The following is a 55597-nucleotide window of genomic DNA, read 5'->3' as shown; positions in this document are numbered from 1 at the left end:
GGGGGCGCTGTCGGTGTCCACGTCCCACCAGCGTGCGCACTCGACGTGCAGCCGGACGCGGTCGGTCTCCGGGAAGGGGTTGTGGCAGTACGCGGTGACGCGCGAGCCCTGGACGACGGCACGGCACGAGGCCCCGAAGGTGTCGGGCCGGTCGGCGGTGTCCGGCCCCTCGGCGGTGTCCGGCCCCTCGGCGGTGTCGGGCCGGTCGGCGGTGTCCGGCCGCTCGGCGACGGTGACCGCGAACGGCTCGTCGCTCGGGACCGGAGCGGCGCGGACCTCGGCGGTGACGGCGAGCCCGGTGAACAGTGCGGCGGCCGAGACGAACGCGGCGGCCCTGCGGTGCGGCGCGCGCATATCCGTACCTCCTCCCCACCCGTAGCCGGAATGTCACGCTCTGCCCCAGTCTGAGGTGATCCGGCGGACTTTTCGACTCGGGAGCGGAGCCGCCCGACGGCGAAGGCCGGGTGCCCGCCCCTCGGAGGGGGCGGGCACCCGGCCTTCACCACAGCTGTCGCGTCAGGCGCCGATCGCGTGCAGACCGCCGTCGACGTGGATGATCTCACCGGTCGTCTTCGGGAACCAGTCGGACAGGAGCGCGACGACGCCCTTGCCGGCCGGCTCCGGGTCGGCCAGGTTCCACTCCAGTGGGGAGCGGCTGTCCCAGACCGCGGCGAGCTCCGAGAAGCCGGGGATCGACTTCGCGGCCATCGAGCCGATCGGGCCCGCCGAGATCAGGTTGCAGCGGATGTTCTGCTTGCCCAGGTCACGGGCCATGTAGCGGCTCGTGGCCTCCAGGGCCGCCTTGGCCGGGCCCATCCAGTCGTACTGCGGCCAGGCGTACTGCGCGTCGAAGGTGAGGCCGACGACGGAGCCGCCCTCGGTCATCAGCGGCAGCAGCGACTTCGTCAGCGACTTCAGCGAGAAGGCGGAGACGTGCATGGCCGTGGCGACGGAATCGAACGGCGTGTTGAGGAAGTTGCCGCCGAGCGCGTCCTGCGGGGCGAAGCCGATCGAGTGGACGATGCCGTCGAGCCGGTCGCCCAGGTGCTCGCGGACCTGCCCCTCCAGGCGCGCGAGGTGCTCGTCGTTGGAGACGTCGAGCTCGAGGACCTTGACGTTCTCGGGCTTGGGGAGCTTCTTGGCGATGCGCTCGGTGAGCGACGGCCGCGGCCAGGCGGTGAGGATGATCTCCGCGCCCTGCTCCTGCGCCAGCTTCGCGGTGTGGAAGGCGATGGAGGACTCCATCAGCACACCGGTGATCAGGATGCGCTTGCCCTCGAGGATTCCGCCAGTGTTCGTCATAGGTGTCAGTGCCCCATGCCCAATCCGCCGTCAACCGGGATGACGGCTCCAGTGATGTACGAAGCGTCGTCGGAGGCCAGGAACCTCACCGTGGCGGCGATCTCCTCGGGCTGCGCGTAGCGGCCCAGCGGCACCTGGGACACGATGCCCTTGCGCTGCTCCTCGGTGAGCACCTTGGTCATGTCGGTGTCGACAAAGCCGGGCGCGACGACATTGAACGTGATGTTGCGCGAGCCGAGCTCGCGGGCCAGGGAACGGGCGAAGCCGACCAGGCCGGCCTTGGAGGCGGCGTAGTTGGCCTGCCCCGCCGAGCCGAGGAGTCCGACGACCGAGGAGATCAGGACGACGCGGCCCTTCTTGGCGCGCAGCATGCCGCGGTTGGCACGCTTGACGACCCGGAAGGTGCCGGTGAGGTTGGTGTCGAGGACGGAGGTGAAGTCCTCCTCGGACATCCGCATGAGCAGCTGGTCCTTGGTGACGCCGGCGTTGGCCACCAGCACCTCCACAGGACCGTGCTTCTCCTCGATCTCCTTGTACGCCTGCTCCACCTGCTCGGCGTCGGTGATGTCGCACCTGACGGCCAGGAAGCCGGCCGGCGGCTCTCCGGACCGGTACGTGACCGCGACCTTGTCGCCGGCTTCGGCGAACGCGCGGGCGATGGCGAGGCCGATGCCCCGGTTTCCTCCGGTGACGAGAACCGAGCGGCTCAACGGATCACCCTTTCGATAGCGGTGTGGTACGTCGAAAACCTATCGGTCCAGCCCCTTGCGCGAAGAATCGGGCCCTGACAGTGGCTTCCGCACGCCGCTGTCGGGTCCCTACAGAAACCTCTGGGCATCCCGGCCGAAAGCGCGACATGATCGGGGGCGACCGGTCTCATACGACAGGAGACATTCGTGCCTCATTCCATCGACGCGGCCTTCATGGCACTGCCGCTGCGGGCGCTCGCCGACGCGGCGCTCGCACGCGCGCGTGCCCTCGGCTCCGAGCATGCCGACTTCCGTCTGGAGCGGGTCCGCAGCGCCTCCTGGCGGCTTCGGGACGCCAAGCCCTCCGGTTCCTCGGACATCACGGACCTCGGCTACGCGGTGCGGGTGGTCCACGGCGGGGCCTGGGGGTTCGCCTCCGGGGTCGATCTGACCATGGACGGGGCCGCGCGGGTCGCCTCGCAGGCGGTGGCCATGGCCAAGCTCTCCGCGAAGGTCATCGCGGCGGCCGGGTCGGACGAGCGTGTGGAGCTCGCCGAGGAGCCGGTGCACGCAGAGAAGACCTGGATCTCCTCGTACGAGATCAACCCCTTCGACGTGCCCGACGCCGACAAGAGCGGGCTGCTCGCCGACTGGAGCGACCGGCTGCTGCGGGCGGAGGGGGTGGCGCACGTGGACGCGTCGCTGCTGACCGTCCACGAGAACAAGTTCTACGCGGACACGGCGGGAACCGTGACCACCCAGCAGCGCGTCCGGCTGCACCCGCAGCTCACGGCGGTCGCCGTCGACGAGACGACCGGCGAGTTCGACTCGATGCGGACGGTCGCGCCGCCGGTCGGCCGGGGCTGGGAGTATCTGACCGGTACGGGCTGGGACTGGGACGCGGAGCTGGAGCGGATCCCGGAGCTGCTCGCGGAGAAGATGCGGGCGCCGAGCGTGCAGCCGGGGACGTACGACCTGGTCGTCGACCCGTCGAACCTCTGGCTGACCATCCATGAGTCGATCGGCCACGCCACCGAGCTGGACCGGGCGCTGGGGTACGAGGCGGCGTACGCCGGGACCTCGTTCGCCACCTTCGACCAGCTGGGGAAGCTGGCGTACGGCTCCTCGATCATGAACGTGACCGGTGACCGCACCGCCGAGCACGGGCTCGCGACGATCGGGTACGACGACGAGGGCGTCGAGGCGCAGCGCTGGGACCTGGTGAAGGACGGCACGCTCGTCGGCTACCAGCTGGACCGGCGGATCGCGAAGCTCACGGGGCTCGGCCGGTCGAACGGCTGCGCCTTCGCCGACTCCCCCGCGCACGTGCCGGTGCAGCGGATGGCGAACGTCTCGCTGCAGCCGGATCCCGGCGGGCTCTCCACGGAGGACCTGATCGGGGGTGTCGAGCGCGGTATCTACGTGGTCGGGGACCGGTCGTGGTCGATCGACATGCAGCGCTACAACTTCCAGTTCACCGGTCAGCGCTTCTTCCGCATCGAGAACGGCCGGCTGACGGGGCAGCTGCGGGACGTGGCGTACCAGGCGACGACGACGGAGTTCTGGGGCTCGATGGAGCAGGTCGGCGGCCCGCAGACGTACGTCCTGGGCGGCGCGTTCAACTGCGGCAAGGCGCAGCCGGGCCAGGTCGCGGCGGTCTCGCACGGCTGCCCCTCGGCGCTCTTCCGCGGTGTCAACATCCTCAACACGACGCAGGAGGCCGGTCGATGAGCCGCGTCAGCAAGCCGTACGAGATCGTCGAGCGGGCTCTTGAGCTGTCCCGGGCCGACGGGTGTGTCGTGATCGCCGACGAGGAGTCCTCCGCCAATCTGCGCTGGGCCGGCAACGCGCTGACCACCAACGGCGTCACCCGCGGGCGGACGCTCACCGTCATCGCGACCGTCGACGGCGCGCAGGGCACCTCGTCCGGTGTCGTCTCGCGCTCCGCCGTGACCGTCGACGACCTGGAGCCGCTGGTGCGGGCCGCCGAGGCCGCCGCCCGGGGTGCCGGGCCCGCCGAGGACGCGCAGCCTCTGGTGGAGGGCATCGACGCGTCCCCCGACTTCACGGACGCGCCGGCCGAGACGACCTCCGCCGTCTTCACGGACTTCGCGCCCGCGCTCGGCGAGGCGTTCGCCCGGGCCAGGACGGGGGGCCGTGAGCTGTACGGCTTCGCCCACCACCAGATGACCTCGACGTACCTCGGTACGTCGACGGGGCTGCGGCTGCGGCACGACCAGCCCAACGGCACCCTGGAGCTCAACGCCAAGTCGCCCGACCGCTCGCGCTCCGCGTGGGCCGGGCGCGCGACGCGGGACTTCAAGGACGTCGACCCGGGGGCGCTCGACGCCGATCTGGCGAAGCGGCTGGGCTGGGCGGAGCGCAGGATCGACCTGCCCGCCGGGCGGTACGAGACGCTGCTGCCGCCGACGGCCGTGGCCGATCTGCTGATCTACCAACTGTGGTCCTCGACGGCCCGGGACGCGGTGGAGGGCCGTACGGTCTTCTCCAAGCCGGGTGGTGGGACCCGTCTCGGCGAGAAGCTCTCCCCGCTGCCGCTGACCCTGCGCAGCGACCCGAACGAGCCCGGTCTGGAGTCCGCGCCGTTCGTCATCGCGCACTCCTCGAGCGACGACTCCTCCGTCTTCGACAACGGTCTGCCGGTCTCGCACACGGACTGGGTACGGGAGGGCCGGCTGGAGCACCTGATCACCACCCGGCACACGGCGGGGCTGACCCGGCTGCCGCTGGCGCCCGGGGCCGGGAACCTGATCCTGGAGGGCGGCGACGAGCGGTCGCTTGAGGAGATGGTGGCCGCCACCGAGCGCGGGCTGCTGCTGACCTGCCTCTGGTACATCCGCGAGGTCGACCCGGCCACGCTGCTGCTGACCGGGCTGACCCGGGACGGCGTCTACCTGGTCGAGAACGGCGAGGTGGTCGGCGAGGTGAACAACTTCCGGTTCAACGAGTCGCCGGTGGACCTGCTGTCGCGGGCGTCGGAGGCGGGGCGGACCGAGAAGACGCTGCCGCGCGAGTGGGGCGACTGGTTCACCAGGGCGGCGATGCCCGCGCTGCGGGTGCCGGACTTCAACATGAGCTCGGTCAGCAAGGGCGTCTGACCCCCATAGACTGAGTGAGCACGACCCCCATTCGACCCGAGGAGACGGACGACCGTGACGGACATCGTCGACGAGCTGAAGTGGCGTGGGCTGTTCGCCCAGTCCACTGACGAGGACGCATTGCGCAAGGCTCTCGCGGACGGTCCCGTCACGTTCTATTGCGGGTTCGACCCGACCGCGGCCAGTCTCCACGTCGGCCACCTGGTCCAGGTGCTCACCGTCCGCCGGCTCCAGCAGGCCGGTCACCGGCCGCTGGCGCTGGTCGGCGGGGCCACCGGTCAGATCGGTGACCCGCGGCCGACGGCCGAGCGCACTCTGAACGACCCGGAGACGGTCGCGAACTGGGTGAACCGGCTGCGGTCGCAGATCGAGCCGTTCCTCTCCTTCGAGGGGGAGAACGCCGCGGTCATGGTGAACAACCTGGACTGGACCGCCGGGATGACGGCGATCGAGTTCCTGCGGGACATCGGCAAGCACTTCCGGGTCAACAAGATGCTGACCAAGGACTCGGTCGCCCGGCGTCTGGAGTCCGAGCAGGGCATCAGCTACACCGAGTTCAGCTACCAGCTGCTGCAGGGCATGGACTTCCTGGAGCTGTACCGCCGCTACGGCTGTGTGCTGCAGCAGGGCGGCAGCGACCAGTGGGGCAACCTCACGGCCGGCCTGGACCTGATCCACCGGCTGGAGCCGGACGCGGTCGTGCACGCGCTGGCGACGCCGCTGATGACGAAGGCGGACGGCACCAAGTTCGGCAAGACCGAGGGCGGGGCCGTCTGGCTGGACCCGGAGATGACGACGCCGTACGCGTTCTACCAGTTCTGGCTGAACGTGGACGACCGGGACATCTCGAAGTACATGCGGATCCTGTCCTTCAAGTCCGTCGCGGAGCTGGAGGAGCTGGAGAAGGTCACGGCCGAGCGGCCGCAGGCCCGTACGGCTCAGCGGGCCCTGGCCGAGGAGCTGACGACGCTGGTGCACGGCGCCGAGCAGTGCGCGGCCGTCATCAACGCCTCGAAGGCGCTGTTCGGGCAGGGCGACCTGGCCGAACTCGACGAGGCCACTCTGGCCGCGGCGCTGTCGGAGCTGCCGCACGCGCGCGTGGCGGAGCTCGGCCAGGTCGTGGATCTGTTCACTGAGGTCGGTCTGGCGCCGAGCAAGTCGGCCGCGCGCCGGACGGTCAAGGAGGGCGGGGCCTACGTGAACAACGTGAAGGTCACCGCCGAGGACGCCGAGGTGTCGGCGGACGAGCTGCTGCACGGCCGCTGGCTGGTGCTGCGCCGGGGCAAGAAGAACCTGGCGGCGATCGAGGTCGGCGCCTAGGTCTTCCGCTGGGAACAGGCCGGATCAGGGCCCGAGGGCGGCCCGGCACACGTCGCGCGTGTGCCGGGCCGTCGTCGTGCGTGCGGCGTCACGCGCGCCGTTTGTTGCCTCTGATCGAGGCCCACAGCATGTCGCCCACACCCACGACGGCCACCGCGCCGATGAGCTGGAGCAGATGGCGTGTCCAGTCGATCCCCTTGGTGTCGTTGACCCCGATCCAGGTCGCGACGGAATTGCCGAGAACACTGCCGATGATGCCGAAAACGGTCGTCAGCCACAGGGGGATCTGCTGCTTCCCGGGAATGATCGCTTTGGCGATCAGACCGAGGACCAGACCCACGATGATTGCCCACAACCAACTCATGGTCGCCTCCTCATGCGGCGCACTCTGCGCATGTCCGCCCAGTCTCGGCCTATCGGCTGTACCGCGCATGTCGGACTGATCCATACGTGCCCCCGGGCACCGAAGGGCGAGAGGGCGGGCGTACCGTGGAGAGGTGAGGTCCGGACCGGGGCGAGTCCGGCGCGAGCGCCGGGTGGTGGTGTGCGATGCGTAAGCACGGTGAGACCGAGGTTTTCCGGATCACCGGAGCCCGGCAGGGACTGGCCGACGACGTGCGCGGCCGGCAGCGGCGCTATGTGATCTCGATGTCCATCCGCACCCTGGCCGTCATCGCGGCCGCCGTCCTCTGGAACGTGGAGCGGCATGTGGCCATCGTGGCGCTGGTCCTCGGCGGACTGCTCCCCTACATCTCCGTGGTGATCGCCAACGCCGGCCGGGAACGGGCGCCGTCCCCGCCGCCGACCTTCGTGCCGGCACCGACGCGGCCCGCGATCGGACCCGCGGACGACACCACGGAAGCACCGACGGACCATTCGTAGCGGCAGAGTTGATCATTAATGGGCTCGAAAAGCTCAAGAAAAGCTCAGATCAATCATGAAGTTCCGGTGCACCACACCCCGCTCCCCGTGACATACTTCCTACGCGCTCCGCATCCCCCGTCGGAGCGACGGACCGATGCCGGGCAGCTCCCCCCGTGGCTGCCCGGCATCGCCCTTTGTTGGACAATGTCCCGGTGATCAATCCGGTGAGTGACGAGACCCCGATCTGCTCCGCCAAGGGCTGCCGCGTCGCCGCGGTGTGGGTGCTGGCGTGGAACAATCCCAAGCTGCACACGCCGGAGCGCCGCAAGACCTGGCTCGCCTGCGAGGAGCACCGCGAGCATCTCTCGCAGTTCCTCGGCGTACGAGGGTTCCTCAAGGATGTCGTGCCGCTGGCCGAGTGGGACTCGGCGGGCGGGGGCCCGGACGCCGGAGGCTCAGCCGCCGATCGCTGACATGGGGCGCTCCGGCTGCAGGAAGCTCGGGTCGTCGAGACCCGAACCGGCCTTCTTCCCCCACATCGCCAGCTTCCAGATCCGGGCGATCTCGGCGTCCGAACCCTCCGGCCCCTGCGACCGCAGCGCCGCGCGCAGGTCGGTCTCCTCGGTGGCGAACAGGCAGGTGCGCACCTGACCGTCGGCCGTCAGCCGGGTCCGGTCGCAGGCCCGGCAGAACGGGCGGGTGACGGAGGCGATGACGCCGACCGTGTGCGGTCCGCCGTCGACGACCCAGCGCTCGGCGGGCGCCGATCCCCGCTCCTCCGCGCCCTCGGGGGTCAGCGTGAAGCGGGTGCGCAGGGACTCCAGGATGTCCCCCGCGGTGATCATCCCGTCGCGCTTCCAACCGTGCTGGGCGTCGAGCGGCATCTGCTCGATGAAGCGCATCTCGTACGCGTTCTCCACCGCCCAGGCCAGCAGGTCGGGGGCCTCGTCGTCGTTGAGGCCGGGCATCAGGACGGCGTTGACCTTGACGGGCGTGAGCCCGGCGTCGCGGGCGGCGGCCATGCCGTCCAGGACGTCGTGGTGACGGTCGCGGCGGGTCAGGGTCTTGAAGACCTCGGGCCGCAGCGTGTCGAGGGAGACGTTGACCCGGTCGAGCCCGGCGGCCTTCAGGGCGGCGGCCGTGCGCTTGAGCCCGATGCCGTTGGTGGTCAGGGACATCTTGGGGCGGGGCTCCAGGGCCGCGCAGCGCTCGACGATGCCGACGAGGCCGGGGCGGAGCAGCGGCTCGCCGCCGGTGAAGCGGACCTCGGTGATGCCGAGGTCGGTGACCGCGATCCGTATCAGCCGGACGATCTCGTCGTCGGTCAGCAGATCGGGCTTGGCCAGCCACTGCAGGCCCTCCTCGGGCATGCAGTACGTGCAGCGCAGATTGCACCGGTCCGTGAGTGAGACACGAAGGTCCGTGGCCACACGGCCGTAGGTGTCGATGAGCACTGTGGGCCCCCTCCCCGTCTCGCGGATGTGCGGATTCGGTATGTACCGAGCCTACGTGAGCCCACCGACAACGAGCACGGACGATTGTCACGAGGACCGGCACGGCCGCGTCGTAGAACTCTACGACGCGGCCGCCCGGTGATCGCTTACCGTATACGATTCAGTGCGCTCCGACACCGGTCAGGGACTTGACCTCCAGCTCCGCGTACTTGCCCTTGTCCGGCCCCTCCTTCGAGAGGAGGGAGCCGAGCCAGCCGAGCAGGAAGCCGAGCGGGATGGAGACGAGGCCCGGGTTCTCCAGCGGGAACCAGTAGAAGTCCACGGTCTTGAACATCGAGGTGGGCTTGCCGGAGACGACCGGCGAGAAGAGCACCAGGACGACCGAGGAGATCAGACCGCCGTAGATCGACCAGAGCGCGCCCTGGGTCGTGAACCGCTTCCAGAAGAGGCTGTAGAGGATCGTCGGCAGGTTGGCGGAGGCGGCGACGGCGAACGCGAGGGCGACCAGGCCGGCGACGTTGAGGTCGCGGGCGAGGGCGCCGAGCGCGATCGAGACGACACCGATGAGGACGGTCGCCCAGCGGGCGGCGCGCACCTCCTCCTTCTCCGTGGCCTTTCCGCGCCGGATGACGTTGGCGTAGATGTCGTGCGCGAAGGAGGAGGACGAGGCCAGGGTCAGTCCGGCGACCACGGCGAGGATGGTGGCGAAGGCGACGGCGGAGATGACCGCGAGCAGGATCGCTCCGCCGGTGGAGCCGGCGCCTCCGCCGATCTCCAGGGCCGCCAGCGGGGCGGCGGTGTTGCCGGCCTTGTTGGAGGCGATGATGTCGCTGTTCTTGAGCAGGGCCGCGGCGCCGAAGCCGAGGACGATCGTCATCAGGTAGAAGGCGCCGATGATGCCGATGGCCCAGTTGACCGACTTACGGGCGGCCTTCGCGGTCGGCACCGTGTAGAAGCGGATCAGGATGTGCGGCAGGCCGGCCGTGCCGAGGACGAGCGCGACGCCGAGCGAGATGAAGTCCAGCTTCGAGATGCCGGAGACGCCGTACTTGAGGCCGGGCTCCAGGAACGCCTGGCCCTTGCCGCTGTTGGTGGCGGCGGCGCCGAGCAGGTCGGAGAGGTTGAAGTTGAACTTCAGCAGGATGAGGAAGGTGATCAGGAGCGTGCCCGCGATGAGGAGCACGGCCTTGACCATCTGCACCCAGGTGGTGCCCTTCATGCCGCCGATGGTGACGTACACGATCATCAGGACGCCGACCAGGGCGACGATGGCGACCTTGCCGCCGTCGCTGGTGATGCCGAGCAGCAGCGAGACGAGCACACCCGCGCCGGCCATCTGCGCGAGCAGGTAGAAGATCGAGACGACGATGGTGGAGGTGCCGGCGGCGGTACGGACCGGGCGCTGGCGCATCCGGTAGGCCAGCACGTCTCCCATGGTGAACCGGCCGGAGTTGCGCAGCGGTTCGGCCACCAGGAGCAGGGCGACCAGCCAGGCGACCAGGAAGCCGATGGAGTACAGGAAGCCGTCGTAGCCGAAGAGGGCGATGGCGCCCGCGATGCCGAGGAAGGACGCGGCGGACATGTAGTCGCCGGAGATCGCGAGGCCGTTCTGGAAGCCGGTGAACTGGCGGCCGCCGGCGTAGAAGTCGGCGGCGCTCTTGGTCTGGCGGCCCGCCCAGACCGTGATGAAGAGGGTGGCGACGACGAAGGCGCCGAAAAGGGCGATGATCAGCGGCCGGTGCTCGCTGGTGGCGTTCTCGGCCGCCAGCGAGACGGTCTCGAAGATGCTGCTCACGCGTCGGCCTCCATACGGGACTTGATGGCTTCGGCCTTCGGGTCGAGACGGGCGGCCGCGTGCCGCGCGTAGAGCCAGGCGATGAGGAAGGTGGTGGCGAACTGGCCGAGGCCGAGGACGAGCGCCACGTTGATGTTGCCGAAGAGCTTGGTCCCCATGAAGCCGCCCGCGTAGTTGGAGAGCAGCACGTACAGCAGGTACCAGGCGATGAAGGCGATCGTCAGCGGGAAGGCGAAGGAGCGGTAGGTGCGGCGCAGTTCACCGAACTCCGCACTCTCCTGCACCTCGACGAACGCCTCTGTCGTGGGCTGGACGGGGACGGAGTCGGCGTCCGAGCCGCCTCGGGGCGGCGGCGGTGCTTCGGTGGCCACGGATTCTCCTCGCGGTACGGGTGCGGTAGGCATGGACAAAGGGGCCTCGCTGGGGCTGGGGGAACGGAGGTCCGGACGGAGCTCCTCCCCTGCACAACGGCACGGAGCGCGGGGCGACGCGGTTCACCCCTGACGTTTCTCTCTGCCGTCTCTCTCCTGGATCTTCCTCCGTATCTGTATCAAGTCCTCTCAACTCATTGAAGGCCCGGGAAGATCAGCGATAACTTCACTCGTCATGCACCTGCCCGCCCGCAACCGGCGTACGGGCAGACATTCGGATGATGTGGAGAACCCATGGCTCATCTGGGATCGAGACGCGGTCGAGTACTCGCTCTTCCGGTCGGTCTCGCGCTCACGGCCTCGCTCGGCTTCCTTCCGACCGGCGCATCCGCCGCGGTGGCGAGCGACGCCCCGGCGACGGCCGCCGTGGCGACGGACGGCCCGAAGCTGTCGTACGTCGTCAACGTCGAGGGGGGTCGCTGGACGGCCGCCTCGGTGAAGAAGGCGATCGCCGCGGCCGGGGGCACGGTGGTCATCTCCTATGACCAGATAGGCGTGATAGTCGTCCACTCGCAGAACCCCGAGTTCGCGAAGACGATCCGCCAGGCCCGGGGTGTGGTGTCGGCCGGTGCGACGCGTACGGCGCCGCTCTCCGTCCAGACCGACACCTCCGTGGGCGAGGGCAGCCAGGCGCTCACCGCCGCCGACGCCACGGCCGCGGCCGCCGGCGCCACGGCGGGCCAGGACCCGCTGGAGCCCCTGCAGTGGGACCTGCCGGCCATCAAGGCGGACAAGGCCCACCAGAAGACGCTCGGCAGCGACAAGGTGACGGTCGGCGTCATCGACACCGGTGTCGACGACACCCACCCGGACCTGGCGCCGAACTTCGACGCCGCGTCCTCGGCCAACTGCGTGACCGGCGCCCCGAACACGACGCCGGGCTCGTGGCGTCCGAACCCGGGCGAGAGCGACCACGGCACGCACGTCGCCGGCACCATCGCCGCCGCCAAGAACGGCGTCGGCATCACCGGTGTCGCGCCGGGCGTGAAGGTCTCCGGCATCAAGGTCTCCACCCCGGACGGCTTCTTCTACACCGAGGCCGTCGTCTGCGGCTTCGTGTGGGCGGCCGAGCGCGGCATCGAGATCACCAACAACAGTTACTACACCGACCCGTGGCTGTTCGCGTGCAAGAACGACGCCGACCAGAAGGCCCTGATCGAGGCCGTCACCCGCGCGACCCGCTACGCGGAGCGCAAGGGCACGGTCAACGTCGCGGCGGCCGGCAACTCCCGGATGGACCTGGCGGCGGACGAGCTCACGGACGCCACCAGCCCGAACGACACCACGCCGGTGACCCGGGTCATCGACCCGCAGGAGTGCCTCGACTACCCGGCCATGCTGCCGGGCGTGGTCACCGTCTCCGCCACGGGCGCCAAGGACCTGAAGGCCTCGTACTCCAACTACGGCCAGGGGGTCATCGACATCGCGGCGCCCGGCGGCGACCGCACCGAGTACCAGACGCCGGACGCCCCGGCGGTCAACGGCCGCATCCTGTCGACCACGGTCAACGGCGGCTACAACTACAAGGCCGGTACGTCGATGGCCGCGCCGCACGCGGCCGGTGTGCTCGCGCTGCTGAAGTCGACCCGCCCGGACGCGAGTCCGGCGGCGCTCAAGGCGCTGCTGTACGCGCAGGCCGACGACCGCGCCTGCACGAACCCGTACGACATCGACGGCAACGGCACCGTCGACGCGGTCTGCGAGGGCGGCAAGAACAAGAACGGCTTCTACGGCGCGGGGATGGTCGACGCCCTCGACGCCGTGCGCCGCTAGCCGAGTGTCCGGAAAGTATCGCCGTCCGCCCGGAGGGCGGGGTCTGCGGCGTCCGGTGCGTGCGATCGCAAGGCGGCCGGAAGCCCTCGTAGCGGAGCTGCTTGGGCTTTTGGCCAACGCAGCGACCGCGCGTGCAGGGCGCGCGGACCAGGCGAGACTTTCCGGACACGACCCTAGTTCCCCTCGGGCCCCGGTGTGGTGCGAGACCTTCTCGGTCGCGGTCGCCCACGCCGGGGCCCTTGTCATGGCACCGAGTGCCATAGTGCGGGCATGGACACCACGGTACGCACAGGTACGGAGTTGTTGTGGTCGGCTCTGGGCGGCGATCCCGCCCTGCTCGACCGCGTGGGGTACGGGGGCCCGGCGGGACTGCTGCCGGCCCGGCTGCCCGTGATGGAGCTGGCCCGCGCCACGGTCGCGGTCTGCTCGCTCGCCGCGGTGGAGCGGGCGGGGCTGCCGGGACGGGTGCGGGTGGACGACGGGGCGGTGGCCACCGCGTTCGTGAGCGAGCGTCATCTCCGGGTCGACGGCCGGGCACCGGTCAACTTCGCGCCGCTGTCCCGCCTCTGGCGCGCCCGCGACGGCTGGGTCCGTACGCACGCCAACTATCCGCACCACCGGGCGGCGCTGCTCGCGGCGCTGGGCGTGCGCGGGGAGTCGGTGGAGGCCGTGGAGGCGGCGATCGCCGAGCGGCGGGCCGTGGAGGTGGAGACGGCGGTGTACGCGGCCGGGGGCCTGGCGGTCGCCCTGCGCACCCCCGAGGAGTGGGCCGCCCACGAGCAGGGCCGGGAGGTTGCCGCACGGCCGTTGCTGAGCCGGGAACGGCTGGACGACGCGGCCCCGAAGCGGCGCTCGGCGCGCCTGCGGGTCCTCGACATGACCCGGGTCATCGCCGGCCCGGTCGCCACCCGGACCCTCGCCCTTCTCGGCGCGGACGTGCTGCGCGTCGACCCGCCGGGGAACCCCGAACTGGCCGACCAGCACGCCGACACCGACTTCGGGAAGCGGACGGCCGCGCTGGACCTGGACAGCCCGTCGGACCGCCGCGCCTTCGACGAACTCCTCGACGCCGCCGACGTCCTGGTCACCGGCTACCGCCCCGGCGCCCTCGACCGCTTCGGCCTCCACCGGCCGGGTCTGGTGACCGCCCGCCTGTCGGCGTGGGGCGACTACGGCCCCTGGGCGGAGCGGCGCGGCTTCGACAGTCTGGTGCAGGTGGCGACCGGGATCGCGGTGACCGAGGGCTCGGCGGACCGGCCGGGGGCGCTGCCGGCGCAGGCCCTGGACCACGGGTCCGGCTATCTGCTCGCGGCCGCGGTCCTCAGGTCGCTGACCGAACAGGACCGGGAGGGCGGCACCCGTCTCGTACGCCTGGCGCTGGCGCAGACGGGGCACTGGCTGACGACCGCGCTCCCCCGCTACGAACCGGAGCGGTACCTGACCGAGACGGACAGCCCGCTGGGGCGGTTGCGGCACGCGCTGTCGCCGGTGTCGTACGACGGCGGCCCGGCGGGCTGGTCGCGTCCGCCGGGCGTCGCGGGCGCCGACGCGCCGGTCTGGTCCACGGCCTGACGCAGTTGCGGGGTCACCGGCTTTCACCGTGCTCGGTCTTCAGGACGCCGGTCGTCAGAAGGTACTGGGCGGCGAGGTAGGTGAGCATCACCCAGAAGTCGGGCGCGGGGAGCTGGGGCCAGTCGGCGACGCCGGTCGCGATGAGCGTGTCGGAGAGCAGGAAGAGCGCTCCGCCCGCGCCGGCCGCGAGGCCCAGGGAGCTCGCGCGGTAGGCCATGGCGGTGAGCAGGAGCGAGTACCCGGCGACGGGGACGCGCAGCTCGGCGGGGAGGTCGGGCCAGAGGAGGGCGACGGTGCCGACCAGCGCGACGGCGTATCCGAGGCCGAGGAGCGGCGACGTACGCCGTCGTCCGAACAGCACCAGGTAGCAGACGTGTCCGGCGGCGAAGGAGCCCATGCCGACGAGGAAGGCCCAGTCGGCGTCGAGGAGCAGGAACACGTCCCCGCCCCAGCCGAACAGAAGGGCGGCGGTCAGGAGCTTCGGGGCGCCTCGGGTGGCGGCGTACGCGGCGAGCAGCGGCATCAGCAGCGGCTTGGCGATCCGGTGGCCGAGGTCGGCGCCGGCGAGGAGGGAGACCAGGTCGGCGGCGACGGCCAGGAGGAAGGCGGCGAGGAGCGCGCGGGAGAGGGCGGGCGTCTGGGCCGGGGCGGAGGTGACGGCGGGGCTCCTCACGCGGCCGGCTCCGGCGCGGCGGGGCTCGTGGCCTCACGGGTGCCGGGCCCCGGCGCGGCGGGGCTGGTGGCCTCGCGGGTGTCCGGCCCCGGCTGCCAACCGGGGCCGCGGAAGACCCGTCCGGCGCGCTCGCGCCAGCTGGTGGCGGCCCGTACGTCGCGGGCGATGGCGGCGTACTCGTGGGTGGCGACGCGCAGGGGGTTGTAGGTCTCGATGTTCTTGGTGAGCCCGAAGACGGGCTTGTCGGTCTCCGCGACCCAGGAGCCGAACATCCGGTCCCAGACGATGAGGATGCCGCCGAAGTTCCGGTCCAGGTAGCCGCCCTGCGAGGCATGGTGGACGCGGTGGTGGGACGGGGTGTTGAAGACGTACTCGAAGGGGCGGGGCAGTTTGCCGATGCGCTCGGTGTGGATCCAGAACTGGTAGACGAGGTTGACGGAGTAGCAGAACGCGATGGCGGCCGGGTGCACACCGAGGGCGATCATCGGCAGATAGAACGGCCAGGACGTCAGGCTGGTCCAGGGCTGGCGCAGCGCGGTGGTGAGGTTGAACTTTCGGCTGCTGTGGTGCACCACGTGGCAGGCCCACAGGATGCGGATGACGTGGTGTCCGCGGTGCTGCCAGTAGTAGAAGAAGTCCTGCGCGAGCAGCATCAGCGGGATCGTCCACCACAGGACGGGGACGCGCAAGGGGGTCAGTTCGTAGACGGCGGTGTAGATCGCGACGATCGGGATCTTCCAGAGGAAGTCGAAGACGAGGCTGCCGATCCCCATGCCGAGGCTGGTGGCGGCGTCCTTGGTCTCGTACCCGGCGGCGTCCTCGTCGGGATGGAGCCGGTAGCTGATCATCTCCACGACGGTGAGCAGCACGAACGCGGGTATGGACCACAGCACGACATCGGGCAGGTTCGGCATGCCGCTGACGGTAGAGGGGGGTGTCGGGGCGCGGCTAGACGTTGTTACCAACAAGTATGCGAGACGACTTGTCAGCAGGCTTTGGCACCTTCCGACAACACGGGAACGTGTACGACGGTCAGACCCCGGCCATGTCCAGCAGTGACCCCGCCCCGTACGTCACCGCCATCGCCAGCGCCCCTCCCCCCATGTTCCGCAGGATCGCCGGTCGTGTGGGGGCCGCGCCCAGGCGGGCGCTCCACCAGCCGGTGAGGGCGAGGGCGGCGAGGACCGAGAGGACGGTGACCCAGAGGCGGACCGAGGCGGGCGGCAGGACGATGGCGAGCAGCGGGAGCAGGGCGCCCGCGGTGAAGGCGAGGAAGCTCGCGGCGGCCGCGTGCCAGGGATTGGTGAGCTCGTCGGGGTCGATACCCAGCTCCACGCGCGCGTGGGCGCGCAGCGCGTCGCGTTCGGTCAGCTGCTCCGCGGCCTCGCGGGCGACGTCAGCGGAGAGGCCGCGAGCCGACAACAGCTCGGTCAGCTCGTCCAGTTCCTCCTCCGGCTGCTCCCGCAGCTCGCGCTTCTCCGTGGCCAGGGCGGCCTTCTCCGAGTCGCGCTGGGTGGAGACCGAGACGTACTCCCCCGCCGCCATCGACATGGAGCCGGCCAGCAGGCCGGCCAGGCCCGCGGTCAGCAGCGCGGCGTGGGACTCGGTGGCACCGGCGACGCCGACGACGAGGCCCGCGGTGGAGACGACTCCGTCGTTGGCCCCGAGCACGGCGGCACGGAGCCAGTTGAGACGGGAGCCGAGGCCTCCGCCGTGGGCTTCCTCGTGGACAGGGGCATCAGTCACCCCGGGAGAGTCTCATCCGTCCCGTCACCAGACGCGCACCGACCCGCCCGGGGCGAAGGCGGGGCTGGTCGCGTCCGCCGGTACCTCCTTCAGCGGTGCGGCGATCTCCTCGACGGCCGGGCCGTGGACGGCGGCGATCGCGTCCAGGTACGGCAGGTCGAAGCCGTACACGCGCGCCGCGTTGCCGCCGGCCATCGCCGCGACCTCCTCCCTGGGCAGCCCCGCGTACGCGAGCCGCAGCGCCTCGCGGGAGTAGGGCGTGGTGCCCTCGTCGTGCGGGTAGTCGCTGCCCCACATGATCTTGTCGAGGCCGATCCGGTCGCGCAGGGGGACCTCGTGCGGGCGCATGAAGCTCGCGCCGACGAAGCAGTTGTCGCGCCAGACCTCGCCGGGCCCCCTGCCCATGGACGCGGCGAGGCCGGCCCCGAACCTGGACTCGGCGGTGGCGGCCCGGGAGGCGGCGGTGACCAGGCGGCCGTGGTAGTAGTCCAGCATCTCCAGGACGCCGGGGATCCAGCCGGATCCCTGCTCCGTGAGGACGAGCTTCAGCTCCGGGTGACGGTGGAAGGCGCCGCCGAACACCAGGTGCCACAGCGCCCGGTGGGAGAACCACGTCGTCTCGACCATGAACACCGCGCGCGCGGCCGGCTCGTCGCCGAGCGGCGGCGAGGCCGAGCCGCCGTGGTGGTTGACGGGGACGCCCAGCTCCGCGCAGACCGCCCAGATCGGGTCGTACGTCGCCGAGTACAGCTCGGGGATGCCGCTGCCGGGCGGGGCGCCGGGCAGGAGGATCCCGCCCGTCAGGCCCGCCTCCTTCGTGCGGCGGATCTCCCGTACGGCCTCGTCGACGTCGTTGAGGAGGATCTGGGCGACGCCCGCCCTGCGGCCGGGGGCGAGGGAGCAGAAGTCGGCCAGCCAGCGGTTGTGGGCGCGCAGCCCCGCCCAGCGGCGCTCGTACTCCTCGCGGGTCGGAGCGGGGGCCATCAGCGAGGCGGACGGGAAGAAGGGCGGGATGGTGTTGGGGAAGACGACCTCCGCGACGATGCCGTCCGCCTCAAGCTCGCGCAGTCGGCGCTCGGAGTTCCAGTTGCGGTCGGCGGTGTCGGCGAGCAGGTCCTCGTACGGGTTCACATAGCCGGCGGCCCAGGCGTCGAAGTCGTCGTGGTACCTCTTCTCCAGATACGGCTTGTAGTCCAGCAGGTCCGCGCCCGCGTGGCAGTCCGCCGAGACGACGGTGTAGCGGTCCGTCATGGCGTCATCCCCAGGACCGGGAAGTCGTGGTCCGTCAGCCAGTGGCGGCCGACTTCGCGGGAGCGCGCCCAGGACGCCTCCACAGCCGCCTGGTCGGGCGACTGGCCGAGCTCGGCCGGGGTCGGGCCGATGCGGCGGGCGATCGGATCCAATATTCGGATATTGAATCCAAAGACCTCCGCCGCCGCCAGGCCCAGCATCCGGCGGGTCTCCGTCACCGGGATGTCGTGGAAGGTGTTCCGCAGCCACGCGCGCGTGCCCGGCCAGGTCCCCTCCGGGTGGGGGAAGTCGGAGCCCCAGAGGATGTTGTCGACGCCGATCTCGTAGCGCTGCGCCAGCTCGCGCCGCTTGGTGTTGGTGGCGCAGACGAATACCTGGCGGTCGAGGTACTCACTCGGCGGGCGCTTGAGCTCGGGGAACGGCGAGAGCTTCTTTCCGCCGTGGGCTCCCCGATAGAGCCGGTCCATGAACCACAGCAGGTTGGGCAGCCACCAGCAGCCGGACTCGGCTACGCCGAACCTCAGCCCCGGATGGCGCTCGAAGACCCCGGACCACAGCAGGAACCACAGCGGCCGGGCCGGCCACCAGGTGACCTCGCTGACGTAGATGCCGAGATGGTCGCCGTACTCCTCGCGCGGGGCCGCGCCCGAGTGGGTGACCAGCGGCATCCGCGTCTCGGCGGCGGCCGCCCACACGGGGTCGTAACGCCGGTCGTGGTACGGCTCCTTGTCCACCCACATCGACGGGATCATCAGCGCGCCGAGCCCCGACTCCTTGGCCCGGTGGATCTCGGCGACCACACGCGACGGCTCGGCGGTGATCGGCAGCAGCGCCACCCCGCAGTGGCGTTCGGGGTGCTGTCCGACGAACTCGGCCAGCCAGCGGTTGTGCGCCTGCGCACCCGCCATGCCGAGCTCGGGGTCCTGGTCGCCGGAGAGGCCGAGACCGACCCCGAACGGCGCCGCGGTCCGGCTGTCGACGGCGTCCGCGTCGGGGAAGACGACCTCGCCGGCCACGCCGTCGCCGTCGAGCTCCTTGAGCCGCTGGGTAGCGTCCCAGCCGCCGCGCAGCCCCTCCTCGTTGTCGTGGAACCACTTGTTCGCGAAGTCCTCGTTGCGCACCCCCAGCCGGGTCATGGCCTCGCGGCGGGCCTCCCGCCCGGCGAGGAAGTCGTCGAAGGCGCGGTGGAAGCGGGAGTCGAGATAGGGCCGGTACTCCTCGGTGGGCAGTCCGGCGTGGCAGTCGGAGGAGATGACCAGATACGGATCTTCGTACGTCTCGTGCGTCTCATGCGTCACGGCGTGACTCCTCAGTCGAGGATGAAGCTCTCCAGGTACGACGGGTTGGCGCGGTCCAGCATCGACCGCGCCCGGGCGCGGATCTGGCGGTCGCTGTGCTCGCTCTCCGGCAGCATCCAGAACCGGTCGGCGCGGATCCCGTCGACGACGTGCTCGGCGACCTCCTCGACGGGGGTGAACGCGACCTCGTGCCCGGCCTCCTTCATCGCCGCCTCCCACTGGTCGAGGCTGCGGTACGGCCTCCTGCGAGGCCGCTGTTTGGCGTACCGCTCGGGCCGGTTGCGGTGCGACTCCCACAGGCCGGTGCGCAGCATGTGCGGGCCGGGGAAGAGCACGGAGGCGCCCACGCGCGCGTGCTCCGCCTTGAGATGGGCGTAGAGGGACTCGGTCATGGTCACCACCGCCGCCTTGGTGACGGCGTAGACGGAGGCGGTGGGGAGCGGGGCGATCCCGCCGTCGCCGGAGGAGGTGTTGACGACATGGCCGGGCTCCCCGCCCGCGAGCATGCGCGGCACGAAGGCCTGGACGCCGTGGAAGACGCCCCAGACGTTGACGGAGAAGGCCCACTTCCAGTCGTTGGGTTCGTGCTCCCACAGGGGGCCCTCGGCGCCCGATCCGACGCCCGCGTTGTTGCAGAGGACGTGGACGGCGCCGAAGGTGTCGTACGCGGCGTCGGCGAACGCCCGGACGGCGTCGGGTTCGCTGACGTCGACCGTACGGGCCAGGATCTGCGCGCCGCCCTCCATGAGCTCGTCGGCCACCTCGGCGAGCGCGGCCTCCTCCACGTCTCCGAGGACCACGGCGAGGCCCTCGGCGGCGAAGCGGCGGGCCATGGCGAGCCCGATGCCGCTCGCGGCGCCGGTGACGACGGCGACCTGCCCCTCGCGCAGCTCCATCACGCGCTCCCCGCCGTCGCGCCCTCCGGCGGTGCTTCGAGGATCTGGCCCGGGTCGTCGTAGCGCTGGTGGATGTACGGAAGGAGGGCCTGGGCGCTGACCCGTTCGGCGACCCGGCCCTTCTGGTCGGTGGTCTTCTCCCCGAAGGTGATCTCGACGATCCGGCGTACGGGGAGGTCGGCGACGGGGTCGTACATCGACTCGCGCAGCACGATGTCGCCGGTGATCCGCTCCAGCCTGCGCACCTTCTCGTGCCGGACGCAGTGGACGAGGACGGGGTCGGCGTCGAAGCCGGAACCGTCCACGGCGGGCAGGAACTTGAAGTGGAAGTCGGTCTTCTCGGCGGGCTCCGGCAGCGGGAGAGGCCCGGAGACCGCCCCGCGGACCTCGACGAAGTCGATGCCGTGGCGGCCGAGCGAGGCGTGGACGACGAGGCCGTCGCGTTCGACGACGACGTCGCCGAGCTTCTTCGGCTCGCCGAAGACCTCGCGGCCGCCGGTCAGCGCCCGCTCGTGGGTCATCGGCATGACGAGCGGATACCAGCCCTCCTGGTCACCGTGGGCGGCGGCGACGGCGACCGATCCGGCGCCGAGCGGACAGCCCGCCAGGTCGACCCGGGAGATGCCGGCCCGCACCAGGGGCCGCGCGGTGGGCTTGAGCGGAGGCGGCAGCACGGCCGCGACCACGTCCGGGTCGGTCTCCCATACGGCGACCACGCCGGTGGACCAGATGTCGGGGAGTTTCGAGCTCTTCGTACGGGCCGCGGTGATCTCGGCCTCGGTGCGTGCCCCGTACCGTACTCGTGCCATGACGTACCACCCTTCAGGGACCGTCAGCGCCTGTAACACTGTTACATCGAGGGCGGACAAGGGTAAAGGCCCGTGCACGCACGGGAGTTGGGGGGATGCGATGCCTCGCACCGCGCTGAGCCGGGAGGAGGTCCTGGAGGCCGCCGCCGCCCTGGTCAAGCGGCACGGCCCGGACGCCCTGACCATGCGCGGGCTCGCCGCCGAGCTGGGCACCGCCGTCACCTCGATCTACTGGCACGTCGGCAACCGCGAGTCCCTCCTCGACGCGCTCGTCGAGCGGACCGTCGACGACCTCGCCGCGATCACCCCGCGCGGCCGCACCCCGGCGGCCCGGATCGTCTCGGTGGCCCACGCCCTCCGGCGGGAGCTGCGCGACCGCCCGCACCTGGTGGCGATGGTCCACGAAAGGGGCCTCACGGAGCGGATGTTCCTGCCGGCGCAGCGGGCGCTGGCGCAGGAGGTGCATGCGGCCGGGTTGCGCGGGGTGCGGGCGGCGGAGGTCGTCCGGGCCGTGCAGTTCCAGGTCGTCGGCTTCGTCCTGGTGGAACGCAACCGCGAACGGGCCCCCGTCCAGTCACCCGGTGAGGAGGCGCTCTGGGACGCCGAGCAGCCGGGCCCGGACCCCGCGCTGGCCCGCGCGCTGTCCCGCCCCGTCGACAGCGACCGGCTGTTCACGGCGTCGGTAAGGGCTCTGGTGGACGGACTGTTGCCGGGCACCACGAAGGCAGGCGCGAAGGGTGCGGGCGAACTGCCGTGAGGGCACTCGTCCGTGGGACCCGGCTGGGGACACGACGGCCGGATTCCGGCCCGGGAACGGACACCGGGGGCGGCGTTGTCAGCGGCGGCCCGTATTCTCAGTGACCATGCTCGACGACCGTACGACAGCAGCGACGTGGCCGACCGCCTACCCACCGGGGTACGCGGTCGTCGACGTGGAGACCACCGGACTCGCCCGGGACGACCGGATAGTGTCGGCTGCCGTCTACCGCCTGGACGCCCAGGGCAATGTCGAGGACCACTGGTACACGCTCGTCAACCCGGAGCGGGACCCCGGGCCGGTCTGGATCCACGGGCTGACCACCGAGACGCTCGAGGGGGCGCCGCTCTTCCCGGAGATCGCCGCCGAGTTCTCGGCGCGTCTGGACGGCCGGGTCCTGGTGGCGCACAACGCGATGTTCGACTGGTCGATGATCGCCCGCGAGTACGCCCGCGCCGAGCGCACGGCGCCCGTGCGCCAGCGGCTGTGCACCATCGCCCTGTCCAAGGAGCTGTCGCTGCCGCTGCCCAACCACAAGCTGGAGTCGCTGGCCGCGCACTTCGGTGTCGTCCAGCAGCGGGCCCACAACGCGCTGGACGACGCGCGGGTGCTGGCCGAGGCGTTCCGGCCGAGCCTGCACGCCGCGGCGGAACGGAACGTACGGCTGCCGCTGCTGGAATGCCGGCCGCTGACGGAGTGGGCGCCGGCGCCGGCCACGCCCCGGATCGGTCACCAGTCCTCGTACCACGCGAACGGCTGGCGGCCGTCCCGGAAGCGTCCACCGTGCCCGTACCCGAACCCCGGGCGGTACGAAGCGGACAAACCGCTCAAGCAGGGGATGAGGGTGGCGTTTTCGGGCGACACCTCCATCGACCGTGAGCTTCTGGAGGACCGCGCCGTCGAGGCGGGGCTCCATGTGGCGACGAGCGTCTCCCGGCTGACGAGCCTGCTCGTGACGAACGACCCGGACGCGGCCACGTCCAAGACGGTCAAGGCGAGGTCCTTCGGCACCCCGATCGTCGACGAGGCGGGCTTCACCCAACTGCTGCGGGACGTCGCCCCGGCAGACGGGTGAACGACCGGGCGTGCCGCGCGCCCTTCGTACGCCCCGGGACGCACCCTGTGGCGCATGGCACGTTGTGAGGTCTGCGGAAACGATTACGGCATGTCCTTCGAAGTGCACGCGCAGGGCGCGGTGCACGTCTTCGACTGCTTCGCCTGCGCCATTCACCGCATGGCGCCCATCTGTGAGCACTGCCGGGTCCAGATCATCGGCCAGGGCGTCGAGGTCCAGGGCAAGTGGTACTGCGGCGGTCACTGCGCCCGCGCGGAGGGAAAGGTGGGCATCGTCGACCACGTCTAGGACCGGTCCGGCGGGCCCTGGCCGCAGCGGCGCCCCTGGGTCCACGGTCGGGTGAGTGTGGTCCGGGTCACGTCCCCGCCCGCAGGCAGTCCCACCACGACGTTCCGCCCGTGCGGACCCGGCCCCCTCCGGCACCCGCCGCGAGGGGGCCCCTCGCGACGTTGTACCGTCGACGACGTGTACCGCTTCCTGTTGTCCCGGCAGTGGGTGATCCTCACCCTCGTCGCCCTCGTCCTCATCCCCGTGATGATCGAGCTGGGTTTCTGGCAGTTCCACCGGCACGAGCGCCGGGTCGCCCAGAACGCCCTGATCGCGGACAACCTGAAGGCGGAGCCCGTCCCGATCGAGTCGCTGACCTCCCCCGGGCACACCGTCCCGCGCGCCGACTTCTGGCGCAGGGTCACCGCCACCGGCACCTTCGACACCGCGCACGAGGTCGTCGTCCGCCGCCGGACCAACGCCGACGACCGGATCGGCGTCCTCGTCCTGACCCCGCTGGCGCTCCGGGACGGCGGTACCGTCCTCGTCAACCGCGGCTGGGTCCCCGCCGCCCCGGACCAGAAGTCCTACCCCGAGGTGCCGCCCGCCCCCAGGGGCGAGGTCACCGTGACCGGCCGCCTCAAGGCCGACGAGACGACCGGTGCCAGCGGCATCAAGGACCTGCGCGGGCTGCCGGACCGTCAGGTCATGCTGATCAACAGCAAGCAGCAGGCGGAGCTGCTGGGCCGCCAGGTCCTCGGCGGCTATCTGGAGCAGACGGCGCCCGAACCGGCCGGTGGCTCCCCCGAACTGGTCCCCGAGCCCGACCACGACTCGATCGGCGCGCACATGGCGTACGCCGTGCAGTGGTGGCTCTTCGCCGCGGGCGTGCCGGTCGGCTGGTTCGTCCTGGTGCGCCGGGAGAAGCGCGATCGCGAAGCCGAGGCCCGCGCGGACGGCGGCGCCGGAACGCCGGAACCCGCCGCCGCTGCGGTGTAGCCCACCCCGGTCGGCGGATTGACCGTCGATGCTTTCGGGAACACGCCAGAGCGTGACGCAACGTATCGACGACTACGCCCTCATCGGGGATCTCCAGACCGCCGCGCTCGTGGGCCGCGACGGCTCGATCGACTGGCTCTGTCTGCCGCGCTTCGACTCGGCCGCCTGCTTCGCCGCGCTCCTGGGCGACGAGGACAACGGCCACTGGCGGATCGCTCCCACGGGCGCGACGACCTGTACCCGCCGTCAGTACGCCGGTGACACCCTTGTCCTGGAGACGTACTGGGAGACCCGCACCGGCACCGTCAAGGTCGTCGACTTCATGCCGCAGCGCGACAAGGCGCCCGATGTCATGCGGATCGTGGAAGGCGTCAGCGGCAGCGTGGAGATGAGCTCGGTGCTCAGACTCCGCTTCGACTACGGCTCGGTCGTGCCGTGGATACGGCGCACCGACGGGCACCGGGTGGCCATCGCCGGGCCCGACTCGGTCTGGCTGCGCAGCGAACCGCCCGTGAAGACCTGGGGCCAGCAGTTCTCCACCTGCTCGACCTTCACCGTCGCCGCCGGTGAGAAGGTGGCCTTCGTCCTCACCTGGCACCCCTCGCACGAGCCGCGGCCCAAGCTCATCGATCCGTTCGTCGCGCTGGAGCAGTCGCTTTCGGAGTGGCGGGCCTGGTCGTCACGGTGCACCTACGAAGGCCCGTACCGCGAGGCGGTGATGCGCTCGCTGATCACCCTGAAGGCGCTCACCTACGCTCCGACGGGCGGCATCGTGGCCGCCCCCACCACCTCCCTGCCGGAGGAGATCGGCGGCGTACGGAACTGGGACTACCGCTCCTGCTGGCTGCGCGACTCCACGCTCACCCTCGGTGTGCTGCTCGCGGCCGGCTATGTCGACGAGGCGGCGGCGTGGCGGGACTGGCTGCTGCGCGCGGTGGCCGGCGATCCGGCGGATCTGCAGATCATGTACGGCCCGGCCGGGGAGCGGCGGCTGCCCGAGACGACGCTCCCCTGGCTGCGCGGCTACGCGGACTCGGCGCCGGTACGGATCGGGAACGCGGCGGTGGAGCAGTTCCAGCTCGATGTGTACGGCGAGGTCATGGACTCGCTCTACCGGGCGCGGCAGGCGGGCATCCCGGCGCAGCGGCACGCCTGGAACCTCCAGCTGAGCCTGCTCGGTTTCCTGGAGTCGACCTGGCGTGAGCCGGACGAGGGGCTGTGGGAGGTCCGGGGGCCGCGCCGCCACTTCGTCCACTCGAAGGTGATGGCCTGGGTCGCGGCCGACCGGGCGGTGCGCACGCTGGAGGCCGACCCGTCGCTGCCCGGGGACGCGGCGCGGTGGCGGGTGATGCGGGACGAGATCCACGCGGAGGTCTGTGAGAAGGGGTACGACCGGCGGCGCAACACCTTCACGCAGGCGTACGGTTCGCGGGATCTGGACGCGGCGACGCTGCTCATCCCGCAGGTCGGCTTTCTGCCGCCGGAGGACCCCCGGGTGGTGGGGACGGTCGAGGCGGTGCGCAAGGAGCTGACGCAGGGCGGGTTACTGCGCCGGTACAGCACCGAGGGCGTCTCGGTCGACGGCCTTCCGGGCGGCGAGGGAACGTTTCTCGTCTGCTCCTTCTGGCTGGCGGACGCGTTGTGGCTGATCGGGCGGGAGGAGGAGGCGCGGGAGCTGTTCGAGCGGCTCCTGGGGCTGCGCAACGACGTGGGGCTGCTGGCGGAGGAGTACGACCCGGTGGCCCGGCGGCAGCTGGGGAACTTCCCGCAGGCGTTCAGCCATGTGGGGCTGGTGGGCACCGCCCTCGCGCTGCCGTGGACGGAGACGGCAGGATAGGTCCATGGATCTTGGACTGAAGGACCGTGTGTACGTGGTGACGGGGGCGACGCGGGGGCTCGGCCGGGCTTCGGCGGAGGCGCTGCTCGCCGAGGGCGCGAAGGTGGTGATCACCGGGCGCGAGGAGAAGTCGGTCGCCGGGGCGGTCGACGAGCTGGGTCCGGGTGCGGCCGGTGTGGCCGCCGACAACGCCGACCCGGAGGCGGCCGCGCGGGTGATCGCCGAGGCGCGGTCCCGTTTCGGCCGCTTCGACGGGATCCTGGTGAGCGTGGGCGGCCCGGCGCCGGGTTTCGGCGCCGACAACACCGACGAACAGTGGTCGTCGGCGTTCGAGACGGTCTTCCTCGGGGCGGTGCGGATGGCCCGGGCGGCGGCGGAGACGCTGACCGAGGGCGGGGTCATCGGCTTCGTCCTGTCCGGCTCGGTCCACGAGCCGATCCCGGGCCTGACGATCTCCAACGGCCTTCGCCCGGGCCTCGCCGGATTCGCGAAGTCCCTCGCGAACGATCTGGGCCCGCGGGGCATCCGGGTCGTCGGCGTGCTGCCCGGGCGCATCGACACCGACCGGATCCGGTCCCTGGACGCCCTGTCGGGCGACGCGGACGCGGCGCGCACGGCGAACGAGTCCCGGATCCCGCTGCGCCGCTACGGCACGCCGGAGGAGTACGGCCGTACGGCCGCGTTCCTGCTGTCGCCGGCGGCCTCGTACGTGACGGGCGTCATGGTCCCGGTGGACGGCGGCGCGCGGCACGGCTTCTGAGGCGGCGTACGCCGATCACGGCATGGCGTCGGGTCGGGGCCCGGTGGCGGCGGTCAGTTGACGCGGCGCGCCCGGTGCTTGACGGCGCGCAGGCGGGCCTCGGTCGGCAGTGAGCTCAGACCCGTCGAGGTGCGGGCGTGGGCCAGCGCCTCGCCGGTCAGCGTGGTGAGGGTCTCGCCCGGGGAGGCGTACGGCTCCAGCGACAGGGCGACGCGGGCGCGGGGGGCCGTGCGCCGGCCCGACAGGGCGACATGGGCGCGGGCCACCCCGTCCTGCGCGGCGGCGTCCGCCTCCAGGACGTCCTCCAGGGCCCGACCGCGTACCGCCGCGCCCTCCCCGTCGCCCGTGTCGACGAGGACCTCCGCGAGGCGGGCTCGCCGGAACTGGGCGACGAGCCACCACAGGGCGAGCAGCACGACCAGCCCGAGGGTGGCGATGACCGCCGGCCACCACCAGGCGTCGTCGCGCCAGCGCCGTCGGCCCGACTCGCTCAGCAGGACCTCGGACGGTCCGGACCAGGGCCACCAGGTGGGCACCGGCAGGTCGAGTCCGGCGGCGGCGACCGCCCCGCCGACGACGATGAGCAGCAGCCCCGCGAGCCCGAGCACGATCCGGTTGACGCGCCGGAGTACGACCGTCATGCCCTCACCCCTTCCTCGGTGGCCGGCCGACCCGGACCGTCAGCGCCGGTGGACGGGCGAGCCCGAGTCCGTCGACGCCGGTGGCCAGCGCGCGTTCCAGGTCGGCCCGTACGTCGTCCAGTTCACGGAAGTGCGAGACCGCTCGCACCGCCGCCTTGCGCCGCCTCATCCGTACCCGTACGGACTGCACGCCCGAGACCTCCATCGCCCGGTCCCGCAGGGCGAGGGCGGCGGCCTGCCGGTCGAGGCCGGCCCGTACGTCCGCGTGTTCGCGCCGCATCGGCAGCACGGACCGCAGGCCGGGCGTGGCCGCGAGGAACAGGAGCCAGGCGCCGAGGAGCACGGCGGCGAACGCTCCGGCCAGGATCCAGGCGTTGTCGAGGGGGCGGGTGGCCAGGCCGTCGGCGAGTTCGCGCCGCCAGCGCATGGCCGTGCGGTCGGCCCGTACCGCCGCGACGTCGTAGAGGAGCAGGCCCGCGCCGCCGAGGACGACGGCGGCGACCAGCGCCGCGGGGATCCTCCGGACGGCCCAGAAGCGGCGCACCGGGACGGGCGCCGTCTCCTTCGGGACGGGCACGGCCTCGGGCTCGGCGTTCCCGGCCGCCTTGGCTTCGGTGCTCATGCGAGCCTCCCCCGGGTCGCGTCCTTGGCGGTACGCGGGGAGTGCAGCCGTTCGACGTGGACGGCCACCTCGGGCACCTCCATGCCGACCAGCTCCCTCACCCGCCGCTTGACCTGGCCGCGCACGGCGCCGCACTGCCGGCCGAGGTCGGAGGGGTAGGCGAGCTCCAGGCTCACGGCCACGCGTGCGGTGCCACGGTGCACGACGACCGAGGCGTGCGGTGCCGAACCGCCCTTCGGCACGGCGTCGAGCGCCTCCCGTGCCGCCTGTGCGGCGATCTTCGCCACGACCCGGTCCGCGATCGTCGTCGCGCCACGGGCCGCGGCCCCCGCCTGATCGGTTGTCAACCCCGGTCACCTCCTCCGTTCGCCACGCTCACGACCCCTGAAGAGGTCGCCGGGTTCGAGATCCCCGTCGAGGAACCGCCCGGCGATGAAGCCGACCGCTCCCAACGCCGCGACCAGCAGGAACGCCCCGAAGCCGCCGAAGTACCCGGCGAAGCCGAGGGCCATTCCGGCCACCAGGCCGACCACTGCCATGCTCATTCCGACCCCTTTCGCCGGGTGTCCCGCGGCTACTGGAGCCGCTGCTCCGGTTCTTCTTCCTCTTCATCGGGCAACTTCACATCGCTGACGGCGATGTTCACTTCGACGACTTCCAGGCCGGTCATGCGCTCGACGGCGGCGATCACGTTCTCGCGGACGTCACCGGCGACGTCGGAGATGGAGACGCCGTACTCGACGACGATCTCCAGGTCGAGGGCGGTCTGCACCTCGCCGACCTCGGCCTTCACACCGCGCGTGACGCCCGATTTCGTGCCGCCGCCACCGGGGACCTTCTCCCGGACGGCGCCGAAGGTGCGGGAGAGCCCGCTTCCCATGGCGTGGACGCCGTCGACGTCGCGAGCGGCCAGGCCGGCGATCTTCTCGACGACTCCGTCCGCGATCGTGGTCCGGCCCCGGGTGGCGGGAGCGCCGCCGCGCTTCGTCATGGACGGTTCGCCGGGGTGTGCGGTCTCACTCATGGCCGTTCATCCCTTCCGGGCAGTTATTGGCTTCTTTGCCCACATTAAGTGTGCTTGCCCGGTCTCGCGCCGTGGATGCGGCAGGCTGGAGCAATGACTGAGGGTTGGGCGACGACGGTGCGAGAGCGCCTGGGCCCGGGCAGGCTGCTGCCGCTCGGGGAGGCGACGGACGGCGCGTGGCTGACGGAGCGCGCGGCGCGGACGGTGCTGCTGCGGGCAGCGGCGGCGGTACGAGGGGTGGTGCCGGGGCCGTTGCGGGTGGCGCTCGTGGCACCGGGCGAGGAGACGCCGTTCCCCGTACCGCCGGGCGGGCTGCCGCCGGGTCCGCTGCGGATCACGGCGGATTTCGCGGCGACGGCGGAGAGGCCGCTGCAGGTCGTCGCGGAGGAGCTTCGGGAGGCGCTGTTCGCCTCGGCCGCGGGTGAGTTGGGGCTCGGGGTGGTGGAGGTGGACCTGCGGGTGACGGGCCTCGTGGAGGGCCCGGCGGGCGGGCCGGAATCACCGGCCCCCGCTCCCCCACCCGGGCGAACCTCGCCCGCCGCGGACGACCCCGCGGCGCTCGCGGCCCTCGCGGTCGAGGGCGTGGCGGCCCTGACGGACGTCCTGGGCGCCCCGGTCCACCGCTCCGAGGGCCGGCTCCGCGTGGAACTGGCGGTGACGTCCGGCCACCGCCCCGTGGACGTGGCGAGATCGGTCCGCACCCGGCTGACCGAGTCCGCCCCGGAGGGGACGGCGGTCACGGTTCTGGTCTCGGAGATCCGCTGACGGGCCGGCGGGAGGGGGCCACCGGCTCCCGAGCCTCCGGTGCCGGGCCACCGGCCGCCGGCCCTCCGGTGCCTGGGTCAGTCGCCGAGGCCGGCGAGATCGCGGAGGCGGCGGGCCTGGGCGGCGCGTTCGGCGGTGCGCTGGTCCTCGTACGAGCGGCCCGAGGCGGCCTGGAGCAGCGCCTTGGTCTCGATCACCGCGTCGCGCGGTGCGGCGAGCAGGGCGGCGGTCAGGTCGCGTACGGCCGCGTCGAGTTCCGTGCCGGGCACGGCGATGTTGGCGAGGCCGATGCGCTCGGCCTCGTCGGCGTGGACGAAGCGGCCCGTGGCGCAGATCTCCAGCGCCCGGGCGTAGCCGACGAGCGAGACGAGCGGGTGCGTGCCGGTGAGGTCCGGCACGAGGCCCAGGCTGGTCTCGCGCATGGCGAACTGCACGTCCTCGGCGACGACCCGCAGGTCGCAGGCGAGGGCGAGCTGGAATCCGGCACCGATGGCGTGCCCCTGGACGGCCGCGATCGACACGATGTCGCTGCGGCGCCACCAGGTGAACGCCTCCTGGTACTCGGCGATGACCGCGTCCAGGTCAGCGTCCGAACCCCGTGCCAGGTCCAGGAAGGACGGCTCTCCGTCGAAGCCCTCGGGCGTGAACGCCTGCCGGTCGAGCCCGGCGGAGAAGGACATGCCCTCGCCACGCAGGACCACGATCCGCACACTGCCGGGCAACGACCTGCCGGCCTCCGTCAACGCCCGCCACAGAGCGGGAGACTGAGCGTTGCGCTTCGCCGGATTGGTCAGCGTCACCGTGGCAACGGCGTCCTCGACGGTGAGCCGTACACCGTCCTTGTCGAACACGAGCACAGAGTCGAGCGAAGTCATGGGGCGCCTCCGGTTCCGGTGCAGCACTGCTAAGTGACTGCACAGTAACCACCCGGCCGACCGCACGGTCGACCGGGTGGCCACCGTGAGAAACGGTGGACCGGACGAGCCGCGCCCCGATGTCAGGCCGAGGCCGCCTTCTTGCCCCGTGTCGCTCCGCCGCGTCCACGCAGCGTGACTCCGGACTCGCTGAGCATCCGGTGGACGAATCCGTAGGAACGGCCGGTTTCCTCGGCCAGCGCCCGGATACTCGCACCGGAGTCGTACTTCTTCTTCAGGTCTGCCGCGAGCTTGTCGCGCGCGGCGCCGGTCACCCGGCTGCCCTTCTTCAGAGTCTCGGCCACCCGTGCCTCCTCATGGGAAGTGCGCTCTGGACTTCTCATGATCACCCCTTCCGGACGTCCTGGCCACCCATTCGACAAGGTCTGTGCCGCGAGGTTTGCGGACAGCAAAGCCGCCACCACGACCGGAAGCACTTATTCCGCAGGGCCCGATCGCCGCTTCGGCCCGCGTCCGGCCAGGAAGTGCCAGGTCAGCGCCGCAGGCGGGGGGACGAGCACGGCGCGGCCCCGGCGGAAGGATTCCGCGGAGAGCCGCGCCGAGGGGATGAGACGTCCTCACTCAGATGAAGGATCACCCATGAGCCGAATGATCCATGCCGGAATGATCAGGCGAGGGCCACCAGGTCCGCGTAGTCGGCACCCCACAGGTCCTCGACACCGTCCGGGAGCAGGATGATCCGCTCCGGCTGCAGCGCCTCGACCGCGCCCTCGTCGTGGGTGACGAGCACGACCGCGCCCTTGTAGGTGCGCAGCGCGCCGAGGATCTCCTCACGGCTCGCGGGGTCGAGGTTGTTGGTCGGCTCGTCGAGGAGCAGCACGTTCGCGGAGGAGACGACCAGGGTGGCGAGCGCGAGCCGGGTCTTCTCACCGCCGGAGAGCACCCCGGCCGGCTTGTCGACGTCGTCGCCGGAGAAGAGGAAGGAGCCGAGCACCTTGCGCACCTCGACGAGGTCGAGGTCGGGTGCGGCGGACCGCATGTTCTCCAGGACCGAGCGCTCCGGGTCGAGGGTCTCGTGCTCCTGGGCGTAGTAGCCGAGCTTCAGGCCGTGGCCCGGGGTGACCTCGCCGGTGTCGGGCTGCTCGACGCCGCCGAGCAGCCGCAGCAGCGTCGTCTTGCCGGCGCCGTTGAGGCCGAGGATGACGACGCGCGAGCCCTTGTCGATGGCGAGATTCACATCGGTGAAGATTTCGAGCGAGCCGTAGGACTTGGACAGGCCCTCCGCCGTCAGCGGGGTCTTGCCGCAGGGCGCGGGCTCCGGGAAGCGGAGCTTGGCGACCTTGTCGGAGACGCGGACCGCGTCCAGGCCCGAGAGCAGCCGCTCGGCGCGCTTGGCCATGTTCTGCGCGGCGACGGTCTTGGTGGCCTTGGCGCGCATCTTGTCGGCCTGCGAGTTGAGGGCGGCGGCCTTCTTCTCGGCGTTCTGGCGCTCGCGCCTGCGGCGCTTCTCGTCGGCCTCGCGCTGCTGCTGGTAGAGCTTCCAGCCCATGTTGTAGACGTCGATCGTCGAGCGGTTGGCGTCCAGGTAGAAGACCTTGTTGACGACCGTCTCGACGAGGTCGACGTCGTGGGAGATGACGATGAAGCCGCCGCGGTAGCTCTTGAGGTAGTCGCGCAGCCAGACGATGGAGTCGGCGTCGAGGTGGTTGGTGGGCTCGTCGAGGAGCAAGGTGTCCGCGTCGGAGAAGAGGATCCGGGCCAGCTCGATCCGGCGGCGCTGACCGCCGGAGAGGGTGTGCAGCGGCTGGCCGAGGACCCGGTCGGGCAGCCCGAGCGCGGCGGCGATGGTGGACGCCTCGGCCTCGGCGGCGTACCCGCCCTTGGTGAGGAACTCGGTCTCCTGGCGCTCGTACTGCTTCATCGCCTTGTCGCGGGTCGCCCCGGAGCCGGTCGCGATGCGCTCCTCGTTCTGCCGCATCTTGCGCAGGAGGACGTCGAGGCCGCGCGCGGAGAGGATGCGGTCGCGGGCCAGGACGTCGAGGTCGCCGGTGCGCGGGTCCTGCGGGAGGTAGCCGACCTCGCCCGAGCGGGTGATGGTGCCGCCGGCGGGCATGCCCTCGCCGGCGAGGCACTTGGTGAGGGTGGTCTTGCCCGCGCCGTTGCGGCCGACGAGGCCGATGCGGTCGCCCTTGGCGATACGGAAGGAAGCGGACTCGATGAGGATGCGGGCGCCGGCGCGCAGCTCGATGCCGGAAGCGGTGATCACGGACAGACTCCAGGGCGGGTTTGGACGGCGGAAGGGCTCTCGGGCGGTTCGACGCCGCTAATGCGCGAGGAGAATGGCCATACGGCAAGTCTAACGGGCCCCTGCAACTGCTTTTCGGCCATGCCGCTGCGGGTGAGCAGACCGGGATGTTCCTCTCGCTCTCGACAAAAGGGGCGAGGGGTGTCGAATTCCTCGATACTCGGCGCAGAGCGGCGGCCGCCGCCGTGACGGAGACGCGCAGGGTGGTGGTCCATGCAGTTCGACGACGACGCCGGCCTGGACACCTCGGAGGTGCGGGACGTACGGGGCAGCCGCATCCCCGGCGGGAAGGCCACCGTCGGCGGCGGTGTCGTCGGGCTCGTCGCGCTGATCCTCGGCGTCCTCTTCGGGGTGGGACCCGAGGAGCTGGGGCTGTCGTCCGGGGACCCGGAGCCCGTCGCGACCTCGTCGACCATGGCCGAGGTGGAGCGGAGCTGCCGGACGGGTGCCGACGCGAACGCCCGCGAGGACTGCCGGATCGTGGCGGTCGTCAACAGCGTGCAGGACTTCTGGCGGGCGGAGTACACCCGGCGGGGCGGACGGTACGGCGACGCGCGCACGGTGATGTTCACCGAGCGGGTCGGTACGGCCTGCGGCACGGCGACCTCGGCGGTCGGGCCGTTCTACTGCCCCGCCGACCGGCGGGTCTATCTGGACCTGGGGTTCTTCGACGAGCTGAGGACGACGTTCGGGGCGAGCGGCGGCCCGTTCGCGCAGGCGTACGTGGTGGCGCACGAGTACGGCCACCATGTGCAGAACACGATGGGCACGCTCGCCCGCTCCCAGGACGGCCGGCAGGGCGCCGACTCGCCCGCCGTACGGGTCGAACTGCAGGCGGACTGCTACGCCGGGGTGTGGGCGCACCACGCGACGACCACACCGGACGAGAAGAGCGGTCGGCCGGTGCTGACCCGGCTGACGGAAGCGGACATCCGGGACGGGCTCGACGCGGCGGCCGCGGTGGGCGACGACCGGATCCAGGAGAGGCTTCAGGGCCGGGTGACACCGGAGAGCTGGACGCACGGCTCGGCGGCGCAGCGGCAGCGGTGGTTCTCCACCGGCTTCGAGACCGGCGACATGGCGCGGTGCGACACCTTCCGCTGATTGTCGGTGGCGACTGCGAGACTGAGATCCAGGTCACATTCCGACGTGGACGACGAGAAGGAGTGATCGGGATGGCTGAGGCACCCCACATCTGTCCGGCTCTGGCATACGACGACGCCAAGGCGGCGATCAAGCTGCTCACCGAGGCGTTCGGCTTCACCGACACCGCCGTGTACGAGGGCGAGGACGGCAAGATCGTGCACGCCGAGCTGTCGTACGGCAACGGCATGGTGATGCTCGGCAGCAAGGGCACCGGCAGCGAGTTCGACAAGCTGATGACCGACGCGGGCCCGGCCGCGGTCTTCGTCCACGTGGACGATGTGGACGAACACCACGCGCGGGCCGTGCAGCACGGGGTCGAGATCGTGATGCCGCCGACGGACCAGGACTACGGCTCGCGGGACTACATCGCCCGTGACGCCGAGGGCAACGTCTGGAGCTTCGGGACGTACACCCCGGGGGCCGCCGACTAGACCCTGATCGCCGGATCTAGCGACGGCCCGCTCCCTCGTTCAGACCCTTCCGGTGTGGACCTGGAAGGCCGCCCGGCGGACGGCCTTGGCCAGGGCCGGGTCGGGGTGCGCCGCGGCGAGGGCGACCAGGACCTGGACCGTGCGCGGGTGGCCCACGGCGCGGACCTCGTCGAGCAGGGCCGGGACCGTGCCCTGTACGGCGGAGTCGAGGTGGCGTACGAGCAGCGCGCTCTCGCCGTGGTCGGCGACGGCCGCGGCGGTGTCGACCCAGAGCCAGGTGGCCTCCTCCCGGGTCAGCACGTCCGGGGCGTCGTCGGGGTCGACCCCGTCGTACTCGGCGAGCCAGAGCAGGGCGTACGGACGGAGCGACGGCTCCTCGACGGCTGCCCGGACCTCGGCCTCGGCGGGGGCGCCCACGACCCGGAGCGCCTCGAAGGCGAGGCCGCGCAGCAGGGCGTCCTCGCCACGGGCGACGGCCAGGAGTTCGGTGACGGCGCTGGAGAGCGTGCGGGCGGCGAGCCACGCGCGGTACTCGTCGCGGGCCGGGCCCGGGGTGAGGCGGGCACAGCCTCGGAGCATGTCCTCGGCGGACTGCTCGATGTTGCCCGCCGGGCTCTGGGCGGCGACGCAGATCTGCTCCAGCTTGACCCAGACCGCCCAGTTGCCGAGCGGGGTCAGGGTGGCCTGGCCCGTGCCCAGGGTGAGGGCGCCGACGGCGGCCAGGCCCTCCAGGGCCCAGTCGAGCAGCGCGGGGAGTCCGTCGGTGGCGGCGGCGGACGCGGCGGCGCCCGTGTCGGCGGCGGATCCCTGGACGGGAACCTCGCAGCGCTCCTCGCGCAGCTCGTCGACGCGTTGCCGCAGCAGGTCGAGGAGGGCCGGGACGAGCACGGGTCCGGCCGAGAGCTGGAGCAGGGAGAGGACCTGGGGAACGGCCTCGACGACCTCGGCGACGGCGCCGGCGGGCACGCCCTCGGGGGCCGGGTGGACCAGGGACCAGGCGTCGAACAGGGCCACCCAGCCGCGCAGGACGGCGGAGTCGTCGCGGTCCCAGGCGTGCAGCCGCCAGCCGGGGCGGACGGTGGCGCCGTGGAGTTCGACGAGTCCGGCGAGCCGGGCGCGGTCCCAGCCGGCCCTGACCTGGTCGGGCGTCAGGTGGAGTGCGGCGGCGGCCCGTTCCCGGGCGGAGACGGCTTCGGGGCCGGCCGGAGCGGTGAGGTCGGCCTCGCGGTCGACGGCGGCCCAGCGGGCGATCCGTACGGCGTCGGCGAGGACGGTCCGTGCCTGGCGGGCCAGTTCCGCGCGGGGCGGAGTGCCCTCGGGCGGCCGCGGCGCCGGCCGGGTGCGCCGCGTCGTCACGGCCCGTCGGGCGGTGGCCAGTGCCCGCGGACGGACGAGTCGGAGTCTGGAGTTGCGCGCCAATTGCTCATCAGGCTTTCGAGACGTCACGGGAGCAGTCTTCCCGCTGACGGCCCGAAAGCCCAATCGGAAACGGGATCACCGTCATACGCGCCGTGACGGACCGGTCCGCGGCGGCCTACAGCAGGGGGGTGAGGAAGCGCCGCAGGGCCTCTTCGTAGCGGAGCGGATCGGCGTTCCACATGGCGGCGTGCGGGGCGTGCCGTACCGTCTGAAGGCTGACCAGGTCGGGGCGGCCGGCGGCCAGTTCTCGGGAAGCCTCCCAGGGGGCGATCGTGTCGTCGGGGCCGTGGAAGACCAGGGCCGGCACACGCAGGGCGGCCGGGTCAGCGACCGCCCGGAGCCGGTCGCCGCGCAGGCCCGTCCTGCCCTGGGCGGCGCGGACGGCGAGCGGCAGCAGCGGTCCGGGGACCCGGCGGGCCGCGGCGAGGTTGCGCAGCGTGGCCTCCTGGTCGAGGACCGGGGAGTCGAGGACGACGCCGCGGATCCGGTCCCGTACGCCGGAGTGGGCGGCGGCGTGCAAGGCCATCGTGGCGCCGGTCCCCCAGCCGTGCAGCACGACCTCGCCGGCGCCCCGGCGGACGGCGTAGCGGATGGCGGCGTCGACGTCCCGCCACTCCGAGTCGCCGAGGTGGCCGATGCCGTCCGGGGAGCGGGGCGCGTCCTCGTCGCCACGGTAGGCGACGCAGAGGACGGGGATCTGCCGGCGGGAGAGGAAGGGGACGAGATTGAGGGGGTGTCGGCGGGTGGTCCCGATGCCGTGGAGGGCGATCACCCAGGTGGGGCGGGGGGCGGGGATCAGCCAGCCGGGCAGGGTGCCGAGTTCGCCGGGGATCTCGACATCCTCGTATTCGACCCCGAGCGCGGTGCGGGGGGTGCCGGAGTGCAGCTCCGGGGTGAGCCTGACCCGGGCGCCGGGCCGGAGCGTGCCGAGCTCGACCCGCTCCAGACGGCGTACGACGGTGTCGGCGGTGTGCGGGACCCGGTCGAGGACCGGCCCGACGAATCCGTGGAAGTCGGGGCCCTCGATGCCGTACGTGCCGGGGCGCAGGGAGGCGAGGCTTCGGGTGAGGGTGATTCTGCCGGGGCCGGTTTCGTGCACGGTGAGCCGGGGGTCGCCGGGCAGGGGCCGTCCGGACGCGGCCTTGAGGGCGGCGTCGCCCGCGTACCGGCCGGCCGCCACCGCGGCCGCGCCGACACCGATCAGAGTGGTGACGGCCGCTGCCGCCGCGTGAGCCGGGCGCACCGTCCCAGTGTGGTCAGGGCGGGGACGGGCCGCCACCCGGCGCACCGGTACGGCGTCCACCTGAGGGTGACGTGGATCACTTCCGGGGGTCCCTCGGTCGACTGATCCGGTCCGCCGGCGTCCACGTGCTGACACGGGGCGCGAGGGACGCGCGTGACGGATGTCCGGTCCGCCCCGTAACCGCATGGCTTACCCCGGGTCGCACGGGTCCACATCGTGGACGTGCGGGCCCTCCCGGACCGCTAAGCGGAATGCCCTGGCACCGGTTCGGGTCACCACACCGCCCGGCCCAGTTCATCTTCCGTTCACCCAGGTTGCCTACGTTCGACGAGCCACTGACGTCAAACGATTGCCTGGGTAAATGGAACACATCACGCTGCTGCTCACGATTGTGGTCGTGACAGCTCTCGTGTTCGATTTCACGAACGGTTTCCACGACACCGCCAACGCGATGGCGACCACCATCTCGACCGGCGCGATGAAGCCCAAGACGGCGGTGGCCATGTCCGCCGTGCTGAACCTGGTCGGCGCGTTCCTCTCCGTGGAGGTCGCCAAGACGATCTCCAGCGGTCTGGTGAACGAAGAGGGCATCCAGCCCGAAGTCATCTTCGCCGCGCTCGTCGGCGCAATCCTCTGGAACCTTTTGACCTGGCTGGTCGGACTGCCGTCCAGCTCGTCCCACGCCCTCATGGGCGGCCTCATCGGCGCGACGATCGCCTCGGTCGGTCTCGGCGGCGTCAACGGCGGCGTGGTCGTCACCAAGGTCCTCATCCCGGCCATCGCCGCTCCGCTGGTCGCCGGCCTCGCCGCGATGCTCGCCTCCCGGCTGACGTACCGGCTCGGCAGGAACGCCGACCGGAAGACCACCGACAAGGGCTACCGCGCGGGTCAGATCGCCTCCGCCGGTCTCGTCTCGCTCGCCCACGGCACCAACGACGCCCAGAAGACGATGGGCATCATCACGCTGGCCCTGGTCGCCGGCGGCATCCTGGTCCCGGGCTCCAACCCGCCGGTCTGGGTCATCGTCTCCGCCGGTCTGGCCATCGCCCTCGGCACCTACCTGGGCGGCTGGCGCATCATCCGCACCATGGGCAAGGGCCTCACGGACCTCCAGCCGCAGCAGGGCTTCGCCGCCCAGACCAGCGCCGCGGCCGTCATCCTGAGCTCCTCCAACCTCGGCTTCTCCCTGTCGACCACGCACTCCTGCTCCGGCGCCGTCATGGGCGCGGGCCTGGGCCGCAAGGGCGGGGTGGTCCGCTGGTCCACCGCCACCCGGATGTTCGTCGCCTGGGGCCTGACCCTCCCCGCCGCCGGCCTGGTCGCCGCGCTCTCGGAGTACGTCACCCGGCAGGGCACCTGGGGCGTCATCGCCGTCGCCGCCTTCCTGATCGCCTCCTGCACCGCGATCTGGTTCATCTCCCGCCGCCAGGTCGTCGACCACACCAACGTCAACGAGACCGAGACCGAGGCCGAGGCCCCCGGCGTCGTGACCACCGCCATCGCGGCCGTCACCCCGCCCCCGGCCGGGACCCTCACCGACGACCTGAAGACCACCATCCCCGCGCCGGCTCCCACCGACCCGGCCGCCCCGGCCGCCACGGCGACGGTCTAAGGAACGAGAGACATCAGCATGAAGATCGACTGGGCAGCTCTCGGCTCCGTCTTCGGAGTCAGCCTCGTGGCGACCGTCGCCCTCGTGGGCCTGTTCACCCTCGGCATCGTCGGCCTCTCCAAGCAGGAGCGGGCCTCGGCCCAGGGAGGCTCCGCCGCCCTCGCGCGCACCGGCGCCTACGCCTGCTTCGCCCTGTGCGCGGCGGCCGTCGCGTACGGCATCTATCTGATCGTCGTCTGACCGATCGACCCACTCACGGCTGGGCGTGCCGCACCGGAAGGTGCGGCACGCCCAGCCGTCGTGTGGGGAGGCTTCGTCGTGGGGCCGCGCTGTGGGGCTTCGCACACTCTCCCGCCGCAGGTCAGGGGTGAGTTGACGGGTGTTCGCGCTGCGTGGTGGACTTCCGGGGCCATTACGGCGGCAGAAGAGGAAGTCCGGTGCGAATCCGGCGCGGTCCCGCCACTGTGACCGGGGAACTGATCCCCGGGAGCCAGGAACTCTCACCGCCGGTCACGTCGAGCCAGGGCGCGGACCCTGAGTGAGGACATAGCGCCATGCCTGGCCGCAGAGCTGCCACCGGTGTATTCGCGTCCACGGGCGTCTTCGCGTACGGAGCCGCCTCCGGCCTGCTCGCGGACCTGCTGATCGGCGACCCGCGCCGCGGCCATCCGGTCGCCGGATTCGGGCAGGCCGCCGGCGCCGTCGAACGACTTCTCCTGCGCGACCACCGCGGGTGGGGCGCGCTGCACACCGCCGTCTGCGCGGGCGGCGCCGCCGGAGCCGCGGCGCTCGCCGCACGCGCCGTCCGCGACCGCCCCCTCGCCTCCGCCGCCCTGACCGCTGCCTCCGTGTGGGCGGTCGTCGGCGGTACGACGCTGGGCCGGGAGGCCCGTGCCATCGGCGGGGCGCTGGCCGCAGGCGACCTGGAGGTGGCCCGCGAGCGGCTGCCACATCTGTGCGGCCGCGACCCGCAGGCCCTGGACGGCCCGGCGATGGCCCGCGCGGTCGTGGAGTCCGTCGCCGAGAACACCTCCGACGCGGTCGTCGGCGCCCTGGTCTGGGGCGCGGTCGCCGGGGTCCCGGGCCTCGTCGGCTTCCGGGCCGTGAACACCCTGGACGCGATGGTCGGGCACAAGTCCCCGAAGTACCGCCGCTTCGGCTGGGCCTCCGCCCGCCTCGACGACGTGGCCGGCTGGCCGGGGGCGCGGCTGACGGCCGCGCTCGCGACCGTCGCGGGCGGCGACCCCCGTGGCGCGGTCCGGGCATGGCGGGCCGACGCGGGCAGGCACCCGAGCCCCAACGCCGGCCCGGTCGAGGCCGCGTTCGCGGGAGCGCTCGGCGTACGGCTCGGCGGGACGCTCTCGTACGGCGGACGGGTCGAGCACCGGCCGGTGCTCAACGCTGCGGGCCGCGACGTGGAAGTGGCGGACATCGAACGGGCCGTACGGCTGTCGCGCCGGGTGACCGGACTGACGCTGGCGGCCTGTGTGGCCGGAAGGATCGTGGTGGGCGCCATGAAGCGGAGGAGCGCATGAGGAGCGGACCGCGGGGAGGCGGGCTGCTGGTCGCGGGGACCACGTCCGACGCGGGCAAGAGCGTCGTCACGGCCGGGATCTGCCGCTGGCTGGTCCGCAAGGGCGTGAGGGTGGCGCCGTTCAAGGGCCAGAACATGTCCCTGAACTCCTTCGTGACCCGGGAGGGCGCGGAGATCGGCCGGGCGCAGGCGATGCAGGCGCAGGCCGCGCGGGTGGAGCCGACGGCGCTGATGAACCCGGTCCTGCTGAAGCCGGGCAGCGACCGCTCCAGCCAGGTCGTGCTGATGGGCAAGCCCGTGGGTGAGCTGAGCGCCCGTGGCTACCACGGGGGGCGGCAGAAGGAGCTGTTCGAGCCGGTCCTCGCGTGCCTGGAGGAGCTGCGGGGCAGCTATGACGCCGTGATCTGCGAGGGGGCGGGCAGTCCGGCCGAGATCAACCTGCGGCGCACGGACATCGTGAACATGGGCATCGCGCGGGCCGCGCGGCTGCCCGTGCTGGTGGTCGGCGACATCGACCGGGGAGGGGTGTTCGCCCAGTTCTTCGGGACGACGGCGCTGCTCGCCCCCGAGGACCAGGAGCTGATCGCGGGCTATCTCGTGAACAAGTTCCGGGGCGACGTCTCGCTGCTGGAGCCCGGCCTCGACATGCTGTACGACCTGACCGGACGCCGGACGTTCGGTGTGCTGCCGTACGCGCACGGGCTCGGCATCGACGAGGAGGACGGCCTGCGGGTCTCCCTGCGGGGCGCGGTCCGGGAGTCGGTCGTGGCGCCGCCCGTCGGCGCGGACGTGCTGCGGGTGGCCGTGTGTGCCGTACCGCTGATGTCGAACTTCACGGACGTGGACGCGCTGGCGGCCGAACCGGGCGTCGTGGTGCGGTTCGTGGACCGCGCCGAGGAGCTCGTCGACGCCGACCTGGTGGTGGTGCCGGGGACGCGCGGGACGGTGAAGGCGCTGGCGTGGCTGCGGGAGCGCGGACTGGCGGACGCGCTGGCGCGGCGGGCGGCGGAGGGCCGGCCGGTGCTCGGCATCTGCGGCGGCTTCCAGGCCCTCGGCGCGCACATCGAGGACGAGGTCGAGTCGAAGGCGGGCTCCGTGGACGGGCTCGGGCTGCTGCCCGTACGGGTCCGGTTCGCGCCCGAGAAGACCCTGGCCCGGCCGGTCGGCGAGGCCCTCGGCGAGCGGGTGGAGGGGTACGAGATCCACCACGGCGTCGCCGAGGTCCTGGGCGGCGAGCCGTTCCTGGACGGCTGCCGGGTCGGCTCCGTCTGGGGCACGCACTGGCACGGCTCGCTGGAGAGCGACGGTTTCCGCCGCGCGTTCCTGCGGGAGGTCGCGGCGGCGGCGGGGCGGCGTTTCGTGCCCGCGCCGGACACGAGCTTCGGCACGCTGCGCGAGGAGCAGCTGGACCGCCTCGGCGATCTGATCGAGGAACACGCGGACACGGACGCGTTGCTGCGCCTGATCGAGGACGGCCCGCTGCCCGGCCTGCCGTTCATCCCGCCGGGTGCGCCGTGAGCGCGCCGGCCGACCGTCAGCGGTCTGACCTTGAAGGAGTGACTGCCCGATGAGCACCCGGTATCCGTTCACCGCCGTCGTCGGCATGGACGACCTGCGGCTGGCGTTGCTGCTGAACGCCGTCAGCCCGGCGGTGGGCGGTGTCCTCGTACGCGGCGAGAAGGGCACCGCCAAGAGCACGGCCGTCCGCGCTCTCGCGGACCTGCTGCCCGAGGTGCCGGTCGTGGCGGGCTGCCGGTTCAGCTGCGATCCGGTCTCCCCCGACCCGGGCTGCCCGGACGGGCCGCACGAGCCCGCGCCGGCCGCCACGCGTCCCGCGCGGATGGTCGAGCTGCCCGTCGGCGCCTCCGAGGACCGGCTCGTGGGCGCGCTGGACATCGAGCGGGCCCTCGCGGAGGGCGTGAAGGCGTTCGAGCCGGGGCTGCTCGCGGACGCCCACCGCGGGATCCTCTACGTCGACGAGGTCAACCTCCTCCACGACCACCTGATCGACCTGCTGCTCGACGCGGCCGCCATGGGCTCCTCGTACGTGGAGCGCGAGGGCGTCTCCGTACGGCACGCGGCCCGGTTCCTGCTGGTGGGCACGATGAACCCCGAAGAGGGCGAGCTGCGACCGCAGTTGCTGGACCGCTTCGGGCTGACCGTCGAGGTCGCCGCCTCGCGGGAGCCCGGGCAGCGGGTCGAGGTCGTGCGCCGCCGGCTCGCGTTCGACGACGATCCGGCCTCCTTCGCCGCACGCTGGGCGGGCGAGGAGAGCGCGCTGCGGGACCGGATCGCGGCCGCGCGGGCGCTGCTGCCGAGGGTGGCGCTCGGGGACGCGGCCCTCCTCCAGATCGCCGCGACGTGCGCCGCGTTCGAGGTGGACGGCATGCGCGCCGACATCGTCATGGCCCGTACGGCGACCGCGCTCGCCGCGTGGGCGGGCCGGACGGACGTCACCTCCGACGACGTACGGCAGGCGGCGCTGCTCGCCCTCCCGCACCGCAGGCGCCGCAACCCCTTCGACGCGCCCGGTCTCGACGAGGACAAGCTCGACGAGACCCTGGAGCGGTTCAAGGACGAGGACCCGGACCCGGACCCGGGACCCGGTGACGGCGGCCCCGACGGCGGCGGGGGCGGGGGCGTGCCTCCGCAGGGCGGCGGCCCCGACGGCGCCCCGCGCGACGCCGGGCCGGACGCCGGGCCGGACGAGGCTCCGGCGGAGTCCCCAGCCCCTGAGCCCGCGCCCTCGCAGGGCGGCCCCGGCGCCGGAGAGCGCGCCGCCGTCAAGGCCGCCGAGCCCTTCCGTACGAAGATGCTCAGCGTGCCCGGGCTCGGCGAGGGGGCGGCCGGGCGCCGCTCCCGGGCCCGTACCGAGCACGGCAGGACGACCGGTGCCGTACGGCCGCGCGGGGCGCTGACCAAGCTGCACCTGGCGGCGACCGTGCACGCCGCGGCTCCGCATCAGAAGGTGCGCGGGCGTTCGGGCCCGGGCCTGGTGGTGCGGCGGGACGACCTGCGGCAGGCCACCCGCGAGGGCCGCGAGGGCAATCTGGTGCTGTTCGCCGTCGATGCGTCCGGCTCGATGGCGGCACGGCAGCGGATGAGCGCCGTCAAGGGAGCCGTGCTCTCGCTCCTCCTCGACGCCTACCAGCGGCGCGACAAGGTCGGCTTGGTGACCTTCCGGGGCCGGGACGCCGAGGTCGCGCTGCCGCCGACCTCGTCCGTGGACGCGGCCGCGGCCCGGCTGGAACAGCTCCCGACGGGTGGGCGTACGCCCCTGTCGGCAGGGCTGCTCAAGGCGCACGACGTGCTCCGCGTGGAGCGGCTGCGCGACCCCTCGCGCCGCCCGCTGCTCGTCGTCGTGACCGACGGCCGGGCGACCGGCGGCGGCGCCGACCCGGTGGCGCTCGCCGCCCGTGCCGCGCGGCTGCACGCCGCCGACGGCACGGCGGCCGTCGTGGTGGACTGCGAGAGCGGTCCGGTGCGGCTCGGGCTCGCCGGGGACCTCGCCCGTGAACTGGGCGGCACGGCCGTGACCTTGGACGAGCTGCGCGCCGACTCGATCGCCGGGCTGGTCCGAGACGTACAGGCAGCAGGACAGACAACCAGGAGGGCCGCGTAATGCCGCAGGGACAGCCGACCGTCGTACCCGACGACGGACTCACCACCCGTCAACGCCGCAACCGCGCGCTGGTGATGGTGCACACGGGCGTCGGCAAGGGGAAGTCGACCGCCGCCTTCGGCATGGCGCTGCGCGCCTGGAACCAGGGCTGGCCGATCGGGGTGTTCCAGTTCGTCAAGTCCGCCAAGTGGAAGGTCGGCGAGGAGAACGCCCTCAAGGCGCTCGGTGAGACCGGCAAGGGCGGGACCGTCACCTGGAACAAGATGGGCGAGGGCTGGTCCTGGATCCAGCGCGAGGTCGCCGAGGGCGAGCAGTCGCACGAGGACAAGGCGCGCGAGGGCTGGGAGCAGGTCAAGCGGGACCTCGCCGAGGAGAGGTACAAGTTCTACGTCCTCGACGAGTTCGCCTACCTGCTGCACTGGGGCTGGATCGACGTGAAGGAGGTCGTGGAGGTGCTGCGCGACCGCCCCGGGCAGCAGCATGTCGTCATCACCGGCCGCAACGCGCCGCAGGAGCTGGTCGACTTCGCGGATCTCGTCACCGACATGTCGAAGGTGAAACATCCGATGGACGCCGGCCAGAAGGGCCAGCGGGGCATCGAGTGGTAGCACGTCTCGTCATCGCCGCGCCGTCCTCCGGCGCGGGCAAGACCACGGTCGCGACCGGCCTGATGGCCGCGTTCGCCGGCCGTGGTCTGGCGGTCTCCCCGCACAAGGTGGGACCGGACTACATCGACCCCGGCTACCACGCGCTGGCCACCGGCCGCCCGGGCCGGAACCTCGACGCGTACATGTGCGGTACGGGTCTGGTCGCGCCGCTCTTCGCGCACGGGTCGCGCGGCTGCGACCTGGCGGTCGTCGAGGGCGTCATGGGCCTGTACGACGGCGCCGCGGACCAGGGCGAACTGGCCTCCACCGCGCAGGTCGCGAAGTTGCTGAAGGCGCCGGTGGTGCTCGTCGTCGACGCCTCGTCGCAGTCGCGGTCGGTGGCGGCGCTGGTGCACGGGTTCGCGTCCTGGGACCCGGAGGTGCGGATCGGCGGGGTGATCCTGAACAAGGTCGCGACCGACCGGCACGAGCACCTGCTGCGGGAGGCTCTGGGCGAGTCGGGGGTGCCGGTGCTCGGCGTGCTGCGGAGGGCGCCCGCCGTGGCGACGCCGTCGCGGCACCTGGGCCTCGTGCCGGTGGCCGAGCGACAGGCCGCGGCGGTGGAGGCGGTGGCCGCGCAGGCGGCGCAGGTCCGTGCCGGGTGCGACCTGGACGCGCTTCTGGCCTTGGCGCGGTCGGCGCCCGAACTGCACGCCGAGGCGTGGACACCTGACGTCGTCGAGCGGCTGACCGCCGGTGGCGGGGTTGTGCCCGCCCTCCCCCGGACTTCGTCCGGGGGGACCCCCCTCGCCCCTGCGGAACGTATGCCCACAACCAGGCCGGTGGTCGCCGTCGCCGGAGGCGCCGCGTTCACGTTCTCGTACGCCGAGCATGCTGAGCTGCTCACCGCCGCCGGGGCCGAGGTCGTCACGTTCGATCCGTTGCGGGACGAGAGCCTTCCCGAGGGGACGAGCGGGCTCGTCATCGGAGGCGGTTTTCCCGAGATGTACGGCTCCGAGCTGTCCGCCAACGAGCCGCTGCGCAAGGCCGTCGCCGAGCTGGCCCGGTCGGGGGCGCCCGTGGCCGCCGAGTGCGCCGGGCTGCTGTACCTCGCGCGCTCGCTCGACGGGACGCCGATGTGCGGGGTGCTCGACGCGGACGCGCGGATGTCGTCACGCCTGACGCTCGGCTACCGGGACGCCGTGGCCGTCAGCGACAGTTCGCTGGCCGCGGCCGGTACGCGGATGCGCGGGCACGAGTTCCACCGGACCGTGATCGAGCCGGGTGCGGGCGCGGCGGCGGCCTGGGGGCTGCGGCAGCCGGAGCGGCGTCTGGAGGGGTTCGTGCAGCGGGGGGTGCACGCGAGTTATGTGCACACCCACTGGGCCGGTGCGCCCGAGGCGGCCGTGCGGTTCGTCGACCACTGTGCGAACGGGCCCGCGGCGTGAGTTCGGCCGGTGACGCCCACCACGAGCCGGATGAGGGCCACGCGCTCCACCGTGCGGGGATCGGTGCGGGCGCCGTCGTGGTGGGCGTCGGGGCCCGTTCGGGCGTGTCGGTGGACGAGGTGGCCGGCCTGGTGGGGCGGGCCCTGGCGGAGGCGGGTCTGACGGTCGCGGACGTGGTGGCGCTGGCCACGCTGGACGCGCGGGCCGAGGAGCCGGGGATCGTGGGGACGGCGGAGCGCTGGGGGGTGCCGGTACGGGCGTTCGGGTCCGAGGTGCTGGCCTCCGTGTCCGTGCCGCATCCGTCGCCGGTGCCTCTGGCGGCGACGGGGACGGCTTCCGTGGCGGAGGCGGCGGCGCTCGCGGGCGCGTCGGCTCTGGCCGGGACGGGCGTGGGGACGGGCACGGGCGTGGGGGCCCAACTTCTCGTACCGAAACGGAAAACACGCGGCGTTACATGCGCTATCGCCCGTTCTCTCCCGTTTGTGACGAACGAAGAGTCCATCGCCGCACGGTTGTTGCCCCAGGGACACGGGTACACCGCTGGGAAGGCGGCGTTCGACCCGGTCCCCGAGCTCCGTACACCCCCCACTCATCACCCGACGGCGGCCATGTATACGCATACGCACTCCGATGCCCATGATCTGCGTCATCACGGTGACGCCGAGATACGGGACGAGAAATTGATCGACCTCGCGGTCAACGTCCGTACGAACACGCCGCCGGAGTGGTTGCGGGAGCGGATCGCGGCCTCGTTGACGAGTCTCGCGCTCTACCCCGACGGGCGGGCCGCGCGGGCTGCGATCGCCGAGCGGCACGATCTGTCGCCGCGGCGGGTGCTGCTCACGGCCGGTGCGGCGGAGGCGTTCGTGCTGCTGGCGCGGGCGCTGCCGGTGCGGCGGCCGGTCGTGGTGCATCCGCAGTTCACCGAGCCTGAGGCGGCGCTGCGTGACGCCGGGCACGAGGTGGGCCGGGTGCTGCTGCGCGAGAAGGACGGCTTCCGGCTCGATCCGGCGATGGTGCCGGAGGAGGCGGACCTGGTGGTGATCGGGAACCCGACGAATCCGACGTCCGTGCTGCACCCGGCGGAGACGATCGCCTCGCTGGCGCGGCCGGGGCGGACGCTGGTGGTGGACGAGGCGTTCCTGGACGCGGTGCCGGGCGAGCGGGAGGCGCTGGCCGGGCGGACGGACACGCCGGGTCTGGTGGTGCTGCGGAGCCTGACGAAGACCTGGGGGCTGGCGGGGCTGCGGATCGGCTATGTCCTCGCCGAGCCGGAGACGATCGCCGCTCTCGAACGGGCGCAGCCGCTGTGGCCGGTGTCGACACCGGCGCTGGTGGCGGCGGAGGCGTGCATGTCGCGGCCCGCGCTGGCGGAGGCGGAGCACGCGGCGCACCGGATCGGCGTGGAGCGGGCGCATCTGCTCGCCGGACTCGCGGAGTTCGACGAGGTCCGGACGGTGTCGGCGGCGGAGGGGCCGTTCGTGCTGATCCGGATCGAGCGGGCGGACGCGGTACGGGAGCGGCTGCGGGCGCTGGGGTTCGCGGTGCGACGCGGCGACACGTTCCCGGGCCTGGACCGGAACTGGCTGAGGCTGGCGGTCCGCGACCGGACGACGACGAACTGCTTTCTGCAGGCCCTGGACCAGGCGCTGCTGATCGAGGGTTAGGAGCGCCCGTAGGGGAGTTCTTGGCGTCGAGCTCTTGGGCGGCGGGAGGGCGGTGCCGTCGGCGCCGCCCTCCCCTTCCCTCTTCCCCTGAGGCCCCCCTCGGGTCGGTCAGCCGCGGGCGCGGATCCGCGCCAGTACGAGGGCGCCGCCGCCGACGCCGAGCAGGAGGGCGGCGCCGCCCGCGAGGTACGGGGTCGTCGAGCTGCCGCCGGTCTCGGCGAGGTTCTGATCGGTCGGGGTCGAGCCGCCGTTCTGGGTTTCGACGCCGCCGCCGTCGGTGGGCCGGCCGGAGGGCTCCTTCGTGGGCTTCTCGGTGGGCCGGTCCGTGGGCTTCTCGGTGGGCCGGGTGCCCTTCGGGGTCTCGCAGGTGGCTTCGGCGAGGGTGACCGTGCCGGTCACCTTCGCCACGTTCAGGTCGAGCGGGTTGACGGCGACCTTCAGTTCGAGGGCGGTGGCCGCCGCGGTGCGTGAGGTCGTGGCCGTCCGCGACAGGTCCAGGGTGACCTTGCCGACCCCGGGCACGGTGACCTCGGTCCGTCCGGCGGAGGAGAGCGTGATCCTCTTGCCGAGGACCCTCACATGCCCGAGCACGTTGGACTCGGCCACGGGCCGCTTGCCCGCCTCGCAGACCGCCTTGGACGTGACCTTCTCCACCTCGATCAGGGCGAGCGCCGGAAGGCCGGGCACGTGGACCCGCGCCTTGACGAGGTGGGTGCGGCCCTCGGCCCTCGTGCCGTCCACGGTCGCGCGGGCGGTCGCCACGTCGGCGCGCAGGACGTTGACCGGCCTTCCCTGCTCCACGCCGTCGAGCGTCACGGTGAGCGCCGTCCTGTCCGCGTCGGCCGGTGCCTGGACGTCGTTGAGGGAGGCCCTCAGGGGCACGTGCACGGAGTTGAGCAGGGAGACGTCGAGGCCGGTCCGCAGGACGGCGGCGGTGGCGCGTCCTTCGCCGCCCGTGGCGTGCGCCGCGGGAGCCGCGAGGACCACGGGTCCGACGGCCAGCGCGACGACGGTCGCGGCGGCGGCGGTACGGCGTACGGGCATGCGGAAGGTGTTGCTGTTCAAGGTGTGGAACCCCCACAGGAGACATGGCGTCGCCGTCCGCTCACCACGGGGACATGTGGCCGGTGCGGAGTCGGTGACTTGAGACACCGGAATCTTTACGTACGGAGAGTGAACCGACAGACACCTGAGGTGAGTTCACTCGAAAGGGGGGTTTCTGTGTGCGTATTCGATTCTTTCGGCACAGGCGTTCCCCTGAGCCCCGCGCGTCGCACCCCTGTGGGTGTACGCGCCGCACCAGAGGAGCAATTCAACGAGGTGCGTCGCCGTGAGGTAACGGATTGTCAACCGGCCGCCCGCCCGGGAGGGGGTCCGCGGGCGGCGCGGGCCCCTCGCGCTGCTGTAGTAGGTTAGGGCAACCTAACCTAAGAAGTAGTGGACGAGATCGGGGTCGGAGTGGGCATCGAGGTCTTTCGGGACATGTGGGGCGTCCCGCATCTGCGCGCCGCCGACCCCGGCGAACTCGCTCGCGCGCAGGGGCGCGTGACCGCGCGGGACCGGGCCTGGCAGCTGGAGGTCGAGCGGCACCGGGCGCAGGGGGCCACGGCGGCGTTCCTCGGGGCGGCCGAGGTGGGATGGGACACCTTCGCCCGCCAGGCGCGCCTGGCCGACACCGCGCGCCGCTGTTTCGACCGGCTCGACCGCGAGGACGAGGGGACGGCGCGGTGGGTGCGGGCGTACGTGGACGGGGTCAACGAGGGTCTGCCGGAAGGGGCCCGGCGAGCACCCGAGTTCGCGGCGACGGGGCTCGTCCCGGGCCGCTGGGAGCCGTGGACGCCGCTGGCCGTCTGGCTGTCCACCCACATTCTCTTCGCGGGCTTCCCGACGAAGCTGTGGCGCGAGGAGGTCGCGCGGCGGCTCGGTGAGGAGTGGGTCGAGCTGTTCGCCACGGACGGGCCGGGGACGGCGGGCTCCAACGGCTGGGTGGTCTCCGGCGCCCGCACGGCCGGCGGGTCCGCCATCGTGGCGGGCGACCCGCACCGCTTCATCGAGGCGCCCGGGGTCTACCAGCAGATCAGGCTCGCCTGCCCCGAGTACGACGTGGTCGGCCTCGCCGTCCCGGGCGTGCCGGGCCTCGCCCACTTCGGCCACACGGGCGGGGTGGCCTGGGCGATCACCAACGCGATGGCGGACTACCAGGACCTGTACCGGGAGCGCCTGCGCCGGACCGCCGACGGCGGCGTGGAGGCGCTCGGCCCGGACGGCTGGCACCCGGCGTCGGTCCACACCGAGACGGTGGAGGTGGCGGACGCGGAGCCGGTCGAGATCGAGGTGATCGAGACGGCCCGGGGGCCGGTGATCATCACGGAGGTGACCGGGGGGTTCGCCGGGCGGGGAGTGCCTGGCATCGGACCGTGCGCGGCCGGGCAGGCCGCCGGGGGCGGGGACGGCGTCGTCACGGAGGCCGGGGCGGGGACCGAGCCGGGCGCCCGCCCGGGCGCGGCTGACCACGGGCACGCCGCCGAGGGCGGGAACGGCCTCGTTGCGGAGGCCGGGGCAGGCACGGACCCGGGCGTGGCCGGCATCGGGGCCGGTTCCGGCGCCGGGCGCTCTTGGGAGGGGATCAGTCTGCGGTACCCGCCTCGGGTGACCGGTGAGCTCGGCTTCCGGGTGCTGCCGGAGCTGCTCGCCGCGCGGACCGTCGCGGACGTGGACCGCGCCGTCGACGGATGGGTCGAGCCCGTCAACGTCCTTCAGGCCGCCGACACCGCCGGTGGGCTTCTGCACCGGGTCGCGGGGCATGTGCCCGTCCGGGACCGCGCCAACTCCCTGCGGGTGGTGCCCGCCTGGGAATCCGGCCACGCGTGGCGCGACGGATCCGCCCCGATGCCGCGAGCCGACGTCGACGGCCACGCCGTCATGGCCAACGCCCGGGGCCTCGCGGCCCCGCTCGGCGTGGAGTTCGCGCCGCCGCACCGGGCGGCCCGTATCGACGCGCTGCTCGCGCAGTCCACGGAGTGGACCCCGGAGGCGATGGCCTCGGTCCACACCGACACCGACAACCCCTCGGCGGCACGCCTGCTCGCGGCGATCCGCGCCACGGGCGCGACCGGCGATGAGCCGGGTCCGGTGCCCGGCGGCGCCGCGAAGGCCGGCATCCCCGGGGCCCCGCATGAGGCCGAGCCGGTGGCACCGGCACGCTCCGGCACCGAGCCCGTGGCGCGAGTGGCGGCCGGTCCGGCCGCCCACGGTGCCGACTCCGGGGCCCCTGCGGTGGCAGACCCCACCGCCCCCGGCACCGATACCGGAGCCCCGGCAGGCGCCGGCCCAGCCGCCCCCCGCATCGAATCCAGCGCCCCAGCAGCCGCCGCCGGCCCGGCCGCCGCCCCCGGCACCGATTCCGAGGCCAGCACGCGGGCCGACGCGGCCGCGCCCCGCGACGAGTCCGGGACCCCAACAGGCGCCGGACCGGCCGCGGCCCGCGCCGGGTGCGCAGCCCCAACGGCAGCCTCCACGGCGGTGGCGGGGCGCGAAGCGCCGGGGCTGTCCCCCCGGGCCGCGCTCGTGCGGGCACGGTTGCTGGCGTGGGATCGGCGGATGCGGGGCGAGAGCCGGGACGCCGGGCTGTACGCCGCCGTTCGCGGGGCCGTCGTGCGGCGGGTCGCCGCGCATCCCGCCTTCGAGGCCCTGCGGGAGCCGGCTCCGTACCCCGCCCTGTTCCAGCCGTGGCTCGCGCTCGGCCCCCGGGTGGCGTTCGCGCTGGAGACGCTGCTCGTCTCCGGCCCCGTGCCGGCCGAGGACATCGCGGAGATCGTCCGGGAAGCGCTCGAAGAGGTCGCCGCCGGTGAGGAGCCACCCGCCTGGGGCGTGACGCACCGCCTCGCGCCCTGGCAGGCGCTGCCCGATCCGGACGACGCCCAATGGCCCGGCCTCGACGGGGACCACGACTGCGTGCTGTCCACGTCCAGCGTGCCCGGGTTCACCGACCGCAGCGCCCGCGCCTCGGCCGCGCGCTACGTCTGGGACCTCGCCGACCGCGACAACAGCCTCTGGGTCGTGCCCTTCGGCGCCTCCGGCGTCGACGGCGACCCCCACCACCGCGACCAACTCCCGCTGTGGCTGCGGGGCGAGCTCGCCCCCGTCACCACCGACTGGCACCACCTCACCAAGGAGCTCCCCCATGACGACCACTGAGCCCGTCCACGTCCAGACCGTCGAGGGCTTCGGCACCGTCACGATCGACCGCGTCGACCCCGACCGCGACGCAGCCCTCCTCCACGGCTGGGTCAACGAGGACCGGGCCCGGTTCTGGGGCATGGGCGGAACCACCGTCGAGCAGGTGCGGGACGTCTACGCGCACCTGGACTCCCTCACCACGCACCACGGCTACCTCGCCCGGCGGAACGGCGAGCCGGTCGCGCTCTTCCAGACGTACGACCCCGAGGCCGACCGGGTCGGCGAGTGCTACGACGTGCTGCCCGGCGACATCGGCGTCCATCTGCTGGTCGCGCCGACCGCCGCCCCGGAGCCGGGATTCTCCGGCGGCCTGCTCACCGCCCTGATCGACTTCGCCCTGACCGGCCGCGCCCGGGTGGTCGCCGAGCCCGACGCCGCCAACGAGAAGGCGATCGCCCGGCTGGTGCGGGCCGGGTTCGAACTCGGCCCGGAGGTGGTGCTGCCGGAGGTGGACCTGCCCGAGGTCTTCATCCCGGAGAAGAAGGCCCGGCTGGCGTTCCTCTCCCGCTAGCACCGATCACCGGAGGGCGTTTCCCGTCACCCGGCCGCCCGGCCCCCTCGGCCCCACCCGTGGTCGTCCGCCCCGCCCGGCGGGCGGCCCGTCTCAGTCGATCACCCGCCCGTTGACGATCACCCGCCGCGGCGCCGCCAGGACGCGGACGTCCGCGCGCGGGTCGTCGTCGTAGACGACCAGGTCCGCCGGGGCGCCCTCGTCCAGTGAGGGGCGCCCCAGCCAGGACCGTGCTCCCCAGGCGGTCGCCGAGAGGGCCTCGATCGGCGGGATACCGGCCTTGACCAGCTCCTCGACCTCCGCCGCGACCAGGCCGTGGGCCAGGGAGCCGCCCGCGTCCGTGCCGACGAAGACCGGGACGCCCGCGTCGTACGCCGAGCGGACGGTGTCGTACCGGCGCTCGTACAGCCGTCGCATATGCGCCGACCAGCGCGGGAACTTCTCCTCGCCGCCGTCCGCGAGCCGCGGGAACGTGGCGATGTTGACGAGCGTCGGAACGATCGCGACGCCCCGCTCCGCGAAGAGCGGGATCGTCTCCTCGGTCAGGCCGGTGGCGTGCTCGATGCAGTCGATGCCCGCCTCCACCAGGTCCCGCAGCGAGTCCTCGGCGAAGCAGTGCGCCGTGACCCGTGCCCCGAGGCGGTGCGCCTCCGCGATCGCCGCCTCGACCTCGGCGCGCGGCCAGCAGGCGGTCAGGTCGCCTTCCTCGCGGTCGATCCAGTCCCCGACCAGCTTGACCCAGCCGTCACCGCGCCGGGCCTCCCGGCCGACGTACGCCACCAGGTCGGACGGCTCGATCTCATGGGCGTAGTTGCGGATGTAGCGGCGGGTGCGGGCGATGTGGCGGCCCGCGCGGATGATCTTCGGGAGGTCGTCGCGGGCGTCGATCCAGCGTGTGTCGGAGGGCGAACCGGCGTCGCGGATCAGGAGCGTGCCCGCGTCGCGGTCGGTCAGCGCCTGCTTCTCGCTCGTGGCGTCGTCGACGGGGCCGTGCCGGTCGAGCCCCACGTGGCAGTGCGCGTCGACGAGGCCGGGCAGGGCCCAGCCGGTCACGGTCAGGACGTCGTCCGGTCGCGCCGGCGGGCGCTCGAAGGTGATCCGGCCGTCGACGGCCCACAGTTCGTCCCGTACGTCCTCCGGGCCGACGAGCACCCGCCCCTTCACATGCAGCACCACGTGATCGCTCATGCCTGCACTGTACGAGGGGCGGGCGGGCCGCCGGGAGCCGCGCCCGTCACTCCCCCACGGCGGCTCCGTACTAGGTCGTGGCCGCGCCCCCGGGCGCCGGGGCCCCTCTCGGTACCCTGATCCGATGCCGCTCAGCGGCCTCACCGTGAGCGCCGGCGTCCGCTCCGCCCGCCGGGCCGCGTCCGCTCCACCCGCACCGAACCGAGTCGAAGAAGGCACCGCCGTGACCGTGACCCATCCGCTTCTGGACCTGGCCCCGCTGACCGCCGCGCACTTCGCGTCCATCGAGCGGCGGGTCGCCGCGCTGCTCTCCACCGAGCAGGACGTGGTGATCACCCAGGGCGAGGCGCTGCTGCCCCTGGAGGGCTGCATCCGCAGCGGGGCGCGACCGGGCTCGACCGCGCTGAACATCGTCACCGGCCCCTACGGGCAGACCTTCGGCGACTGGCTGCGCGACTGCGGGGCGACCGTCGTGGACCTGGCGGTCCCCTTCCACACGGCCGTGACGGCCGCGCAGGTGGAGCGGGCGCTCGCCGAGCACCCCGCGATCGACTTCGTGTCGCTGGTCCACGCCGAGGCGGCGACCGGCAACACCAACCCGGTCGCGGAGATCGGCGAGGTCGTGCGGGCGCACGGCGCCCTGTTCTACCTCGACGCGGTGGCGTCGGTCGGCGCCGAGCCGGTGCTGCCCGACGCCTGGGGCGTCGACCTGTGCATCATCGGCGCGCAGAAGGCGATGGGCGGCCCGGCGGGTGTCTCGGCGGTCTCGGTCAGCGAGCGCGCCTGGGAGCGGTTCGCCGCGAATCCGCGGGCGCCGCGCCGCTCGTACCTCTCTCTCCTCGACTGGAAGGAGCGGTGGATCGACGCCGGCCGCAAGGCGCTGCCGCACGCTCCGGCGCAGCTGGAGATGCTGGCCCTGGAGGCGTGCCTGGAGCGGATCGAGGCCGAGGGCCTGGACGGGCTGATGGCCCGGCACGCCGTGGCGGCGGCCGCGACCCGGGCGGGCGCGCTGGCCCTGGGCGGGGGGCTCGAACCGTATGTGTACGAGGCGCGGGACGCCGCTCCGGTCGCGACGACGCTGCGTTCCCCGGCGGGGGTGGACGCCTCCGAGCTGGTGGCGAAGGCGCTGGCCGCGGACCCGTCGCTGCCGCTGATCGCGGGCGGCGGGGCGCTGTCGAAGGAGATGGTCCGGGTCAACCACTACGGGTCGTACGCGACTCCGGACGTGGTGCGGTCCTCCCTCGCGGCCCTGGGCGCGGCGCTCACCGAGACGGGCCGGCCCGTCGACGTGGAGGGCGCGGGTCGCGCGGTGACCGAGATCCTGGGGTAACCACGCCGAGCCCGCCCGAGCCGAGCCCGCCCGAGCCGAGCCCGCCCGAGCCGAGCCCGCCCGAGCGGAGCCCGGCCCCGCCGAGCCCCAGCCCCCTCCCGGCCACTCCGCGAAATGCCGCGACCGCAGCACCGGTCGCGGCATTTCTCTTTCCCGGTCTCCGGAACCGCGAAATACAAAAGACATTTCCCAAGCGAATTCCCTTGTCTTCTCCTGGCCTCTTCTGCCCCGTTTTCCGGATCGCAAACACCAAGGTTTCGTCAGCGTTCCACGGAGTTCTCGACCGTGTGATCGACTCCACATCGCGCCCGTTTTGCCTGGGTATTTACGGGCAAATCCACCGCTCCTCGCGCTCGCGCGGATAACATATTCCGACGCCGCTGCACACCCCTCCGGGACATGCAATTCAGAATTTAGCTCGGTAAATTCCCTCCGCATGACCGCCGCACAAGCAGCCATGACCGTAGAAAGCCCACGAGTGGAGGACGGAGCCGCGATCTGGCGTATCGCCCGCGATTCCGAGGTACTGGACCTGAACTCCTCGTACAGCTATCTGCTGTGGTGCCGCGACTTCGCCGCCACGTCACTGGTCGCGCGCGACGCCGACGGGGAGCCGATCGCCTTCGTCACCGGATATCTGCGGCCCGACCGCCCCGGCACCCTCGTCGTCTGGCAGATCGCCGTCGACGACGCGCACCAGG

54 protein-coding genes and 1 riboswitch (2 of these 55 running past the window's edge) are annotated in these 55597 nt (G+C 72.5%); of the genes, 28 read left to right on the top strand and 26 right to left on the bottom strand.

Translation table 11 applies throughout. The features are described from left to right. The 3 genes from ACIRB4_RS09895 to fabG form a co-directional block, all read right to left on the bottom strand. On the bottom strand, window positions 1–354 hold the 5' portion of the coding sequence (locus ACIRB4_RS09895) for a hypothetical protein (protein ID WP_403289594.1). Its footprint begins 126 nt before the window's first position; 354 of the gene's 480 nt are visible here — the first part of the coding sequence; its start codon is at window positions 352–354; its stop codon lies beyond the left edge, outside the window. Window positions 355–516: 162 nt separating this feature from the next. Next, window positions 517–1302 (bottom strand): enoyl-ACP reductase FabI, encoded by a 786-nt coding sequence (gene fabI, locus ACIRB4_RS09890; RefSeq protein WP_403289593.1) that lies wholly within the window; start codon window positions 1300–1302, stop codon window positions 517–519. Window positions 1303–1307: 5 nt separating this feature from the next. Then, a complete protein-coding gene (fabG, locus tag ACIRB4_RS09885) occupies window positions 1308–2012 on the bottom strand; it encodes a 3-oxoacyl-[acyl-carrier-protein] reductase (protein WP_403289592.1) in 705 nt (234 codons plus the stop codon). Window positions 2013–2225: 213 nt separating this feature from the next. On the opposite strand from fabG, the gene ACIRB4_RS09880 reads away from it, so the two are divergent. From ACIRB4_RS09880 to tyrS, 3 genes are read left to right on the top strand one after another with little or no spacing between them, the layout of a single operon-like run. Next, a complete protein-coding gene (locus ACIRB4_RS09880) occupies window positions 2226–3722 on the top strand; it encodes a TldD/PmbA family protein (protein ID WP_403289685.1) in 1497 nt (498 codons plus the stop codon). After that, a complete protein-coding gene (locus ACIRB4_RS09875) occupies window positions 3719–5110 on the top strand; it encodes a metallopeptidase TldD-related protein (RefSeq protein WP_403289591.1) in 1392 nt (463 codons plus the stop codon). The genes ACIRB4_RS09880 and ACIRB4_RS09875 overlap by 4 nt, the downstream gene beginning before the upstream one ends. Before the next feature lie 54 nt (window positions 5111–5164). Beyond that, window positions 5165–6430, top strand: coding sequence for a tyrosine--tRNA ligase (gene tyrS, locus ACIRB4_RS09870; RefSeq protein WP_403289590.1), 1266 nt, complete (start codon window positions 5165–5167; stop codon window positions 6428–6430). A gap of 88 nt (window positions 6431–6518) precedes the next feature. Here the strand turns inward: tyrS and ACIRB4_RS09865 are convergent, their stop codons facing one another. Continuing rightward, window positions 6519–6794, bottom strand: coding sequence for a GlsB/YeaQ/YmgE family stress response membrane protein (locus tag ACIRB4_RS09865; RefSeq protein ID WP_403289589.1), 276 nt, complete (start codon window positions 6792–6794; stop codon window positions 6519–6521). A gap of 185 nt (window positions 6795–6979) precedes the next feature. On the opposite strand from ACIRB4_RS09865, the gene ACIRB4_RS09860 reads away from it, so the two are divergent. Both ACIRB4_RS09860 and ACIRB4_RS09855 read left to right on the top strand, forming a co-directional pair. Further along, entirely contained in the window at window positions 6980–7312 is a 333-nt protein-coding gene (locus ACIRB4_RS09860) for a DUF3099 domain-containing protein (RefSeq protein WP_403289588.1), read from the top strand. Window positions 7313–7506: 194 nt separating this feature from the next. Next, a complete protein-coding gene (locus ACIRB4_RS09855; protein WP_403289587.1) occupies window positions 7507–7767 on the top strand; it encodes a hypothetical protein in 261 nt (86 codons plus the stop codon). On the opposite strand, the gene moaA is transcribed toward ACIRB4_RS09855, so the two are convergent. The 3 genes from moaA to ACIRB4_RS09840 all read right to left on the bottom strand — a co-directional run bounded on the left by moaA (window position 7750) and on the right by ACIRB4_RS09840 (window position 10914). Further along, window positions 7750–8748, bottom strand: coding sequence for a GTP 3',8-cyclase MoaA (gene moaA, locus ACIRB4_RS09850; protein ID WP_403289586.1), 999 nt, complete (start codon window positions 8746–8748; stop codon window positions 7750–7752). The two genes, ACIRB4_RS09855 and moaA, sit on opposite strands and share 18 nt — an antisense overlap. Before the next feature lie 160 nt (window positions 8749–8908). Next, window positions 8909–10543, bottom strand: coding sequence for a cation acetate symporter (locus ACIRB4_RS09845; protein WP_403289585.1), 1635 nt, complete (start codon window positions 10541–10543; stop codon window positions 8909–8911). Then, window positions 10540–10914, bottom strand: coding sequence for a DUF485 domain-containing protein (locus ACIRB4_RS09840; RefSeq protein WP_403289584.1), 375 nt, complete (start codon window positions 10912–10914; stop codon window positions 10540–10542). Before ACIRB4_RS09840 ends, ACIRB4_RS09845 begins: the two co-directional genes overlap by 4 nt. A 294-nt stretch (window positions 10915–11208) precedes the next feature. Between ACIRB4_RS09840 and ACIRB4_RS09835 the strand changes: the two genes are divergently transcribed. Both ACIRB4_RS09835 and ACIRB4_RS09830 read left to right on the top strand, forming a co-directional pair. Further along, entirely contained in the window at window positions 11209–12747 is a 1539-nt protein-coding gene (locus ACIRB4_RS09835) for a S8 family serine peptidase (RefSeq protein WP_403289582.1), read from the top strand. Window positions 12748–13017: 270 nt separating this feature from the next. Then, window positions 13018–14319 carry a CoA transferase gene (locus ACIRB4_RS09830; protein WP_403289581.1) on the top strand — a complete coding sequence of 434 codons (1302 nt, stop codon included), beginning with the start codon at window positions 13018–13020 and terminating at the stop codon, window positions 14317–14319. 13 nt (window positions 14320–14332) lie between these two features. Here the strand turns inward: ACIRB4_RS09830 and ACIRB4_RS09825 are convergent, their stop codons facing one another. The 7 genes from ACIRB4_RS09825 to ACIRB4_RS09795 form a co-directional block, all read right to left on the bottom strand. Next, window positions 14333–14992, bottom strand: coding sequence for a lysoplasmalogenase (locus ACIRB4_RS09825; RefSeq protein WP_403289580.1), 660 nt, complete (start codon window positions 14990–14992; stop codon window positions 14333–14335). After that, window positions 14989–15906 (bottom strand): sterol desaturase family protein, encoded by a 918-nt coding sequence (locus ACIRB4_RS09820; protein WP_403289578.1) that lies wholly within the window; start codon window positions 15904–15906, stop codon window positions 14989–14991. The genes ACIRB4_RS09825 and ACIRB4_RS09820 overlap by 4 nt, the downstream gene beginning before the upstream one ends. A gap of 118 nt (window positions 15907–16024) precedes the next feature. Further along, the gene (locus ACIRB4_RS09815; protein WP_403289577.1) at window positions 16025–16738 is read right to left on the bottom strand and encodes a VIT family protein; all 714 of its coding nucleotides are present in this window, start codon (window positions 16736–16738) and stop codon (window positions 16025–16027) included. 24 nt (window positions 16739–16762) lie between these two features. After that, the gene (locus ACIRB4_RS09810) at window positions 16763–17989 is read right to left on the bottom strand and encodes an amidohydrolase family protein (RefSeq protein WP_403289576.1); all 1227 of its coding nucleotides are present in this window, start codon (window positions 17987–17989) and stop codon (window positions 16763–16765) included. Further along, a complete protein-coding gene (locus ACIRB4_RS09805; RefSeq protein WP_403289575.1) occupies window positions 17986–19287 on the bottom strand; it encodes an amidohydrolase family protein in 1302 nt (433 codons plus the stop codon). Before ACIRB4_RS09805 ends, ACIRB4_RS09810 begins: the two co-directional genes overlap by 4 nt. Window positions 19288–19298: 11 nt before the next feature. Beyond that, a complete protein-coding gene (locus ACIRB4_RS09800) occupies window positions 19299–20183 on the bottom strand; it encodes an SDR family NAD(P)-dependent oxidoreductase (RefSeq protein ID WP_403289573.1) in 885 nt (294 codons plus the stop codon). Further along, window positions 20183–20992, bottom strand: a complete 810-nt coding sequence (locus tag ACIRB4_RS09795; RefSeq protein ID WP_403289572.1) for an acetoacetate decarboxylase family protein — start codon at window positions 20990–20992, stop codon at window positions 20183–20185. The genes ACIRB4_RS09800 and ACIRB4_RS09795 overlap by 1 nt, the downstream gene beginning before the upstream one ends. 100 nt (window positions 20993–21092) lie before the next feature. Here ACIRB4_RS09795 and ACIRB4_RS09790 point away from each other — a divergent pair, with 100 nt between their 5' ends. The 6 genes from ACIRB4_RS09790 to ACIRB4_RS09765 all read left to right on the top strand — a co-directional run bounded on the left by ACIRB4_RS09790 (window position 21093) and on the right by ACIRB4_RS09765 (window position 26687). Further along, window positions 21093–21749, top strand: coding sequence for a TetR/AcrR family transcriptional regulator (locus tag ACIRB4_RS09790; protein WP_403289570.1), 657 nt, complete (start codon window positions 21093–21095; stop codon window positions 21747–21749). A gap of 100 nt (window positions 21750–21849) precedes the next feature. Then, window positions 21850–22824, top strand: coding sequence for a DEDDh family exonuclease (locus tag ACIRB4_RS09785; RefSeq protein ID WP_403289569.1), 975 nt, complete (start codon window positions 21850–21852; stop codon window positions 22822–22824). A gap of 54 nt (window positions 22825–22878) precedes the next feature. Beyond that, entirely contained in the window at window positions 22879–23112 is a 234-nt protein-coding gene (locus ACIRB4_RS09780; RefSeq protein ID WP_356890148.1) for a hypothetical protein, read from the top strand. Between the two features lie 177 nt (window positions 23113–23289). Beyond that, window positions 23290–24090 carry an SURF1 family protein gene (locus ACIRB4_RS09775; protein ID WP_403289568.1) on the top strand — a complete coding sequence of 267 codons (801 nt, stop codon included), beginning with the start codon at window positions 23290–23292 and terminating at the stop codon, window positions 24088–24090. Between the two features lie 52 nt (window positions 24091–24142). After that, a complete protein-coding gene (locus ACIRB4_RS09770; protein ID WP_403289566.1) occupies window positions 24143–25927 on the top strand; it encodes a glycoside hydrolase family 15 protein in 1785 nt (594 codons plus the stop codon). Between the two features lie 4 nt (window positions 25928–25931). Then, window positions 25932–26687, top strand: coding sequence for an SDR family oxidoreductase (locus ACIRB4_RS09765; RefSeq protein ID WP_403289564.1), 756 nt, complete (start codon window positions 25932–25934; stop codon window positions 26685–26687). 53 nt (window positions 26688–26740) lie between these two features. On the opposite strand, the gene amaP is transcribed toward ACIRB4_RS09765, so the two are convergent. Genes amaP through ACIRB4_RS09740 form a run of 5 tightly spaced genes read right to left on the bottom strand, consistent with a single transcriptional unit; the run spans window position 26741 to window position 28974 of the window. Then, entirely contained in the window at window positions 26741–27328 is a 588-nt protein-coding gene (gene amaP / locus ACIRB4_RS09760; protein WP_403289562.1) for an alkaline shock response membrane anchor protein AmaP, read from the bottom strand. 4 nt (window positions 27329–27332) lie between these two features. Continuing rightward, entirely contained in the window at window positions 27333–27950 is a 618-nt protein-coding gene (locus ACIRB4_RS09755; protein WP_403289561.1) for a DUF6286 domain-containing protein, read from the bottom strand. After that, complete coding sequence (locus ACIRB4_RS09750) at window positions 27947–28297, bottom strand: hypothetical protein (RefSeq protein ID WP_403289559.1); 351 nt, start codon at window positions 28295–28297, stop codon at window positions 27947–27949. Before ACIRB4_RS09750 ends, ACIRB4_RS09755 begins: the two co-directional genes overlap by 4 nt. 6 nt (window positions 28298–28303) lie before the next feature. Then, window positions 28304–28495, bottom strand: coding sequence for a hypothetical protein (locus ACIRB4_RS09745; RefSeq protein WP_403289558.1), 192 nt, complete (start codon window positions 28493–28495; stop codon window positions 28304–28306). Window positions 28496–28524: 29 nt separating this feature from the next. Then, window positions 28525–28974 (bottom strand): Asp23/Gls24 family envelope stress response protein, encoded by a 450-nt coding sequence (locus tag ACIRB4_RS09740; protein WP_403289556.1) that lies wholly within the window; start codon window positions 28972–28974, stop codon window positions 28525–28527. Between the two features lie 93 nt (window positions 28975–29067). Between ACIRB4_RS09740 and ACIRB4_RS09735 the strand changes: the two genes are divergently transcribed. After that, window positions 29068–29739, top strand: a complete 672-nt coding sequence (locus tag ACIRB4_RS09735) for a hypothetical protein (protein WP_403289555.1) — start codon at window positions 29068–29070, stop codon at window positions 29737–29739. A 77-nt stretch (window positions 29740–29816) separates the two neighbouring features. Here ACIRB4_RS09735 and ACIRB4_RS09730 read toward each other — a convergent pair whose 3' ends face one another. The 3 genes from ACIRB4_RS09730 to abc-f form a co-directional block, all read right to left on the bottom strand. After that, on the bottom strand, window positions 29817–30614 hold the full coding sequence (locus ACIRB4_RS09730; protein WP_403289553.1) for an enoyl-CoA hydratase/isomerase family protein: 798 nt from the start codon (window positions 30612–30614) through the stop codon (window positions 29817–29819). A gap of 122 nt (window positions 30615–30736) precedes the next feature. After that, window positions 30737–30958 (bottom strand): helix-turn-helix domain-containing protein, encoded by a 222-nt coding sequence (locus ACIRB4_RS09725; protein ID WP_006123601.1) that lies wholly within the window; start codon window positions 30956–30958, stop codon window positions 30737–30739. A gap of 323 nt (window positions 30959–31281) precedes the next feature. Further along, window positions 31282–32880 (bottom strand): ribosomal protection-like ABC-F family protein, encoded by a 1599-nt coding sequence (abc-f, locus tag ACIRB4_RS09720; RefSeq protein ID WP_403289552.1) that lies wholly within the window; start codon window positions 32878–32880, stop codon window positions 31282–31284. A 252-nt stretch (window positions 32881–33132) separates the two neighbouring features. On the opposite strand from abc-f, the gene ACIRB4_RS09715 reads away from it, so the two are divergent. Then, entirely contained in the window at window positions 33133–34023 is an 891-nt protein-coding gene (locus ACIRB4_RS09715; RefSeq protein WP_403289551.1) for a neutral zinc metallopeptidase, read from the top strand. Between the two features lie 71 nt (window positions 34024–34094). Continuing rightward, a complete protein-coding gene (locus tag ACIRB4_RS09710; RefSeq protein WP_403289550.1) occupies window positions 34095–34496 on the top strand; it encodes a VOC family protein in 402 nt (133 codons plus the stop codon). A 39-nt stretch (window positions 34497–34535) separates the two neighbouring features. Here the strand turns inward: ACIRB4_RS09710 and ACIRB4_RS09705 are convergent, their stop codons facing one another. Further along, window positions 34536–35942, bottom strand: a complete 1407-nt coding sequence (locus ACIRB4_RS09705) for a hypothetical protein (protein WP_403289548.1) — start codon at window positions 35940–35942, stop codon at window positions 34536–34538. A gap of 88 nt (window positions 35943–36030) precedes the next feature. Continuing rightward, a complete protein-coding gene (locus ACIRB4_RS09700; RefSeq protein ID WP_403289547.1) occupies window positions 36031–37158 on the bottom strand; it encodes an alpha/beta hydrolase in 1128 nt (375 codons plus the stop codon). Between the two features lie 361 nt (window positions 37159–37519). On the opposite strand from ACIRB4_RS09700, the gene ACIRB4_RS09695 reads away from it, so the two are divergent. The 8 genes from ACIRB4_RS09695 (at window position 37520) to cobC (ending at window position 47628) form a co-directional block, all read left to right on the top strand. Next, entirely contained in the window at window positions 37520–38770 is a 1251-nt protein-coding gene (locus ACIRB4_RS09695; RefSeq protein WP_403289545.1) for an anion permease, read from the top strand. Between the two features lie 18 nt (window positions 38771–38788). Beyond that, window positions 38789–39010 (top strand): hypothetical protein, encoded by a 222-nt coding sequence (locus ACIRB4_RS09690; RefSeq protein WP_403289543.1) that lies wholly within the window; start codon window positions 38789–38791, stop codon window positions 39008–39010. A 138-nt stretch (window positions 39011–39148) separates the two neighbouring features. Next, window positions 39149–39291: riboswitch (cobalamin riboswitch) on the top strand. 33 nt (window positions 39292–39324) lie between these two features. Next, window positions 39325–40305 carry a cobalamin biosynthesis protein gene (locus tag ACIRB4_RS09685; RefSeq protein WP_403289541.1) on the top strand — a complete coding sequence of 327 codons (981 nt, stop codon included), beginning with the start codon at window positions 39325–39327 and terminating at the stop codon, window positions 40303–40305. Continuing rightward, window positions 40302–41822 carry a cobyric acid synthase gene (locus ACIRB4_RS09680; RefSeq protein WP_403289540.1) on the top strand — a complete coding sequence of 507 codons (1521 nt, stop codon included), beginning with the start codon at window positions 40302–40304 and terminating at the stop codon, window positions 41820–41822. Before ACIRB4_RS09685 ends, ACIRB4_RS09680 begins: the two co-directional genes overlap by 4 nt. Window positions 41823–41871: 49 nt before the next feature. After that, window positions 41872–43926 carry a putative cobaltochelatase gene (locus ACIRB4_RS09675; RefSeq protein ID WP_403289538.1) on the top strand — a complete coding sequence of 685 codons (2055 nt, stop codon included), beginning with the start codon at window positions 41872–41874 and terminating at the stop codon, window positions 43924–43926. After that, window positions 43926–44534: a cob(I)yrinic acid a,c-diamide adenosyltransferase gene (cobO, locus tag ACIRB4_RS09670; RefSeq protein WP_189950455.1), complete on the top strand. Its 609-nt coding sequence runs from the start codon at window positions 43926–43928 to the stop codon at window positions 44532–44534. The genes ACIRB4_RS09675 and cobO overlap by 1 nt, the downstream gene beginning before the upstream one ends. Beyond that, window positions 44528–45961 (top strand): cobyrinate a,c-diamide synthase, encoded by a 1434-nt coding sequence (locus ACIRB4_RS09665; RefSeq protein WP_403289537.1) that lies wholly within the window; start codon window positions 44528–44530, stop codon window positions 45959–45961. The genes cobO and ACIRB4_RS09665 overlap by 7 nt, the downstream gene beginning before the upstream one ends. A gap of 59 nt (window positions 45962–46020) precedes the next feature. Continuing rightward, the gene (cobC, locus tag ACIRB4_RS09660) at window positions 46021–47628 is read left to right on the top strand and encodes an Rv2231c family pyridoxal phosphate-dependent protein CobC (protein ID WP_403289683.1); all 1608 of its coding nucleotides are present in this window, start codon (window positions 46021–46023) and stop codon (window positions 47626–47628) included. Window positions 47629–47736: 108 nt separating this feature from the next. Here the strand turns inward: cobC and ACIRB4_RS09655 are convergent, their stop codons facing one another. Next, on the bottom strand, window positions 47737–48693 hold the full coding sequence (locus tag ACIRB4_RS09655; RefSeq protein ID WP_403289536.1) for an SCO1860 family LAETG-anchored protein: 957 nt from the start codon (window positions 48691–48693) through the stop codon (window positions 47737–47739). Between the two features lie 417 nt (window positions 48694–49110). On the opposite strand from ACIRB4_RS09655, the gene ACIRB4_RS09650 reads away from it, so the two are divergent. Together ACIRB4_RS09650 and ACIRB4_RS09645 are read left to right on the top strand one after the other, a co-directional pair. Beyond that, window positions 49111–51825, top strand: coding sequence for a penicillin acylase family protein (locus ACIRB4_RS09650; protein ID WP_403289681.1), 2715 nt, complete (start codon window positions 49111–49113; stop codon window positions 51823–51825). Continuing rightward, window positions 51812–52378: a GNAT family N-acetyltransferase gene (locus ACIRB4_RS09645; protein WP_403289535.1), complete on the top strand. Its 567-nt coding sequence runs from the start codon at window positions 51812–51814 to the stop codon at window positions 52376–52378. Before ACIRB4_RS09650 ends, ACIRB4_RS09645 begins: the two co-directional genes overlap by 14 nt. Before the next feature lie 93 nt (window positions 52379–52471). Here ACIRB4_RS09645 and ACIRB4_RS09640 read toward each other — a convergent pair whose 3' ends face one another. Then, on the bottom strand, window positions 52472–53566 hold the full coding sequence (locus ACIRB4_RS09640) for an amidohydrolase family protein (protein ID WP_403289534.1): 1095 nt from the start codon (window positions 53564–53566) through the stop codon (window positions 52472–52474). A gap of 229 nt (window positions 53567–53795) precedes the next feature. Between ACIRB4_RS09640 and ACIRB4_RS09635 the strand changes: the two genes are divergently transcribed. Together ACIRB4_RS09635 and ectA are read left to right on the top strand one after the other, a co-directional pair. Next, window positions 53796–54896 (top strand): pyridoxal-phosphate-dependent aminotransferase family protein, encoded by a 1101-nt coding sequence (locus tag ACIRB4_RS09635; RefSeq protein ID WP_403289680.1) that lies wholly within the window; start codon window positions 53796–53798, stop codon window positions 54894–54896. A 457-nt stretch (window positions 54897–55353) separates the two neighbouring features. Then, window positions 55354–55597: the 5' end (the start) of a diaminobutyrate acetyltransferase gene (gene ectA, locus ACIRB4_RS09630; protein WP_403289532.1), read on the top strand. It continues 248 nt past the right edge of the window; 244 of the gene's 492 nt are visible here — the first part of the coding sequence; its start codon is at window positions 55354–55356; the stop codon falls past the right edge of the window.

Source organism: Streptomyces sp. NPDC093600 (genome assembly GCF_044764755.1).
Lineage (GTDB): Bacteria > Actinomycetota > Actinomycetes > Streptomycetales > Streptomycetaceae > Streptomyces.
The sequence above is the reverse complement of the archived record's forward strand: the minus strand, read 5'-3'. Positions and strand labels throughout refer to the sequence as shown.

Excerpts from the sequence above, each read along its gene's own strand:
- cobO (WP_189950455.1), top strand. The coding sequence starts at position 43,926 with ATGCCGCAGGGACAGCCGACCGTCGTACCCGACGACGGACTCACCACC.
- ACIRB4_RS09740 (WP_403289556.1), bottom strand. The coding sequence starts at position 28,974 with ATGAGTGAGACCGCACACCCCGGCGAACCGTCCATGACGAAGCGCGGC.
- ACIRB4_RS09675 (WP_403289538.1), top strand. The coding sequence starts at position 41,872 with ATGAGCACCCGGTATCCGTTCACCGCCGTCGTCGGCATGGACGACCTG.
- ACIRB4_RS09755 (WP_403289561.1), bottom strand. The coding sequence starts at position 27,950 with ATGAGCACCGAAGCCAAGGCGGCCGGGAACGCCGAGCCCGAGGCCGTG.
- ACIRB4_RS09650 (WP_403289681.1), top strand. The coding sequence starts at position 49,111 with ATGTGGGGCGTCCCGCATCTGCGCGCCGCCGACCCCGGCGAACTCGCT.
- ACIRB4_RS09680 (WP_403289540.1), top strand. The coding sequence starts at position 40,302 with ATGAGGAGCGGACCGCGGGGAGGCGGGCTGCTGGTCGCGGGGACCACG.
- ACIRB4_RS09860 (WP_403289588.1), top strand. The coding sequence starts at position 6,980 with ATGCGTAAGCACGGTGAGACCGAGGTTTTCCGGATCACCGGAGCCCGG.
- ACIRB4_RS09820 (WP_403289578.1), bottom strand. The coding sequence starts at position 15,906 with ATGCCGAACCTGCCCGATGTCGTGCTGTGGTCCATACCCGCGTTCGTG.
- ACIRB4_RS09710 (WP_403289550.1), top strand. The coding sequence starts at position 34,095 with ATGGCTGAGGCACCCCACATCTGTCCGGCTCTGGCATACGACGACGCC.
- ACIRB4_RS09835 (WP_403289582.1), top strand. The coding sequence starts at position 11,209 with ATGGCTCATCTGGGATCGAGACGCGGTCGAGTACTCGCTCTTCCGGTC.
- ACIRB4_RS09780 (WP_356890148.1), top strand. The coding sequence starts at position 22,879 with ATGGCACGTTGTGAGGTCTGCGGAAACGATTACGGCATGTCCTTCGAA.
- ACIRB4_RS09695 (WP_403289545.1), top strand. The coding sequence starts at position 37,520 with ATGGAACACATCACGCTGCTGCTCACGATTGTGGTCGTGACAGCTCTC.
- ACIRB4_RS09715 (WP_403289551.1), top strand. The coding sequence starts at position 33,133 with ATGCAGTTCGACGACGACGCCGGCCTGGACACCTCGGAGGTGCGGGAC.
- ACIRB4_RS09830 (WP_403289581.1), top strand. The coding sequence starts at position 13,018 with ATGGACACCACGGTACGCACAGGTACGGAGTTGTTGTGGTCGGCTCTG.
- ACIRB4_RS09790 (WP_403289570.1), top strand. The coding sequence starts at position 21,093 with ATGCCTCGCACCGCGCTGAGCCGGGAGGAGGTCCTGGAGGCCGCCGCC.
- fabI (WP_403289593.1), bottom strand. The coding sequence starts at position 1,302 with ATGACGAACACTGGCGGAATCCTCGAGGGCAAGCGCATCCTGATCACC.
- ACIRB4_RS09875 (WP_403289591.1), top strand. The coding sequence starts at position 3,719 with ATGAGCCGCGTCAGCAAGCCGTACGAGATCGTCGAGCGGGCTCTTGAG.
- amaP (WP_403289562.1), bottom strand. The coding sequence starts at position 27,328 with ATGACGGTCGTACTCCGGCGCGTCAACCGGATCGTGCTCGGGCTCGCG.
- ACIRB4_RS09685 (WP_403289541.1), top strand. The coding sequence starts at position 39,325 with ATGCCTGGCCGCAGAGCTGCCACCGGTGTATTCGCGTCCACGGGCGTC.
- ACIRB4_RS09880 (WP_403289685.1), top strand. The coding sequence starts at position 2,226 with ATGGCACTGCCGCTGCGGGCGCTCGCCGACGCGGCGCTCGCACGCGCG.
- ACIRB4_RS09810 (WP_403289576.1), bottom strand. The coding sequence starts at position 17,989 with ATGACGGACCGCTACACCGTCGTCTCGGCGGACTGCCACGCGGGCGCG.
- ACIRB4_RS09735 (WP_403289555.1), top strand. The coding sequence starts at position 29,068 with ATGACTGAGGGTTGGGCGACGACGGTGCGAGAGCGCCTGGGCCCGGGC.
- ACIRB4_RS09795 (WP_403289572.1), bottom strand. The coding sequence starts at position 20,992 with ATGGCACGAGTACGGTACGGGGCACGCACCGAGGCCGAGATCACCGCG.
- ACIRB4_RS09800 (WP_403289573.1), bottom strand. The coding sequence starts at position 20,183 with ATGGAGCTGCGCGAGGGGCAGGTCGCCGTCGTCACCGGCGCCGCGAGC.
- ACIRB4_RS09765 (WP_403289564.1), top strand. The coding sequence starts at position 25,932 with ATGGATCTTGGACTGAAGGACCGTGTGTACGTGGTGACGGGGGCGACG.
- ACIRB4_RS09640 (WP_403289534.1), bottom strand. The coding sequence starts at position 53,566 with ATGAGCGATCACGTGGTGCTGCATGTGAAGGGGCGGGTGCTCGTCGGC.
- ACIRB4_RS09645 (WP_403289535.1), top strand. The coding sequence starts at position 51,812 with ATGACGACCACTGAGCCCGTCCACGTCCAGACCGTCGAGGGCTTCGGC.
- ACIRB4_RS09865 (WP_403289589.1), bottom strand. The coding sequence starts at position 6,794 with ATGAGTTGGTTGTGGGCAATCATCGTGGGTCTGGTCCTCGGTCTGATC.
- ACIRB4_RS09690 (WP_403289543.1), top strand. The coding sequence starts at position 38,789 with ATGAAGATCGACTGGGCAGCTCTCGGCTCCGTCTTCGGAGTCAGCCTC.
- ACIRB4_RS09730 (WP_403289553.1), bottom strand. The coding sequence starts at position 30,614 with ATGACTTCGCTCGACTCTGTGCTCGTGTTCGACAAGGACGGTGTACGG.
- ACIRB4_RS09745 (WP_403289558.1), bottom strand. The coding sequence starts at position 28,495 with ATGAGCATGGCAGTGGTCGGCCTGGTGGCCGGAATGGCCCTCGGCTTC.